The organism is Blautia sp. BCRC 81119, from assembly GCF_003184505.1.
GTDB classification, from domain to species: domain Bacteria; phylum Bacillota; class Clostridia; order Lachnospirales; family Lachnospiraceae; genus Blautia_A; species Blautia_A fusiformis.
In genome coordinates, this window is the sequence record NZ_QJHD01000001.1 from 173,014 (window position 1) to 230,684 (window position 57,671).

The following is a 57,671-nucleotide window of genomic DNA, read 5'->3' on the forward strand; positions in this document are numbered from 1 at the left end:
TCATTTCCCCAGCAGTTCTCTCTCAATCCTCTCTCTTGCTTCCGGTGCCTGCTTATCCATCTTTTCCGGAAAACCAAACATGGAAACGCAGGCAATGTTATCGCCGCCGGCTTTCGGTGCATCCGGTTTCAGCTGCTTGCTGGCAAAATCCATTTCTCTCAATGTTTCAAAAATACCATCAAAATCCACATCACCCTCACCCATTGCAAGATGCTGATGCACCGTCACATCCGCTTTTCCACGGCCATTCAGCCACGGCGGATTTAAAATGTATCTGCAGTCCATGGTCTGGTTAAAGGTATCCGCAAAAAGTACATGGGTCAGTTCATCTCCCGCATATTTCAGCATGGACCGCACATCTCCTTTGCCCTCATCGTAGAAGAAGCCATGAGGAGAAGAATACACATAACCAAGGTTTGGAGAACGGAAGGATTTCACCATATCACAGGTCTCATTATTCAGCTCACAGAAATCATAAGGATGAGACTGGATCTCCACACGGATACCCTCACGCTCGATCAGCGGAAGCAATTCCTCCATGGATCTAAACCACATTCCATTGCAGATTTCCTGCTGGTTCGGATCACCCGAAAGTTCTGTATTGATAACCTTCACTCCCATATCTCCGGCGATCTGGATCATTCGTTTCCAGTTTGCAACTGCAAACTGTCTCTGTTCCTCCGTCGGACCAGACCAGCGATACACCACGATAAAGGACGAAATCTCAACGCCAGTCTCTTTAAGAGCCTGTCTGTATTCCTGTTCACATTCTTTTGAAAATAACGGATGCTTATAGAACGGATTGATCCTCGGATGCGGAGACTGTTCAATATATTTATATCCCCAGTCCGCCACCTGATGGACCATACGGTTGATATCCATCTGTTTCGCAAGAACATCTACGTCAAATGCAATCTTCATGATGCATTCCCTCCTTTTTCCTCTTCTTTATTCCGGATATAATCCAGGATCAGGCTGGCCGCTCCGGCTACACCTGTTTTGGATACATTGATCACCATATCGTAATAATGGGGATCGTCTCTGCGGATTCCGGTAAACTTCTCATAATATTCATTTCGGATCTGATCACGTTTCTTCAGTTCTCCAAGAGACTGGCCTTTATAATATTCCTGGCCCTCTTTTTCCCGGTAAGCATCATCTGCATAAACGAAAAAGCTGTATGTATGCGGCTCTCCACGAAGCACATAGTTGGCACATCTTCCCAGGAATACACCTGGTCTTCTCTCAGAAAGCTCACGAATGATCCGGCTCTGCACCTCAAACATCTGAACACCTGTATAATCTGCTGCCGCACCTGCCGATGAATGTCCATACGGGGAAAATGTAAGCTCAGAATCCTCATAATTGTAGGAATCCAGATACTGCCTTACACTTTCCAGATCTGCTTTTTCCATACCGAACTTTTCTGCCATAAGACAGATGATCTGGCGATCATAAACCTTGCAGTCCAGTGCTTTTGCAACACCCTCGGCAATCTTTCTTCCACTGCTGCCATACAGTCTTCCAATTGCCACGTTGATCCGGTTTCCGGAAGCTTCCGGTAACGGCATGGACTGGATCTCGCCCGGCACAGAGCCGCTTTCCTCTCCCGATTCTCGCTGGATCAGTTCACGCATCATTTTGTCATAAACTTTGTCCAGCTGGTAGCATGCTGCGATCACAAACATCACTACCCAGATTGCTATCGGAACATACAGATAAAATCCCTTGATCACGCGGATTGCCTCTGCAGACTGCTCTGCCGCTGTCGCCTTTGTTCCGTCAAAGTATGCCGCCGAAAGAATTCCTCCCATAATAGCAGAAGTCAGTCCGGAACCGGCTTTCTGACCCATGCTCATAGATGAGAACATCAGACCCTCCACACGCTTGCCTGTTTTCCACTGGCCATACTCAATAGCATCGCTTGGAAGAGAATACTGCACACCATAGAATGGGGCGATTCCGATACCTCTCATGATACAGGTTACAACACCAAGCGAAACACTGGTAATATTCATCAGGAACAGAAGCTGTCCTGCAACGCCCAGGATGCAGCCGGCACAGATGAGATTTCTTTTTCCATATCGGGGAAGCACCTTCGGCAGAAGGGCAATTCCTGCCACAGTTGCCAGTTTCTCAGCTGCGGAAAGAGGCATGACGAGGTCTACATTTCCGAGTACATACTGGCAGTAATAGGTAAGGTCCGTTCCGATAATGATCTGATATGCGGTATAAAAGATCATCAGCCCCAGAGCGATAAGGAAATACCGGTTGGTAACGGTTGCTTTAAATGCTTCCACAAAAGGAATATCTTCCTTTTCCTGTTTTGCTGCAGAAACACGCTCTGTACAGACCATATAAGTATTCACAAGTACACCGACAGAAATGATCGCATAGCCGGCAGTTACTAGGATCCAGGCCATCTGCTGATTGCCGGTAATATTCGCTACGATATTGATCAGTGGCAGTGTGAACGCAGTAATGATCATACTTGCTGTGATCGACAATACCATGCGGATGTTACAGATCACATCACGTTCACGACGGTCACGGCTCATCAGAGATCCCAGTGCATGGAATGGCTGGCTGATAGCAGTGTATACAACCGTATTCATGATATTATAGGTAACAAAAGCATAGATGATTTTTCCCATATTTCCCATTGGCGGCATGGTGAACAAAAGCACCGCTGCCAGCGCATAAGGAACCGCAAGTCTTAAGATCCAGATCCTGGCTTTTCCATACTTGGAATGAGTCCGGTCGATAATAGTTCCCATCAGCACATCGGAAAATCCATCAAAAACACGGGACAAAAGCATGATCATTCCTACCGCACCTGCTGATATTCCAACAACGTTGGTATAAAAATAGATCAGCAGAGTTGTAGTCATGGTATACATCAAGGTCAGTGCCGGATCACCAAAACAGTATGCCAGCTTTTCCGACAACGGAACCTTGATGAATTCATTCAAGTCTTTCCCCTTCTGCTTGTAATTCAACAATTCAGGGATTCCCTTACCAGCCATAGTATCTACCTCCTATCGGTTTAAGGTCGGACCTTTCTGAATGAATTATCCGAAATATTTCTGCACAAAGTCTCTGGTAACTTCCGCAGCCTTTTTCACGTTGTCCTCATGGCTCATTGCATAGTATTCCGGACGGAACTCTTCGATGGTGCAAACGCCATCAAAACCGATCTCCTTCAGTGCAGCTGCGATTCCTGCATGATCTACAACACCCTCACCCGGCCACAGTCTCTTGTCGTCTCCGCAGGAGCCAAGCGGAAGATCCTCACAGTCATTTAAATGGTATGCAAAAATCTTCTTGCCATCAGCAGCTCTCAGGTCCTCAAGGCGGGAGCACATCTCATGGAAATGGAAGGTATCCACGGTAACGCCTACATTATCTCTGTCTACTGCTTTTACCACATCATAGGCTGTTCCAAACTGATTGATGGAGCAGTTCGGTGCACCACAGAACTCCAAGGAGATCTTCATATCCGCGCCAACCTTATCGGAAAGATAACGAAGACGTGCAACTGCTTCTTCTTTGATCTCACTGACAGATTTGTCTTTTACATCAAAGCTTGGAACGGTGATCAGCATTTTCATTCCGATCGCTTTGGAAACCTTCAGGATAAAATCAACTTCTTCGTCAATCTCTTTTTCCCCTGCCTCATCTCTCTGGTTAAAGAAGATCAGAGTGTTGTATGCCCATGGTTTCAGATGATGATTCTTAAACCAGTCTGCAAGTTCTTCCAGTGTATGCTCTTTAAGATAGTCCTTTACGCAGTCAAAGCGGATCTCAATATAATCAAAACCATATTTCTCGCACATCTCCAGGTCTGCCATAAGAGACTGTCCTTTACATTCCAGTGCAGTTGCTTCATTAAATCCTAATTTCATCTTCAATACCCTCCATATGTTTTTACTTTTCAGCCAATTTTTCCAGTTAATCTCACCGGCAGGTTTTCCACTGCAGTTTCAACAAAGCCGAAGCGGAATCGGATCCTGCCGGTAACTGCCGCCGCAGACTCATTGGGGAAGTCTGTAGCAATAAGTTGGTATGATAATTCACACTTGATGAGGTGGAGCTCGTAAAATATATTTATTTATAAAATTCCGGCTTCTCAACTGCTGAAACGATTTTCTCGATCTGTCCGGTTTCCTGCGCTTTTACAAGAGCATCTGCTGTGATCGCTGCCAGGTATCCATCCCATGCATTCGGTCCTGTGATCACTCCTGCCTCTGCGTTATCAACCCAGTCCTGAACCTCTTTATCATAAGCGTCTTTAAATCTTACGAAGCAGTCTGTGTCAATAGCAGTGGACACTGCCGCATTCTTGCGGATAGACGGATAAGCCGGCTGTGCCATTTTCAGTGCACCGTCCTCACATACAACTTCACAGTTGATGTCATATCCAAACTTGCAGTTTACAAATACTTCTACATCAATGCATACACCTTTTTTAGTACGGAGCATCATGATCTGCGGATCCTTCAGCTCAGAGTGGGAATATTTCGTCACTTTTGGCATTACTACCTGTGCTGATTCATACTCATCATCTACAAGCCAGTGAAGGACATCGATCTCATGGATTGCGGTATCGTGCACAGCCATTGGTGTATTGTAATTGGTACCTACCTCCGGATTTCTGTGTGTACAGTGAAGGATCAGCGGCTCGCCGTATTCTCCGGTTGCAAGTGCTTCCTTGATCTGCTGATATCCCTTGTCGTAGCGTCTCATAAATCCAAGCTGGATGAGATGTTTGCCGGCTGCCTCCTCTGCCTTTACTACTTTCAGGCAGTCCTCAGCAGTTGTACATAATGGTTTCTCACAGAAAATCCTCTTGCCGGCCTCGATCGCCTGAAGAAGAGAATCTACATGTGCGAAGCCCGGAGATACGATAAATACTACATCTACGTTTTCTGCATTGATGAGCTCCTTACTGTCTGCATAGACTTTTGCTCCGCAGATCTCGGCTGCTTTCCTGGCACTTTCCTCAAATACATCGGAAACAGCTACTACTTCTGCTCCCTGGATCTTCTCTGTCAGTCTTCTGATATGATCTCTTCCCATTCCGCCGCATCCGATAACTCCTACTCTTAACATTTTAAATTCCTCCGTTCATTTTTTATTGTTTTCTGTTTTTGTGTTCTTTTTGATGATGTTATATTATCATTTTGTGCACGTGAACGCAATGTCTTTTTTGTACAAAATTTCCATTTTGTTTTTATGCGATTTTCACTATTTGTTACTCCATTCACATATTCTGTTTGTTTTACAGTATTTTTTTCGGCATTCACTCACATTTTCGCATCTATAAAATGACTTACTATGCTTATTATAAACGTTGATCATATAGCGTTTTATTATGTGCACCAGAACGCAATATTTCATTTCCCTTATACCCTAGTAGAGTTTATGTAGAATATTATTGTATTTCAACACATAAAGAGTTATACTTATATGTAGTTTTATTTAAAATACACAAATGCATTTTTCATACTTTATTTAACCGAACTTTAAGGATCAAAGCTTCTCTCAGAAATCCCTGAAACGCAGGCAGGCTTCCCTGATTCGGTTAAATTCATACGAAAAACACAGCAGAAAGGACTTATCCCTATGAGCGACTATAATTTAGAGACTAAATGTATCCACTCCGGCTATACCCCATCCAAGGGCGAGCCCTGTGCACTTCCTGTCTATCAGAGCACTACTTACAAATATGACACCACTGACGAAATGGGCCAATTATTTGATCTGAAGGCAGACGGATATTTTTACACCCGTCTCCAGAACCCGACCAACGATGCCGTAGCTGCAAAGATCGCAGATCTGGAAGGCGGTGTTGCTGCGATCCTGACTTCTTCCGGACAGGCAGCCAACTTCTACGCAGTATTTAATATCTGTGAGGCAGGCGATCACGTTGTTGCCGCTTCTACCATTTACGGAGGAACCTTCAACCTTCTTGCCGTCACCTTCAAGAAGCTTGGCATTGACTGCACCTTTGTTGATACCGATGCAACAGAAGAAGAGATTGCTGCCGCATTTAAACCGAACACAAAGGTTCTCTTTGCAGAAACCATCGCCAATCCGGCTCTGGTCGTCCTGGACATCGAGAAATTTGCACACGTTGCACACCAGAACGGCGTGCCTCTTATTGTGGATAACACCTTTGCCACACCGGTAAACTGCCGTCCCTTCGAGTGGGGTGCAGATATCGTTACCCACTCCACCACCAAATATATGGACGGGCATGCCGTTCAGGTAGGCGGTGCCATTGTCGACAGCGGTAACTTCGACTGGGATGCCTATGGCCATAAATATCACGGTCTGACAGAGCCGGATGAATCCTATCACGGTGTTGTCTATACAAAGCAGTTTGAAAAAAAAGCTTACATCACTAAGGCTACTTCCCAGCTGATGCGTGATCTGGGCTCTATTCCGTCTCCGATGAACTGTTTCCTTCTGAACCTCGGCCTGGAAACGCTTCCACTGCGTGTTGAACGCCATTGCTCCAACGCCCAGAAGATCGCAGAATACCTAAACGCACACGAAAAGGTTTCTCATGTAAATTACGCAGGACTTCCAGAGGATAAATATCACACACTGGCTCAGAAATATATGAAGGATGGCCGTACCTGCGGCGTTATCTCCTTTGAACTGACCGGTGGCCGTGATGCAGCAGTCCGTTTTATGGACAGTCTGAAGCTTGCCACCATCGCAACTCATGTTGCTGCTTCCATCACTATGGTCCTTCACCCAGCCAGCCATACTCACCGTCAGATGAACGACGAGCAGCTGGTTGAAGCAGGAGTTTCTCCCGGAATGATCCGTCTTTCCATTGGTATCGAAAATGTAGATGATATTATCAAAGATCTGGATCAGGCACTGAAAAATGCATAAATAACCAATTCAAAAAGGAAGGATACATCTGCTCATGCATGATGTATCCTTCCTTTTTATGATATATTTTCTCCTACTCTCAATTATGGCATTTCCGCAAATTACCTGCATCCTGTTCTGAACGGCTTTCTTCTGGCGCATAAATTCCTGCAGCTGCTGCAAGTATCTGAAACTACCTTACAAAATCCATTATTCATCTTTTTCCAGCTGTTTGATCAGCTGGTTCACATATGTAGAAAGCCCCGCCACCAGGACTCCCTGTGTCGTGGATGTAAATACTGCCATTGCAATATCCTGTGCATTTTTACAGGAACAGGTAGCAAAAATATAAATTCCGCATATAAGTATCCCTGCACACCCCAGTATCAGCGGAATATATTTGTCCTTCACAGCCTGAGCCTCCTTCAGTGCGATCCCCATAAAATACAAAGCGATCGCTGTGATCAGCAATTCCGGTTTAATATAATCCACAAGCGCTTCCATAAATATTCTCAGTATCTCCCCTGCCGCTTTGATTTATTTTATGAATTTCTCCAAAAAATATTTCATAAATTCCCCAAAAATGTTAGCTACGTGTTCGCTATTGCTGTTTTTTCACACTTTTTGAGAATATTTTGTTCTATTTCAGAGCAAAAAGAAAAAGGCCATAGACCCTAAGGTTTACAGCCTTTCCCACTATTTTTCGTTATCTGAAATCAGAATTTGCCAGCGTCAGCAGCTTCCTGTACGGAAACAGCTACAGCAACTGTCATACCAACCATCGGGTTGTTTCCAGCGCCGATAAGACCCATCATCTCTACGTGAGCCGGTACGGAAGAAGATCCTGCGAACTGAGCGTCAGAATGCATACGTCCAAGTGTATCAGTCATACCATAGGAAGCAGGACCTGCTGCCATGTTGTCCGGATGAAGTGTACGTCCTGTACCACCGCCGGAAGCAACGGAGAAGTATTTTTTACCTTTCTCGTTGCACTCTTTTTTGTATGTTCCTGCTACCGGATGCTGGAAACGAGTCGGGTTTGTGGAGTTTCCTGTAATGGAAACGTCAACGCCCTCTTTCCACATGATCGCAACACCTTCCGGAACGCTGTTAGCGCCGTAGCAGTTAACCTTTGCACGAAGTCCCTCAGAATAGGATTTACGGAATACTTCCTTAACCTCGTTCTTATATGGATCATACTCTGTCTCTACATATGTAAAGCCGTTGATACGGGAGATGATCTGAGCAGCATCTTTTCCAAGACCGTTCAGGATAACACGAAGAGGTTTTTTACGAACCTTGTTTGCTTTCTCAGCGATACCGATCGCACCCTCAGCTGCTGCGAAAGACTCATGTCCTGCAAGGAAACAGAAGCAGTCTGTCTCTTCCTCAAGGAGCATCTTTCCAAGGTTTCCATGTCCAAGACCTACTTTACGTGTGTCTGCAACGGATCCCGGGATACAGAAAGCCTGAAGACCTTCTCCGATAGCTGCAGCTGCATCAGCGGCTCTTCTGCAGCCTTTTTTGATCGCGATAGCTGCACCTACTGTGTAAGCCCAGCAAGCGTTCTCGAAGCAGATCGGCTGAATGCCTTTGATCTGATCGTAAACGTTCAGTCCTGCGTCTTTAGTGATTTTCTCAGCTTCTTCGATAGAAGCGATTCCATAGCTGTTTAAAACAGAATTGATCTTGTCAATTCGTCTCTCATATGATTCAAATAAAGCCATTTCCTGTAACCTCCTGATATTTTCACCTTACGAAGTGTAATTACTCTTTTCTTGGGTCGATGATCTTAACAGCATCTGCAACACGGCCGTACTGACCCTTTGCTTTCTCCCATGCTGTGTTCGGGTCATCACCTTTCTTAATGAAGTCAGTCATTTTTCCAAGGCTTACGAACTGATATCCGATGATCTCATCGTTCTCGTCAAGAGCGATACCTGTAACATAACCCTCAGCCATCTCAAGGTAACGAGGTCCTTTTTTCAGAGTTCCATACATTGTACCAACCTGAGAACGAAGTCCTTTTCCAAGGTCCTCAAGACCAGCGCCTACTGCAAGTCCGTCCTCGGAGAATGCAGACTGGGAACGTCCGTAAACGATCTGAAGGAAAAGCTCTCTCATAGCTGTATTGATTGCATCACATACAAGGTCTGTGTTCAGTGCCTCCATAACGGTAAGTCCTGGAAGGATCTCAGAAGCCATAGCTGCAGAGTGAGTCATTCCTGAACATCCGATTGTCTCAACAAGTGCCTCCTGGATGATTCCCTCTTTAACGTTAAGGGAAAGCTTACAAGCACCCTGCTGCGGAGCACACCAGCCAACACCGTGTGTAAATCCGGAGATATCCTTTACTTCTTTTGCCTGAACCCATTTTGCTTCTTCCGGGATCGGAGCGGCACCATGATGTACGCCCTGTGCCACTGGACACATTTCTTCTACTTCGCGTGAATAAATCATTTTAAAACTCCTTTCAAGTATAGATTGACCGATGTTATTGAGAAAAAAAGTTCGATAACACCCTATCGCTATTTTCTCACAAAACCGTTGTTTCGTCCAGTCATATTTGATAAAATTTTGCCATAAAACGCATAATATTGGTAGTTATTCCGGCAGTATTGCATGCCTAACTGTCAAATATTTCTGGCAACTACTGTATGTATGTGATAATATATTAGCAAGTTTAACCTTGGAGGTATATTTTTCATGAATGCATCTGTGGATTCTGTTTTTCCAGAAAAATACCGCATTCTCAGCGGAAGCGCTCTGAAGATGATCGCGATCATCACCATGCTGATCGATCATATCGGAGCTGTGCTGCTCAGTATGTATCAGCCTGCACAGAAAATCCTGTTTACACTTTTCGGCAGAGAATATACTGTATATCTTATTTTCCGCGATATCGGAAGAGCTGCTTTTCCCATCTTCTGTTTTCTCCTGCTGGAAGGCTTCCGTCATACACGGAGCCGGTTCCTCTATGGAAGAAATCTCCTTCTTTTTGCGCTGCTCTCAGAAATTCCGTGGAATCTGATGTTTACAAATACGCTGCGTTACGAAAGACAAAATGTGTTTTTTACGCTTTTCCTCGGATATCTGGCCTTTTGTGCCATTGAATATTTCCAGGCCAGACCTTCGATGCAGCTTCTCTGCATCCTGGGACTGCTTGTTGTTTCCATTTTTCTGAAAGCAGACTATGGATGGCGGGGGTATATCTTCCTGCTGATCATGTACTATATGCGAAACGATAAGCCAGGCCAGGCAATCCTCGGAAGCTGCTGGCTTTACTATGAATGGAGAGCCTCCTTTGCCTTTCTGTCCATTAACCTGTACAATGGAAAAAGAGGCTTCATCCGCGGAAAATCAGCAAAATATTTCTTTTACTGGTTTTACCCAGTCCATATTATAGGACTGGTCATACTTCGACAGCTTTTGTTTTTATCTTAATCCCGCCCGCTCCCGGTCGGTTCATCCTTCCACGACCAATACTGTTGCATCCATCACCCCATCAAAAAAAGCTGCACTTTCTCAAAAGTGCAGCTTAAATGCGTGTCCAGAAGAATATGTTTCTTATTTTTTCTTTACGATCTCTTTTGCATTTTTATAAATGGAATCCGCCGGAACACATCCACGTACCGGTGACAGCGGGTAAATATTGGAATTCCGTCCGATCACAGTACCGGGATTCAGCACAGAACCGCATCCGACTTCAACATGATCCCCGAGCATCGCTCCGAATTTCTTAAGACCGGTTTCGATCTTTTCATCCCCGTCTTTTACGACAACCAGCTTCTTGTCTGATTTTACGTTGGAACAGATCGATCCGGCACCCATGTGGGACTTATATCCCAGCACAGCATCTCCAACATAATTATAATGAGGAACCTGAACCTTGTTAAACAGCACTGCATTCTTAAGCTCTGTGGAATTTCCCACAACTGCGCCCTCACCAACGATAGCCTTGCCGCGGATAAACGCACAGTGGCGCACCTCGGCGTCTCTGCCAATGATAGCCGGTCCGGTGATACTTGCAGTCGGCGCAACTGTAGCAGATCTTGCGATCCATACATTTTCGCCCTTCTCCTCATATTCAGAAGAATCCAGTGTTTTTCCCAGCTTAATAATGAAATCTCCGATCTCCGGAAGAACCTCCCACGGATAGGTTTTTCCCTCAAAAAGCTCTGCTGCAATGGTCTCATTCAGATCCAGCATATTGCTGATAGTAAAATCTTTCATCATGATGATCTCTTTCCTCCCTGTCTGGAAGCTCGCTCCGGCTTCCTGTAGTTTACAGCGGCCACATCAAAAAACTGCCGCAGGTTATACTGATAATTGCTTGCCTCCACCTGCCGGGTACGTACCCGCACAAAATGCTCCAGCTTGTCCATATATTCCTGTTCCGTGATGCTGCCCTCTGCCACATAGGTGAGCCCCTTTTCCCAGCTTGCCGTAAGCTCCGGGTTCAGAAGCTGCCGGATAGAACAATTTACCACATCAAAGATCATTTCCCCAAGAAGCGTTGGAGTGATCACCTGGGTCTTTTTGTTCAGTGCCAGATATTTGATGTTAAAAAGCTTCTTCAGGATCTCGGCACGGGTAGCACTGGTGCCGATCCCGCTTCCCTTGATCTGGGCTCGAAGCTCCTCATCCTCGATCAGCTGTCCTGCATTTTCCATGGCAAGGATCATGGAACCGGAATTGTATCGTTTGGGCGGTGAAGTCTCACCCTCCTTGATACTCAAACCGTTCACAGGAAGTATATCACCCTTTTTCAGCTTCTGCAACGCCTCCAGGAGCACAGTATCACAGGAAACCTCGTCTTCCTCTCCATTTCTGTTTTTCTCACTGTCTGAAGCCCTTTTCCGCGAAAAAGAATTCGTGGCGGTCTTCAGATAGCCTTCTTCTTTGAGAACCTTAAAGGATGAAAAGAATGCCTCGCCATCCAGCTTCGTCACAAGACTCACCTTCTGATAAACGGCCGGCGGATAAAAAATACACAAAAATCTCCGTACAATAGTCTCGTACACACGCTGCGCAGTAAGAGACACGCTTCCAAGCGCATTCAATCCCTGACCGGTAGGAATGATCGCATAATGGTCTGTGATCTGCTTGTCATTCACATATCTGGTCTTTGCAATGCTTTTCCAGGATTCCATCCCCAAAACCTCTGCCGCCGCAGCACCGGCCTGCTGATAATTTCGAAGACCGGATATATTCTTGTATATCTCCTTGGCCACTGCCGTGGAAAGAACTCTGGCATCCGTTCTCGGATAAGTCACCAGCTTCTTCTCATAAAGCTCCTGTACGATCCGGAGTGTCTCGTCCGGACTGATCTTAAACAGCTTTGAGCACACATTCTGAAGCTCCGCCAGGTTAAAAAGAAGCGGCGGATTTTTGTTTTCTTTTTTTCGTTCCACCTTTTCCACAATACAGGAAAGGGGCTGGTTCACCATCAGCTGATCGATCAGCATCTGTGCATGCTCTTTTTTCCTGAAGCCGTTTTCTTTATAAAGATACGGGGACTGGAAATACCGGCTGCCTTCCACAGCTCTCCATTCACCGTCAAAATTTTCGCCTGCAAGTCCAATGCTGCCAAGGACACGGTAAAACGGTGTCTTCACAAAGACACGGATCTCCCGTTCTCTCCGCACCACCATGCCAAGAACACAGGTCATCACACGCCCAACTGCAATGGCCTGATATTTGGAATGGAGATAATTGGTGACACTGCTTCCGTAGCGCAAGGTCAGAACTCTGGAAAAATTGATTCCCATAAGATAATCTTCCTTTGCGCGGAGATACGCAGATGCTGCCAGATTATCATACTCCGAGATATCCTTCGCTTCACGGATCCCTCTTAAGATCTCTTCCTCTGTCTGGGAATCGATCCACACACGTTTCTGGACTTTCCCCTTTACTCCTGCCATCTGGGCTACCAGACGGTAGATATATTCACCCTCACGTCCGGAGTCGGTACACACATAAATGGTATCCACATCCGGCCGGTTCAGCAGTCCTTTTACGATCTCGAACTGCTTTTTGACCCCGGGGATCACTTCATATTTAAATTCGCGCGGCAAAAAAGGCAGGGTATCAAAACTCCACCTTTTAAACTTGATATCATATTTTTCGGGATAGCTCATGGTAACCAGGTGTCCTACACACCAGGTTACCACAGAATCATCAGATTCCAGATATCCGTCTTTTCTCTGACCGTTGATCTTCAAAGCCTTCGCAAATTCCTGTGCCACGCTGGGCTTCTCCGCTATGTATAAAGCCTTTGCCATACTATTTATCTGCACTCATCTTTCTAAGCGGCCATGCCAGAAGCACAGCTCCGCCAACTATATTTCCCAGTGTTACGATCACCATGCTTTTAAGCATAGCGCCGACAGACAATCCTGGCACCATACAGAATGCAACTGTAAAAATACCCATATTTGCAATACAATGCTCAAATCCGCTGACAACGAAACCTGAAATACAGATCACAATCATCAGGAACTTGCCTGACTCACTCTTCAGCTTAATGCCGCAGAGAACAGCAAGACAGACGAAGAAATTACAAAGTACCGCACGGAAAAACATCTGTCCTGCCGGAATACTCAGTTTTCCGTTTATAAATCCAGCAAAATAATCTGCTGTACCGGACGCTCCGGCACCTGCAAAGATCAGCGCCAGGATCAGGCATCCCACAAAATTGCCGATGTAACTGATTCCCCAGACCTTGCCTACATCTTTCCATGATACGCTCTTGTCATACGCACCAAAAGCCATTACCAGATTGTTACCGGTAAACAGCTCTCCTCCTACCATTGCGATCAGCAGGACCGCAATAGAGAACACGATGGCTCCAAGGAATTTCCCCCATTCCGGGAATGTCTTGGAAAATACATTTCCAACAACGTTACTGTAGATCATCGCCACATCAATAAAAAATCCGGCCATGATCGCCCGCATAAAGTATTTTCCGAAATTGCTGTTCAGTAAGTTTATCTTACCCTTCGCAGCGGTTGACAGTTTCTCTACATCCTCCCTGTTCATAAATAGCACCTCCACATATTTTTAGCAAGCGTGGCACTTTGTTGCTGCTTCTTTGTTCACAGCAACACGCTTTCCGGAAATCTGCTTGTTATATTGTAACACTTTACTAATTATTTAACAATAAAAATGCGAAAATTTTCAAAAATTTCCGTTTTGTTACATACAACAAACAATATCCGTTTTATACCAGAACACGATAGATGCCATCCCAGGCCAGTTCCTTTTTTTTCAGGAAATTTTCTGTTTCCTCCTCTGATTGCTCCACGCATTTCCATGCCAGTCCGCACTGGGCACTGATCTCTGAAGGGATCGGGATCAGCCTTCCCGGAAATTCGGATTCCTTGGCCGTTCTTTCCATTTTCATGGCAGCCGTGGTTGTGGAAAATGTCACAACTGTAGTAATTACTTTTCTGCGCATATCTCCTTTGTTCCTTCCACATACGCAAAAACAGGACACCGGAAAAACCGATATCCCGTTCCTGATGATTTTCTTTATTTCCTGTAAAGGATCCAGTTCTTATTTAGCCTGGATATATCCTTTCGCTTTCAGAGTTTCTGCACAGAGAACCGCTCCGCCTGCGGCACCTCTTACTGTGTTATGGGAAAGTCCGATGAACTTGTAATCATAAACAGTATCCTCACGAAGACGTCCTACAGATACTCCCATTCCATTCTCATAGTTTACATCCATCTGTACCTGCGGACGGTTGTCCTCCTCAAGATACTGGATGAACTGCTTCGGAGCGCTTGGAAGCTCAAGCTCCTGCGGAAGTCCCTTAAACTCAACCAGCTTCTGGATCAGCTGCTCTTTGGTAGGTTTCTTGCGGAATTTAACGAATACAGCTGCTGTATGTCCGTTGAGGACCGGAACACGTACACACTGGCATGTGATGACAGGTGTGGTAGCCGGAACGATCACGCCGTCCTCGATCTTGCCCCAGAGTCTTAATGGCTCCTTCTCACTCTTCTCTTCCTCACCACCGATGTACGGAATGATGTTGTGCTCCATCTCCGGCCAGTCCTTGAAGGTTTTTCCTGCTCCGGAAATAGCCTGGTATGTAGTGGCAACTACTTCATACGGCTCGAGCTCTTTCCATGCGGTAAGTACCGGAGCGTAGCTCTGGATAGAGCAGTTCGGTTTAACAGCTACAAAGCCGCGTTTTGTTCCGAGACGTTTCTTCTGGAATTCGATAACCTCGAAGTGCTCCGGATTGATTTCCGGAACTACCATCGGAACGTCCGGTGTCCAGCGGTGTGCGCTGTTGTTGGACACAACCGGTGTCTCTGTCTTTGCATATTCTTCCTCGATCGCCTTGATCTCATCCTTAGTCATATCAACCGCGGAAAATACAAAGTCAACAGTAGCTGCAACCTTCTCAACCTCGTGAATATCCATAACAACCAGCTTCTTTACTGCCTCCGGCATCGGAGTATCCATTTTCCATCTGCCGCCTACAGCCTCCTCGTAGGTCTTGCCTGCGCTTCTCGGGCTTGCCGCTACAGTAACCACCTCAAACCACGGGTGATTCTCCAGAAGAGAAATGAATCTCTGACCAACCATTCCAGTTGCACCTAAAATACCGACTTTAAGCTTTTCACTCATAATAAAACTCTCCTCATCTTGTGTCCCTCCATGGCACACATTTGTCTTTTCTGTAAATACTATACCAATTTTTCCTAAAATGCAAGCATTATCTTAATTTTTTTCAAGATATTCTTTATTCTGAGCGATCACCTGCTCCATCACGTCCGGTCCCGGCGCTCCCAGAGTCACACGTTTTTCCACGCAGGTCTTCATACTGATGGCTTCATAGATGTCCTCCTCAAACACAGGACTGATCTCTTTGTACTCGGAAAGCGGAAGCTCATCCAGAGAGATTCCCTTATCCAGACAGAGAAGGACCAGTCTTCCGACGATGCCGTGAGCATCACGGAACGGTACACCGTGGTTAACCAGATAGTCTGCTGCGTCTGTGGCGTTTGTAAAGCCTCTCTTCGCACTTGCCTCCATGTTGGCTTTGTTGAACTGCATAGTGGAAACCATGCCGGTAAACAGGGCGATACAGCCCTTTACGGTGTCGATGGCATCAAAGGTCAGCTCCTTGTCTTCCTGCATATCTTTGTTGTATGCAAGCGGGATTCCCTTCATGGTTGTGAGAATAGATGTCAGCGCTCCGTAAACACGGCCTGTTTTTCCGCGGACAAGCTCTGCGATATCCGGATTCTTCTTCTGCGGCATGATACTGCTGCCTGTGCTGTATGCGTCATCGATCTCAACGAAACGGTACTCATTGGAATTCCACAGAATGATCTCCTCTGAAAAACGGCTCAGATGCATCATGATCGTAGAAAATGCACTGAGAAGCTCGATGACATAATCTCTGTCAGATACGGAATCCATACTGTTTCTGGTTGGTGCATCAAAGCCGAGAAGCTCTGCAGTATAGGCACGATCCAGCGGATAAGTGGTTCCTGCCAGTGCTCCCGCTCCAAGCGGACAGGTATTCATTCTCTTACGGATATCAAAAAGTCTGTCACGGTCTCTGCGGAACATCTCAAAATATGCGCCTACATGGTGTGCCAGAGTTACCGGCTGTGCCTTCTGAAGGTGGGTAAATCCCGGCATGTAGGTGTGAACATTCTCTTCCATGATCTTCTGCAGGGCAAGAAGAAGGTCCTTCAGCTCCTTATCTGTCTCATCGATCTCGTCGCGGACATAAAGCTTCATATCCAGAGCTACCTGGTCATTACGGCTTCTTCCTGTGTGAAGCTTCTTTCCGGCATCTCCGATACGGTCGATCAGGTTTGCCTCCACGAAGCTGTGGATATCCTCATACTCCGCTGTGATCTCCAGCTTGCCTGCTTCCACGTCTGCAAGGATACCGTCCAGTCCTTCTGTGATCTGATCCTTTTCTTCCTCTGTCAAAATTCCCTGTTTTGCAAGCATGGCAACATGTGCCTTGCTTCCACGGATATCCTGTCTGTAAAATTTCTGATCAAAGGAAATGGATGCGTTAAAATTGTAAACCAGCTTGTCCGTTTCTTTTGTAAAACGGCCTCCCCATAACTGTGCCATATTGATTCTTCCTCACTTTTCTTTTTTGCGGCAGAACTGTCTTCTCCGGACATACACGAGCTCCGTCTCCCGGACGTCTGCACTTTTCTGTGTTAGTGTAACATATTTTTATAAAAATGCAAAGTTTTTCATAATTATACGTTTGCTGTCTTCAGCCGTTGTTACTGTTCACTCGGTTCTCAGTAACCAGCCGTTCTCTGTCCATGGCTTCTTTCTTTGAAAATACACAGCCGCAGTAATTCTGCCGGTACAGAGCATGCTCATGAGACAGTTCAATAGAACGCTTGTAGCCATTCTTTTTCTTAAAATCCGAAGTCAGATGTGGCACTTTATAGATTTCTGCCAGCTCCTCGCCAATCTCATTGATCTTCTGTGCATTTTTCAGAGGACTGATACTTAAGGTTGTGGTGAAATAATCATATCCTCCCTCCTTCGCCAGCTTTGCCGCCTCTTCCATCCGCAGGCGGTAACACCGAAAGCACCTCTCTCCTCCTTCCGGAACATCTTCCAGGCCTTTTGCCAGCTCATAAAACTCCTCCGGGTCATACCGTCCCTCCACCAGCGTTACCGGATGTACAAACTCCATCTCCCCGATCAGGCGGCGGATCTCAGCCACGCGGTGTGAATATTCCTCCACCGGTGCGATATTGGGATTATAAAAAAATATCGTAATCTCAAAATACTGCGACAGGTATTCCATCACATAGCTACTGCATGGCGCACAGCAGGCATGCAGAAAAAGTCTGGGGGTTTTCCCTTCCTTCTGGTTTCTTTCAATCAGTTTATCCAGTTCTTTCTGGTAGTTTCTCTTGTTCAATGTTTGTAATTCCTTTCTCTATGACTGTTTTCAGGCAGACAGCAAAGTATACATCTCTGCCATTGGCCTTCTCCTGTTTCAGACATATGATAATATTATACCATTATCTACGAAAAGGAGGCAATATCCATGAATCCTGTCCTGAAAGTGCGGGACGTGTGTCTCTCCTATCACACATTGTCCGGTGAGACACCCGCCCTTTCTCATATATCCTTTGATCTGATGCCCGGTGAATTCCTGTCCATTGTAGGACCTTCCGGATGCGGAAAATCCACTCTTCTGAATCTCATTGCCGGCCTGCTCACTCCGGAGCACGGTTCCATTACTCTGGGAGGCCGGCCGGTATCCTCCGGCAGTGCCGCTGTAGGATATATGCTCCAGAAGGATCATCTTCTGGAATGGCGGAGCATCTACAAAAACATCCTTCTCGGCCTGGAGATCCGGAAAGAACTCACACCTGAAAAGCTGGCACATGCAGAAGCCCTTCTTCAGACCTACGGTCTGGACCGTTTCCGTGATGCCCGCCCTTCCCAGCTTTCCGGCGGTATGCGCCAACGTGCCGCTCTGATCCGGACCCTGGTGCTGGAACCGGAGCTCCTTCTTCTGGACGAACCATTTTCCGCTCTGGATTACCAGACACGCTTAAATGTCAGTGATGATATCGGAAAAATCCTCAAAAGCTCCGGCAAGCCTGCGATCCTGGTCACTCATGACATCTCCGAAGCCATCAGTATGGCCGACCGGGTACTGATCCTTTCTGCACGTCCTGCCACTGTACGAAAGATCATTGATATCGATCTGGATATCAGCGACCGCACTCCCCTCTCCTCCAGAAATGCTCCGGATTTTAAGAAATATTTTAACATCATATGGAAGGAGCTCAATGAAAATGCCTGAAATTTCCAGACAGCAGAAACAATATCTTGCACGGCAGAAAAAAGAAAAACACATTATCCTGGCTGCACGGACACTTCTTTTTGTTCTGTTTATGGGACTTTGGGAAATATCCTCTGATCTTGGATGGATCGATTCCTTTATCTTCAGCAGTCCTTCCCTGATCGCAAAGACCTTTCTTTCCATGTGCAGGGATCAGTCCCTGTTTGCACATATTGCCGTGACACTGGCAGAAACTCTTGTCAGTTTCTTTTTTGTTGTGATCCTGGGTGTAGGAACCGCAGTACTTCTCTGGTGCTCCCGACGGATCGCACGGATCCTGGAGCCATGTCTGGTGGTACTGAACAGTCTCCCGAAATCTGCTCTGGCCCCTCTTCTGATCGTATGGCTTGGTGCCAACGAACGTACCATTGTAGTCGCCGGCATGTCTGTAGCCATCTTCGGCTCCGTTATCAATCTGTACTCCGGTTTCTGCCAGGCAGATCCGGAAAAGCTGAAGCTGATCGAAACTCTGGGGGGACACAAAAAGGAAAAGCTTCTGAAGATCGTCCTGCCCTCCTCCGTTCCTCTTATCCTGAGTGTGATGAAGGTCAACATCGGGCTTTGCCTGGTAGGCGTGATCATCGGAGAATTTATCGGTGCCCGAAAAGGCCTGGGATACCTGATCATTTACGGAAGCCAGACATTCAGACTTACATGGGTCCTGATGTCCATTGTGATCCTCTGCATCATTGCCATGCTGCTGTATTTTGCACTTTATCTTATTGAAAAACAGGTCCGGAAGCATTAGCTGTAAAAAGGGCGTGTAAAAATGATCTCTCATTTTTTACACGCCTCTTTTGCTCTTATAACCTTTGTTTCAAAGTTTTCCCACGGCAAAGGCCGTGCATAATAAAAGCCCTGGATCTCATCGCAGCTCAGGCTTCGCAGGATCTCCACCTGTTTTGCTTTCTCCACGCCCTCGGCAAGAACCTTCATTCCAAGGCTGTGTGCCAGCGAAATGGTATGACGGATCACCTGCTGCCCACGAAAATTCTCTATGTAATCGATCAGACTTTTATCCAGCTTCAGAGTATCGAATGGCAACTGGTTCAGGCTTGTCATAGATGAATAGCCGGAGCCAAAATCATCCATATGCAGCTCGAATCCTGCATCCACCATCTTCTCTATGAGCTTACTGATCCGATCATTATACAACGCAGCAGTTTCTGTCAATTCAATGGGAACAGAAGAAAACGGAATGCCATTTTCTTCCACGATCTTCACATAACGACAGATCATATTATCGTAATGGATACTGGCACGTGACAGATTCACCGAAATCGGAAGTATCTTTTTCCCTGATCTTATACGTTCCCCCTGGATGCTGCATACCTTTCGGAAAACATATTCATCAAGGCGTACGATCAGACCATCCTTCTCAAAAAGAGGGATAAATTCTCCCGGCGAAACCATAGTTCCTTCCGCTCTCTTCCAGCGCACCAGTGCCTCCGCCCCAACGATTTCTTCTGTCTCCACACTGTATTTCGGCTGCAGGTAGACTACGAATTCTTCATTGCGTATAGCCTCCACGAAAGCATTCTCCATCTGTCCGTTACGGATATGCCTCTTTCTCATCTCATCATCATAAAAAGCGATCTGGTGCTCATAGTCATCCCGGATACTCTTCATGGCCAGAAAAGCCCTGTCACAGATCAGGGTAAAAGGCAGTGTCTTATCCACATTCTCATAGACCCCATAGTTGACCACCAGATTAGGAATCGGTGCTCCACTCTCGACCCTGTGGATAAATTTCTCCATATCTGTCATACGGATCTCTTTCTTTCCATATATGATGGCTACAAACTGGTCTCCTCCATATCTGCCCACCGTCCCGTAGCGAACCTGATTTCTATACGTATCTCCCAGATAGGTAAGAACCTGATCACCGGTCTTCTCTCCATAGGTTCCGTTGATCCATTTAAAGTTCTTTATATCTGCCACCACCACATGAAAATCCTGATTCGTATTAAAGCGCATCAGCGTCTTTGCATGATGGAAAAAGGCCTGTCTGATATAAAGCCCTGTAAGATCATCATATTCCAGAGCTGAGAGTACCATCACGGACTCTCTCAGCTTGATCACATTGTTGATCTTACTTTTTAATATACGGACATTATACGGTTTCCGTACAAAATCCACTGCTCCCAGTTCCAGACATCGCACCTCATCCTCCAACCGGTTACTTCCGGTTATGATGATCACAGGCACAGAGGTCAGCATCACATCATCACGGATCAGCTCCAGAAACTGAAATTCATCACATACCGGCACACTCATATCAAGAAGAATTGCAGAAAGGGTTTTGTAATTCTCAGACAGACGCTTCATCCCCTCTGCTTCATTCATCGCAGAGATAACCTCAAAACTGCCCTCCAGATGTTCTGTAAGCGCTTTCCGATCCGTCTCGTCATTCACTACAATAAGAAGTTTTCTTCCGGATGCTGTTCCTCCTGGTTCCAGTATGGCCTCCATCTCACTGTACCGTACATCCATATCCTCATTGGCAAAAGCAAACACCACGGTCTGAAAATCCTCAGCCGTTCCTACCCTGGCACATTTCACATAGAAATATTCAATCCTCCCGTTGCTTCGGCGTACACGATAATGTACCATCAACTGGGGAATCCTTGTAAGACGTTGGCATATCTTCTCAAAATCCATCATCTGATGCATCCGGATCCTGTCCTCTGCCGCAACACTGCTCTCAATATAAATATCCATGATCTTCTCATAGGATTCATCCCTGCGAAGTCCCTCCTCCCCATAAGCTCCACTCTGCCCCTGGAAGCGGCATACCTGGACCTTATGAGTCTCTCTGTCAACAGAGTAGATATTGATAAAATTTTTTCCGAGAACATTAATGATCCCCATAAGAATCGGATTCTCCATCATTCCGCTGCTGATCTCATCATTCGTCTCTGTATCCGAAAAAACAAGGGCATGTCCTGTCCCGCCGGATTCCAGCGGAATCTCCACAGCATCAACCGAACGCAGGATATTCCGTCCCGGTTCCAGATAATTCTTCGGACCTTTGATCCCGTTAACGACCGGACAGATCTCACAGGGAGTTTCTCTGTTTCTCAGACAGTGATAGCATTTCTCGCCCCTCTTCAGCTGCGGATAGATCTCACGTGCTGCCAGGTTATAGCTGATAATCTTATAATCCTCATCTATGACATACATTCCCGATGCATTTTTCCCCACGAGCATCACCTCCTGATTCGTAAATTTCTCATAGATCCTTCGTGACAGTTACTGTCTCAAAATCCTTAAATATTCCTTCATTATATACGATTTTTCTGATAACTGCAATTATCTTTCGTATTATTTATTTTTCATATTGGTTTTATTATATTTCGGTTATCAGCGCATCTGAAAAGATTTCCCCCTGAGCGGAACCCCGGCAAGCTCCGCAAGCCTTTTGATCCCGGAATCTGCTATGGATACCGCACTCTCCACATGATTGAAATCTGTGGCACTGTAATCAAACAGGATATTTCCCTGTGCTTCAAACTCCTCGTCCCGTTCCCAGAAAAAGAATCTCATAGGCATACAGTCAAAGGCCCTGATCTCATATCCCACATCACCCTGGGGCAGTTCCCTGCCGTCAAGCTTCTGAAACGCCTCCCTCAATTCCTTTTCATGGCCGGAAAATGTAGCACTGAACACATCCGTCTCTCCGATCTGATACGCCGGCGCAAATGGTCTTGCATTCCTGAGATCTGCAAAAGGGACCCACTTATCCATAATAAAAGCCCCCTCTTTCGCATACCCCAGAAGCGTATAAATATTCAGCATCTCCGTAGTATCCGGTTCTCTCTGTCCATCCAGGCTCTGGATACTGCCGTCTTCCAGACTCACCCCATATCTTCTTCCGAAATGAATGATCGTGAGAAACCCGTTTTCTTCCTTCAGTTCCGGCACCCGTTTATGCAGATCTGCCTGATCCATCTTCAAAAAGCGTTGTGCCCACTCTTCACATAGTTTTACATAGTTGGAAATTCTTTCTTCTTTCATCCTGTCTTCTCCCTGTCTGATATCGATATCCTTTCTCCGCTGTATTCCGGACTTTTTTTACAGAATACACTGCTTTCACATTTTCCGCAAGAATCTTCGCCGATGTATCCGAAATCCGGCTATTTTCAGTGTTACTGTTTTTTCAGAATCCCGGAACCTTCTTAAGCGTTTCTTTTTTTCGACAGATCATCCATCAATTTTCCCAAATCCGTCTAATTTCCCAATATAAAAATAACGTTTTTTTGCACAAAAAACTGGATTTTCTTTTTTAAAAGGTGTATAATATTAACAAAGTTTATTGTTTTTATGGTTAAAGACACCTGGCAGTAAACAAGAAATGAAAGTGAGGATTCGCCATGAAACAAAACAGTATGTTAGCAATGATCCTGGCCGGTGGAAGAGGAAGTCGTCTTCACGAGTTGACGAATAAAGTTGCCAAGCCAGCCGTTGGTTATGGCGGTAAATACCGTATCGTGGATTTTCCGCTCAGTAACTGTGCCAACAGCGGCATTGATGTCGTAGGTGTACTGACACAGTATGAATCAGTTTTACTGAACAGCTATGTAGCAGCCGGTGGCCGCTGGGGCCTTGATGCCAAGGACAGCGGAGTTTATGTACTTCCTCCACGTGAGAAGGCTGATGCCGGTCTGGATGTATACCGTGGAACAGCTGATGCGATCTCTCAGAATATTGATTTCATCGACTCACAGAACCCGGAATACCTTCTGATCCTTTCCGGTGACCACATCTATAAGATGAATTATGCAAAGATGCTTGATGACCATATCCAGCATAAGGCAGATGCGACTATTGCAGTTATCGAGGTTCCCATGAAGGAAGCCAGCCGTTTCGGTATCATGAACACCGGTGAAGATGACCGCATCGTGGAATTTGAAGAGAAACCGGAACACCCGAAGAGCAATCTTGCCTCCATGGGTATCTACATATTCAACTGGAAGCTTCTGCGCAAGCTCCTGCTGGCAGATATCAAAAATCCGGATTCCAATCACGATTTCGGTAAAGACATCATCCCTACACTCCTTGCACAGGACAAGGCACTCTACGCCTACAAGTTCAAAGGCTACTGGAAGGATGTAGGAACCATCGATTCCCTCTGGGAAGCAAACATGGATCTTCTCAGTCCTAACAGTGAACTGGATCTTAACGATCCTACCTGGAAAATCTACACTGAGGATGCTACCTCTCTTCCACAGTATATCTGTGATACAGCTGTGATCAACACTGCTTTCATTACTCAGGGCTGTGTTGTAGAAGGTGAGATCACCAACTCCGTACTTTTCACAGGCGTCAAGGTCGGTCCTGGTGCCAAGATCATCGACAGTGTCCTGATGCCGGGTGTTGTTGTTGAAGCAGGTGCCGTTGTCCAGCGTGCTCTCGTTGCAGACGGAGTCGTGATCGGTGCCAATGCTCGTGTCGGTTCCAAGGACAGTGAGCACATCGAACTTGTATCAAAACGTGTAAAGGGGGCTGAGTAATATGTTTAAAGCATTTGGAATCGTGAATTCCTCAGAAAGAAATATCCATGTGGAGGGGCTTCAGGACTACCGTGCGATCGGCGCCTTTTCATTTCTCGGAAGATATCGTGTCATCGACTTCCCAATCTCAAATATGACCAACAGCGGAATTGAGTACATTCAGGTCTATGTAAAGAACAAACCCCGTTCTCTTGTAGAACATCTCGGAACCGGACGTCACTACAACATCAACTCCAAGAGCGGTAATCTCCAACTCCTCTTTTCAGAGCATTCCGGAGTCAACGATATCTATAACACCGATATCGACAACTACTACTCCAATCTGGAGTGCATCGAAGCAGTTCATTATCCGTATGTTGTTATCGCTCCGAATTACATGATCTACACCACCGACTATTCCAAGCTGATCGATGCCCATATCGAATCCGGTGCAGATGTGACCATGCTTTATCATTCCGTTGATAATGCCAAGGAGAACTATCTGAACTGCCACATCCTGAACCTGAACCGTCAGAAGGGTGTTCTCTCCATTGAGCACAACCACGGCAATGCAAAGAACCGCAACATTTTCATGGATACCTACGTAATGAGCAAGGAGCTTTTCATCAGCCTCATCCATAAGGCAAAAGAGATCTCCTCTCTTTATACCCTTGCAGACGTGATCAATGCCGGCTGCAGAGACGGTGAGCTGGATGTACGTGGTGTATCCCATCGCGGATATTTTGCATCGATCACTGATTTCAAGAGCTATCACGATGCAAATATGGATCTGATCGACTACAAAACTGCAACGGATCTTTTCCATGATAACTGGCCAATCTATACACGCACCAATAACTCCTGCCCGACTCATTATTTTGACACAGCTAATGTTTCCAACTCCGTTATCTCCAACGGCTCCATGATCGAGGGAACTGTAGAGAATTCCATTGTCGGACGTGGCTGTACCATCAAAAAGGGCGCTGTTATCAAGAACTGTGTCGTTCTTGCAGACTGCACCATCGGTGAGAATGTCCATATCGAAAATCTGGTGGTAGACAAGCATGCCAAGATCACGCATGCCAAGGAGATCATCCGTCCTGCGGATGAGCCTGGCTACATCAAACGTAACGATACACTGTAATATTCATATATAATAAGGCCTCCGGTTCCTGTGTTACGAACCGGAGGCCTTATTTATCTCTGTACTCAGCTAAGCATATGGATCCATCATTTCAGAACAGACTGGATCCATTTCAACGCATTCTCTTTATTCTTCACATTACCCGGAAGGCAGATGCACACCGGATCATATCTCAGGCCAAATTCCTGAGCAACACTACTACTGCCGTCAAGCTCCAGATGCTGATCATCCACAGCGCCCAGAGACTCAAACACCTCATCTCCAAACGTTTCCCTGAGATTTGCATACATTCCGCTATCTTTCTCATGTTCATAGAGTTCCTTCGGCATGATCAGGACATCAACGGTAGCACTCTGGATTTCCGTCACATATGCGATCCTGGCATAGTAATCAAAATCCTCTCCTGTCTCGTCCGTCATCAGATTCTGCGCCACACTGACTTCTGCATATTTATCCTCTGTTCCCAGTGTCTTCAAAACATCCTCTTCCACCTTCTCAGAGTCATAATTCCCTGCATTCACCACCGCAATGGAAAGCACCGTCTTCATCTGTGCGTGACGATAAATATTCACTCCCAGACAGACTCCGCCAATGGCAAGAAGCACGCACAGCATATGTATCTTATAATACATCCAGATATACTGAATCTTCTTACCTGTTCCCATTCCCTTCAGTTTCTCTCTTTCGATCCGGCGGCGTTCCTTCTTCGTCAGATCAGTTTCGTTGGGCATCTCCGGATTCAGTACACTCTCATCGTGTCCGTCACTGCCGGCCTCCGCTCTGTTTTGTAAATCCATAAAAATCTCCTTTTTCTTTCATGTCTCAGTATTTCTTACCCTGAAGCGGGATATTCCAGTCGCTTTCCCCTCATCCTCCGGGTGGGTGCTGTGACTTATCAATAAAGGATATTTTAGCATATTTTGGTACAAAATCACAGCGCATAAATATGAAAATACCATAAACTCTTCTATTTCCGGCAGATCTTCATTCCATATCCATACATTACCGCCACAGCAGTCACAAGAACACAGACCATCACCGGTCTCATCCACAGATATAAAAGATTTTTCTCAATTCCAGCTACCACAGCCACATCCTTCAGGATATCAGCCACGCAGAGATGGAACAGATAAATAAAAAACGCATATTTCTGACCGATGGCTGCCGGAAGCTCGGGCACTTTCCGATTCTTTCCCATGATCGCAATGAGAAAAAGACCAACAGCCATAGATACTGACCCCAGAAACAATTCCAGTTTGCCAAAATACCGGTATTCCAGCAGACTTGCGATCCCGCCGCCAGCTGCCATGCCATACAAAAGAAGCACTTTTTTTCCGGCAAACCAGGCTTCCAGCTTTTCCTGATGTCTGTGTATCAGATGTCCCAACATAAAAAACGGAAATCCGGTAAACAGATAGTTTCGAAACTGCATAACACGGAAATGCTTTTCCGGGAACAGGAAGGTCGAAAATTCCTCCATTCCGAAATGGATCAGAAGAAGCACCGGTATCAGAACATATACCTGCTTACAAATCCGGAATCTTGCTGCCAGGGCAAAAAGAAGATAACAATAGAGCAGTGCCGGGAGAAACCACAGATGCCATTTCACCTGAGAGCTGTTATTATATAGAAGAAACTGGCGGATATGTTCCCCCGAAACCAGGGCTTCCAGCCATTCCTTCTGGCTTGCTCCGTCGATGTGGTTCTGGATCAGCTCCCACAGACAGCAGACCGGAAATGCCACAAGCATCAGCTTCAGAACATGCCGGATCTTTTTTCCGGTTCTTATAAATTCCGTATCATCGCCACGGAAACAAAAATATCCGGATACCATAAAAAACACAGGTACTGCAAATCTGGCAAGTACATTGGCTATAATTCCGGCATTTCCCGGAAAATGGACGTGAAGAAGCACAACTGCATAAGCACAGATTGCCTTTACCATATCCAGAGTACGGTTTCGCATAAAAATTACTCCTTTTTATATCGAACGCTTATCCCGGAAATATGATTCCGGGGTTCCCTTTTTTTCGAAACGATATACTAACAAACCAGCAGAATTTTGTCAATGCTGTTTTTCTCCTGTACGGTTTGCTCTTATACGTTTTACTCTTGTACGGCTTCCGGATCTGAATTATAATTCTTTTATGACTTCTATGACAGGATGTTTGTTATTTCCTCAGAAAGGATTCTATTTTTTATGAAAAAAGACGGCTACTATTCTTCCGGCGAATTTGCACGCATGGCACACGTAACTCTGCGTACTGTCCGCTATTATGATAAACAGGATATCCTGAAACCCTCTCTCGTCACCGAATCCGGCGCACGTTTTTATACAGACGAGGATTTTGCAAGGCTTCAGCAGATCCTCCTTCTGAAATACCTGGGCTTTTCCCTGGATGACATCCGGGAAATGACCATCGGTGATTCCGATTATCATTTCATGCTGAATTCTCTGAATATCCAGCTTCGTCTGGTCCGTGACCGGATCGAACAGATGCAGCTGGTGGAAAAAGCGATCCAGGATACCGCACAGATGATAAAGGAACAGCACACCATTGACTGGAGCCAGATGCTGAACCTGATCCACTTAACCGGCATGGAAAAAAGCCTCAAGAATCAGTATCAGAATGCCACCAACATTTCCTCCAGGATCAACCTCCACAGCCTGTACTCCCAGAACAAACAGGGATGGTTTCCCTGGATCTTTGAGCAGTGCCAGATTTCACCTGGTCTTCGTATTCTGGAGCTGGGCTGCGGGGACGGAACGTTATGGACCGACAACCTTTCCCTTCTGCCGGAGGATATCTCCATCACACTTTCCGATATTTCCAGCGGTATGCTCCGCGATGCCAGACGAGCCATCGGTTCCTCGGATACCCGGTTTGCGTTCCGGGCCTTTGACTGCCGAAAAATCCCCTGCAAGGACGAAAGCTTTGATCTGGTGATCGCCAATCACGTGCTTTTTTACTGCGATGATATTCCCTCCGTCCTGAAGGAAGTCCGCCGTGTCCTCGCTCCCGGCGGAAGATTTCTCTGCAGTGCTTACGGAAAGGCTCATATGCAGGAGGTCAGCCAGCTGGTGCAGGATTTTGATGAACGGATCGTGCTTTCCGCAGACCGGCTTTATGAACGGTTCGGACGTGAAAACGGCCAGAGTATCCTGGCGCCTTTTTTCCCAAAGGCTCAGTGGCTTTCTTATGAAGACTGCCTTCTGGTCCAGGATGCGGAGCCGCTAATCTCCTACGTCCTCTCCTGCCACGGCAACCAGAATCAGTATATCCTGGACCGTTACAAGGAATTCCGGGCCTACACCGCCAGAAAAACTGCCAAAGGATTCCGCATTACCAAGGATGCCGGCGTATTTCTTTGTGAAAAATAGCCAAAAATAAAAAATATGAAAAAAGCTCTTGAAGGTGACCTTGCGTCACCTTTTATAATACAGTTACAGTAACAAAGTTATGTGCAGGCACGACTTATGCTGCACATCATCACGCAAAGGAGAAAACATATGAAAGGAATTATTTTAGCCGGAGGCTCCGGAACACGTCTTTACCCACTTACCATGGTGACCTCCAAACAGCTTCTGCCGATCTTTGACAAACCGATGATCTACTATCCTATGTCTGTTCTTATGAACGCAGGCATCCGTGATATCCTGATCATCTCCACCCCGCAGGATACCCCGAGATTTGAGGAGCTTCTCGGTGACGGCCATCAGTTCGGTGTCAACCTTACCTACGCTGTACAGCCAAGCCCGGACGGACTTGCCCAGGCATTTATCATCGGCGAGGAATTCATCGGCAACGACACCGTATGTATGGTCCTTGGTGACAACATTTTCGCAGGACATGGCCTCAAAAAGCGCCTGAAAGCTGCTGTAGACAACGCAGAAACAGGCAAAGGTGCCACTGTTTTCGGATACTATGTAGATGATCCGGAGCGTTTCGGCATCGTGGAATTCGACCAGAACGGAAAAGCGGTTTCCATTGAAGAGAAACCGGAAAAGCCAAAAAGCAACTACTGTGTAACCGGTCTCTACTTCTACGACAACAAGGTTGTAGAGTACGCAAAAAATCTGAAGCCAAGCGCAAGAGGCGAGCTTGAGATCACAGACCTGAACCGTATCTACCTTGAGAAGGGACAGCTGAACGTTGAGCTTCTGGGCCAGGGCTTCACATGGCTGGATACCGGTACACACGAAAGCCTTGTAGAGGCAACCAACTTCGTAAAAACCATGGAGCAGCATCAGCACCGCAAGATCGCATGCCTTGAGGAGATTGCTTACTTAAACGGCTGGATCACAAAGGAGGACGTGCTCAAGGTTTACGAAATCCTTAAGAAAAACCAGTATGGCCAGTATCTCAAGGATGTTCTGGACGGAAAATATCTGGACGCGCTTCACTAAGCCGATCTGATTTTCCGACACTGAATTTACCTGCGGACTCCGTTTCGACGGAATCCGCATAAGATCAATCATTTATTATAAAGGAGATTTTTTATGACAATCATCGTTACCGGCGGCGCCGGATTTATCGGAAGCAACTTTATTTTTCATATGATGGAGGCTCATCCGGATTACCGTATCGTATGCCTGGACTGCTTGACCTATGCCGGAAACCTTTCCACTCTTGCACCGGTCATGGACAAACCGAACTTCCGCTTTGTAAAGGAAAGCATCACAGACCGTGACGCTGTTTACAAGCTTTTCGAGGAGGAGCATCCGGACATCGTGGTAAACTTCGCAGCTGAGAGCCACGTAGACCGTTCCATCGAAAACCCGGAGGTATTCCTTGACACCAACATCAAGGGTACTGCTGTTCTCATGGATGCCTGCCGTAAATACGGAATCCAGCGTTATCATCAGGTTTCCACAGACGAGGTTTACGGAGATCTTCCTCTTGACAGACCGGACCTCTTCTTCACAGAGGAAACTCCGATCCATACAAGCAGCCCGTACAGCTCCTCCAAAGCAGGTGCTGACCTTCTTGTTCTCGCATACCACAGAACCTACGGCCTGCCTGTGACCATCAGCCGCTGCTCCAACAACTACGGCCCGTATCACTTCCCGGAAAAGCTGATCCCGCTGATGATCGCCAACGCTCTGAACGACAAACCACTCCCGGTTTACGGAAAGGGTGAAAATGTCCGCGACTGGCTCTATGTTGAGGATCACTGCCGTGCCATCGACCTGATCATCCACAAAGGACGTGTAGGCGAGGTTTACAATGTAGGCGGACATAACGAGATGAAAAACATCGATATCGTAAAACTGATCTGCAAGGAGCTTGGCAAACCGGAAAGCCTGATCACATATGTAGCAGACCGTAAAGGCCATGACATGCGCTACGCTATCGACCCGACCAAGATCCACAACGAGCTTGGATGGCTTCCTGAAACAAAATTCGCAGACGGAATCAAAAAGACCATCAAATGGTACCTTGACAACAAGGAATGGTGGGAAACCATCATCTCCGGTGAGTATCAGAACTACTACGAAAAAATGTATGGAAACCGCGAGGAGGTTAAAGCATGAGATTTTTCGTAACAGGTGTTGGCGGCCAGCTTGGCCATGACGTAATGAATGAACTGTCCGGCCGTGGACATGAAGGCGTAGGAAGTGACATTGCTCCTTCCTACAGCGGCATCGCTGATGGTACTCCTGTTACCACCATGCCTTATGTGCAGCTTGATATCACAGATAAAGAAGCGGTAGCAAAAACCATCCGTGAGGTAAAGCCTGATGCAGTAGTACACTGTGCCGCATGGACAGCCGTAGATGCTGCAGAGGACGAGGAAAACCGTGAGAAGGTACGTCTTGTCAATGTTGTAGGAACACAGAACATTGCGGACATCTGCAAGGAGCTTGGCATCAAGATGATGTATATTTCCACAGACTACGTTTTTGACGGCCAGGGAACCACACCATGGGATCCGGACTGCAAGGACTACGCTCCACAGAACGTATACGGTCAGACCAAGCTTGACGGTGAGCTGGCAGTATCCGGCACTGTAGACAAATTCTTTATCGTACGTATTGCATGGGTATTCGGCAAAAACGGCAAAAACTTTATCCGTACCATGGTAAATCTGGGAAAAACCCATGACAAGCTTACCGTAGTCAGTGACCAGATCGGAACTCCGACCTACACCTACGACCTTGCACGTCTTCTGGTAGACATGGTCGAGACAGAGAAATACGGCTACTATCACGCAACCAACGAAGGCGGCTTCATCAGCTGGTATGATTTCACTAAAGAGATCTTCCGCCAGGCTGCTGCCCTCGGCCACAAGGAATACGAAAAAGTAGAGGTATCTCCTGTCACAACTGCAGAGTACGGCGTTTCCAAGGCTGTACGTCCATTCAACAGCCGCCTGGATAAATCCAAGCTTGTAAAAAACGGCTTCCAGCCACTTCCAACATGGCAGGATGCCCTGGAAAGATATCTGAAAGAGATCCTGTAAAAAAAATCCATCGGTGATCGCCGGTGGATTTTTTTCGTTCTGTTTCTCATGAAAAAACAGCCGGTGGAAAGCTTTACGCTTCCCCGGCTGTTCTTATGCTAAAATTTAATAATTTTATCTTACTGCTGTGCAACAGTTCCGTCTGCTGCCTGGGCATCTGCTGTGCCATTCTGTGTGGCATCTGCAGTCTCACCCTGCGCTTCTGCTGTACTTCCCTCTGCAGCTGCCTGTGCATCATTATCCGTAGTTGCTGCCGCTGATGTTGCACTGTCTGCCTCCTCCTGGGAAACAGTCTCTCCGTCACGAACCTTCTTCATCATGGCCTCCGCCTTCTGAACGGTAGACTCATCCGGAATCATAACGTAAGCCTTCTGGCTCATAGAATACGGCTTCTGTGTGTCACCGGTACCATTTACACTGTAGCTTACGATGTTCCAGTCACCGCCGTTGTTCAACTGCTGCTGGAGCAGTCTGGCGATCTCCTCGTAGGAGATATTGGTCTCAAAGCATCCCTGGATGCTGGAAAGAACAGAAGAATAATTCTTCAGAAGCTCCGGTGAAAGAGCCTTGTTGATCACACCCTTGATCACTGCCATCTGGTTCTTGCCACGCTGACGGTCGCCCTCTTTAAAGGCATAACGCTCACGGCTGAATACCAGAGCCTGCTCACCGTTCAGGTAGTTCTCTCCCTGATTGAAGTGATATCCTGTCTCATTCTTGGAATCAAAGTCATAGTCAGAATAAACAGTAACTCCGCCAAGCGAATTGATCAGCTGCTCAAATCCCGCAAAGTTGATACGGAAATAATAGTTGATATCCTCATTATAAAGCATTCCCAGAGTATCCATACATACATTGATACCATAGATACCTGCATGTGTCAGCTTATCTCTCTGTCCGCCTGAAATAGAAAGCGGTACAAAATAATCACGAGGTGTGGAAACCAGAAGCACCTGTCTGGTAGCTGTATTTACCGTAGCAATGATATTGGAATCGCTTCGGCTCTTTGCAACAAGGCCGCTGCGGCTGTCGATACCACTGATAAAGATGGTATATACAGAACCGTCATTGGTACTCTCTTCAGCCTTCGCCTCTGTCTCCTGGGGCTCAATGGTCGTCTCCACCTTCTTCACGGTCAGCTCTTTGATCCTGGAAGAAATATCGGAATATCCATCCATCTCTTCAATAACACTTAAATATGCGCTGTTCAGCACGATCGCACCTGTCTGTCCGTTCAGAAGACCGTCAACCAGCTCTGTAAGTCCTGCATACTCCTGGACCTGCACAGTCTTGCCTGTCTCGGAATCCACTTCCTGGATAGCCTTGTCCGAATTGGCTCTGTCAAGATCTGTCAGCACACCATACACATAATCTGCTGTAGCCTCTATGGAATCTGCAGAATCATCTGCACGGACATAAATGCCGACCTCCGTAATCTCTGTGTTCACACCGGAGATCCCTGCCAGTGTGGAATGTGTCTTATAAACATACATACTTCCGAGAATGAATACTGCTGCAAAAACTGCTGCCAGGATCACTCCCACTACAAATCTTATCTTACCATCCGTACTCCATACAAGCGCCCCGACGATCACGATCAGGACCAGCATTACCAGTCCGATCACTGCAATGAACTTCGTCGGGATCACCTTCATATTCAGAAGCATGACCGCAAATACGATTGCTGTGATCAGAACCACAAGCGTCACGATCAGCCCTGGGATATGTTTCCCCATTTTTCTCATATGCAATCCTCCATTTTTGATGGTACAGAGAATATTACATATGGACACTCTCTGTACAGATTCAAATATCCTAATCATTTTACGCTTTTTTACTGATAAAAGCAAGAAATATCGTAAATCGCCAAATGCAAAAACAGTTCCGTGATATCATGATCCTTTTATGCTCTCACGATGTCACGGAACTGCCGCTAAAATGTTCCTTCTGTGAAATGGATCTCCTTATTCCACGGTAACACTCTTGGCAAGATTTCTCGGCTTATCCACATCCAGACCTTTATTTACACTGACATAGTAACCCAGAAGCTGCAGCGGGATCACTGCCAGAGAAGTTGCAAAATGCGGGTCTGTTTTCGGGATATAAACCGTAAAATCTGCAGTATCCTCGATATTATAGTTTCCAAACGTAGTAAGCCCCATCAGATACGCCCCACGGCTCCTGCACTCCACCATGTTGCTGACTGTTTTCTCATAAAGCTCCGGCTGTGTCAGGACACCGATCACAAGGGTGCCGTCCTCGATCAGGGAAATGGTGCCATGCTTCAGCTCGCCAGCCGCATACGCCTCAGAATGGATGTAGCTGATCTCCTTCATCTTAAGGCTGCCCTCAAGGCTGATGGCATAATCGATCCCTCTTCCGATAAAAAAGATATCCTTTGCATTGGCCTGCTTGGAGGCAAACCACTGAAGCCTTTCCTTATCCTCGATGATCCTGCCGATCTTGTCCGGAAGTGTCTTCAGTTCCTTAATGTAGGACTCACACTGCTCCTCTGAGATCTTTCCGCGGACCAGTGCCATCTGCAATGCCAGCACATAGGAAGCGATCAGCTGTGTACTGTACGCCTTGGTGGTAGCAACCGAGATCTCCGGTCCTGCAAGTGTGTAAAATACATGATCCGCCTCTCTTGCAATGGAAGAGCCCACCACATTGACAATAGCCAGCGTGCGGATCCCCTTCTCCTTACATTCCCGAAGCGCAGCCAGACTGTCCGCAGTCTCACCGGACTGACTGATGATCACTGCCAGGCCGGCAGGATCCAGAAGCGGCTTCCGGTAACGGAACTCCGAAGCAAGCTCCACACGCACCGGAAGACCTGCAAGATCCTCGATCACATACTGTGCAGCCATTCCCACATGGTAAGCAGAGCCGCAGGCCACGATATAAACCTGGCTGATGCTGCGGATCCTCTCATCATCCAGACCGATCTCTGTCAGATCCAGCTTGTCCTCCCGGATAACGGAATTCAGTGTATCTGCGACTGCCTTCGGCTGCTCATGGATCTCCTTCATCATGAAATGCTCAAAACCGGCTTTCTCCGCTGCCTCTGCATCCCACTCAATGATCTTAGGCTCCTTCTCGATCTCCTCACCATCCAGATTGTAAAAAGTGATCTCACCCGGTTTTACACATGCCAGCTCCAGATTTCCGATATAATAAACATTTCTTGTATACTTCAGGATCGCAGGAACATCCGATGCGATATAGGATTCTCCATTCTCCACACCCAGGATCATAGGGCTGTCTTTTCTCGCTACAAAGATCTCTTCCGGATAATCACGGAACATCATTACCAGCGCATAGGAACCACGGATACGCACCATGGCATGACGCACTGCCTCAACCGGAGATCCGCCGTATTTCTGGTAGTAATAATCCACCAGCTTCACAGCAACCTCCGTATCTGTGGAAGAATAAAAAGAATATCCCCTGCGGAGAAGCTTCTCCTTCAGCTCCTGGTAATTCTCGATAATACCGTTATGCACAGCTGCCACATTTCCGTTATCACTGACATGAGGATGGGCATTGACCTCTGATGGTTCTCCGTGAGTTGCCCAGCGGGTATGACCGATCCCGCACATACCCGGAACAGATTCACCTGCGTTTGTTTTCTCCAGAAGGACCTTCAGACGGCCCTTCGCCTTAATGATCTCAATATCCTTTTCCCCGTCACGCACTGCGATGCCGGCGGAATCATATCCTCTGTATTCTAGTTTGGAAAGCCCGTCCAGAAGGATGGGTGCTGCCTGATGCCTGCCTGTAAAACCTACAATTCCACACATGATTTTTTTCTCCTCTTATTGCATTTTTATATTCTTCTGACTGCTCCGTTCTTCAGACACCTGCGGTCTGCATCCAGGACATCACTCTGCCACATGCCCCTTCTTACGGACGATCTCAACCACCTGGTCCACATATTTTCTGCAAAGCTCCTCACTCTCTGCCTCTACCATAACACGGAGCAGAGGTTCTGTACCGGATTCTCTCACCAGGATCCTTCCGGTGTCTCCAAGCGCCTCAGCCACACTCTCTACTGCTGCCTGCACATCCACATCTGCCTGCGCTGCTGCCTTGTCATGGACACGCACGTTCTCAAGAACCTGGGGATAGATCGCCAGATCAGCAGTAAGCTCACTGAGCTTTTTCTTCCTTGCCATTATAACTTCCATCATCTTCAGACTTGTAAGGATGCCATCCCCGGTAGATGCATACTTGGAAAAAATAATATGCCCGGACTGCTCACCACCAATACGGCAGCCATTCTGCATCATATATTCATAAACATATTTATCCCCTACTGCTGTCTTCGCATACTCGATATCAAGAGCATCAAAAGCCTTGTAAAGGCCAAAATTGGACATTACCGTAGTTACAACCGTATTGGTGAGAAGCTTTCCGCGCTCCTTCATATAACGGCCGTACACATAAAGGATCGCATCCCCGCTAACCACATTTCCCTTCTCATCCACACAGAGACAGCGGTCCGCATCTCCGTCGTAGGCAAAGCCAACATCCAGTCCCTTCTCCACTACAAGCTTCTGGAGACCCTCGATATGGGTGGAACCGGCATTGTTATTGATATTGGTACCATCCGGCTCAGCATTGATCACATAAGTCTTCGCTCCCAGCGCATCAAAAACCGCCTTTGCGATATTCCATGCACTTCCGTTGGCACAGTCCAGTCCAATCCGCATTCCCTTAAAGGAATATACTCCCAAGGAGATCAGATATCCTATGTAACGGTTCCGGCCTGCCGAATAATCCACCGTCCTGCCGATCTCACCGCCCTTTGTAAAAGGAATCTCATGCCATTTCTCTCCGAACAGCTGAAGACGGTCATCCAGATAATCCTCCACCAGAGCGATGATCTCCTCCTCCATCTTCTCACCCTGGCCGTTGATCAGCTTGATCCCGTTATCATAATAAGGATTATGGCTGGCAGAGATCATGATACCGCAGTCAAAGCCATCGGTACGGGCAACATAAGCCACAGACGGCGTTGTTGTCACGTGGAGAAGATAAGCATCCGCTCCGGACGCCACCAGTCCGCCAACCAGCGAATACTCAAACATATAGCTGGAACGTCGGGTATCCTTGCCGATCACGATTCTGGCTGCAGCCGTCTCCCCCGCTCTTCTGCGCAGCTCATTATAATACCATCCCAGAAAACGCCCGATCTTAAATGCATGATCCGCCGTCAAAGAAACACCCGCCTCCCCACGGAAACCATCTGTACCAAAATATTTTCCCATTTCTAGCTCTCCTTTGTGTGTTAATATTTATAACTTATCTTATATATTGATGTGTCATACAGATCGATCAGAATTGTTCTTATCTTTCTGTATGAACATCAATAATATTATCTATATTTCCAGCAGATTTACAGCCTCTGAACAGCCACTTTACATCGCTTCTTACAAAAAGCAACTCCATACGCCAGAATATTATTTCTTCCTTCATTACGTAACCGTTCATCGTACCGCTTTTCTCTGATCTGTGCCAGCGCTCTTTCACATGCATTTTGCAATCCTGAAAAAGTCTGAGAATATTTCAACTCGATAACGATCCCGGCATCCGGATCTTCCGGTTCTGCCAGAATATCTACAAAACCATCTCCAGATTCCGCATTAGACTGAACAAGCCAGTTTGGATCACTACGCAAAAGCCCCAACAAAAGTCCATGATAAAAAATTTCTTTTTCTTCATTTCGTCCTTTTGTATCAAAAATACTAATCGTATTTCCCAGAATCTTTGTAAGGCGTTCCTCAATCTCACCTGCATTCCCTTCATTTATTGCTTTCAGCAGATTTTTCGTCGGCTCCGCCTCTTTCAGCACTGCGCGGTCAAACCATTCCTTTATCTGAAGCACATAAACTTCTCTTATCTCCCTGTTCGGAATGGTCAGACGATACACTCCCCGTTCGGTCTTCCCTGCCTGTGTAAGATATCCTGTAGTAAATAATACACTCCAGAGATTATCCAGACTGTTATCGATTTCATCATAGGTCAACTCCATACGGACCGTTTTCTCAATAGACTCACCTGCGATCAGACGCTCTATCTCATCTCTTGTAGTCTTATCTGCCCTGTCAATAAATCTCCTTACCAGTTCATTCCCACTGGTATTGATCCAGTAAGACAGCGGCTCCGCATCCGGATTCCCACGCAGACAATCTACATGATTGATCACATCCCATGGGCAGTACACATCCGTATTTCCAAAATGATATCCATCATACCATTCCTTTGTTTCGGAAAGATGATCCTCCATGCCATATGCTGTAAGCAATCTGAAGACCTCATCATCTGTGAAACCAAAATGCTCATCAAATCGATGATCCGTGATCGAAAGCACTTTGAAGTTATTAAGTCCTGTAAAAATACTCTCTTTAGACACGCGAAGACACCCTGTTAATACTGCAAAATACAGAGAATCGTTAGTCTTAAGTGCCTGTCCGAACACACCGCGTATCATGAGCACCATTTCTTTATAATATCCATGCTGAAAAGCCTTATCCAGAGGAACATCATATTCATCTATAAGAATGATCGTCTTCTGCCCATAATGCTTATGCAACAGCTGAGACAATATCTGCAACGCAGAAGAAAGAATATTTTCATCCATAGAATATCGGCCATTCTCCACAGAGATCAATGTACGATATATATCTTTATCCGTTTCTGTCAGTCTGTCACTCTCCAATAAAAACAGAAAACGACTGGCCTCTCTGCCTACCAGTTCTGTCAGCTGATAGCGTGCATTCTCAAAGGTAAGTCCATCAACATTCTTCAGTGATAAAAACACTACCGGAAATTTCCCCATATACTGTTCACACAGTTCTTGTTTCCGGGAAATATAAAGACCTTCAAACAGCGCTTCATCTGCCCCGATCTCGAAGAAACAACGAAGCATACTCATATTCAATGTTTTCCCAAAACGCCGAGGTCTTGTAAAAAGATTTACTTTCCCCCACTGATCGACCAGTTGTTCGATAAGCCTGGTCTTATCTACATAATAAAAATCCGCCTGACGAATTTCCTGAAAATTCTCAATTCCCACCGGTAGCTTCGGTCTCTTCATATTCCGCGTTCCACTCCCTTTCAATGCGAAAAATCACATACAAATATGCCAATTGCCACGTGATTCGTGCTTTCAGAGTAGCACAATACGCTCTTTTTGTCTATTGATTTATTTCGACTCCGTTCGACAAACATATCCGCTTTACCTGCGCAGCTCTGAAGCTTTTTCACAAAATCCTCTTTCCAAAAGGGAAAGCAACAAACTATGTTACCCTGAAAATGGATCAGATGATAAAATAACTCTGATCACATAGCAAGATCGAAGGTGGTGAAACCTATGGGTACAAAGGATACCATCACCAAAGATTACATGGCTGACAACCCACAGAGAAGCAAAACAATGTTCCTCCACATCCGGAAAATATCTCACCGGCTTCTACAAAGATGACCGGCTGATTCCGGTCATCACCGTAGTCGTATACTTCGGCTCCGATACCTAGAACGCTCCCAGAAGCCTCCACGAAATGCTCTCTGTCCGGGACCCCGAGATTCTTTCTCTGGTCCCGGATTACCGGATCAATCTCTTCTCACCTGCCGAGATAAAGGATGAAAAACTTGATAAACTCCAGAGCAATCTCAAAGAAGTCATGCTCTTCATCAAATACTCCAAAGATAAACGAAAGCTTCAGGAGCTCACATCAAAGAACTCCGGCTTCCAGTCACTCGAGCTCAAGGCAGCCCGGGTCATTGACTCCATAACCGGTATCAATTTACGTTTCACAGAAACAGAAGGGAGTGTTAATATGTATCAGGCTGTTCAGGAAATGTGCGATGATGCACGCGCCGAAGGCCTATCCCAAGGTCGCGCCCAGGGTCTATCCCAAGGTCTTCAGGAACATGCTTTACTTACTGCACAGCGCATGCTAGAGGATCCCAGGTTCTCACCCGAGGATATCAGCAGATTTTCAGGGCTGCCACTTGAGGATGTTCTGAAATTGCGGGAGAAATGATGATTTGAGAAAATGCTCAGGAAGTACCTTGCTTCCTGAGCATTTTCATACTCTATTCTAATGTAATTCACTTTTATTTTTTTTCTTAAAAAATGCCCATATAACTTTATTTCTCATCAATATAAGACACATTCCATATACAATACACGATAATAATATAGATAATACTAATGTTGCAATACTTGAAAGAGAAAAATGTTTTACAAATTTACAGCTCATCCATATACCAATGCATCCGGCACAAACCGTACAAATATTATATGCTACGCCTGCATTAAGTCGAACAATTTTCCGTCCAACATAAACACAAACAAGCATCATTATAGCTTCTGCAACTATAGTTGAAAAAGCCACTGCATTTTCTCTCCAAAATGGAATACAAACAAAATTTATTGCAATATTTGCTAATGCACTAACCAAAGTTGCTATAAGCACGATTTTTTCCTTACGCGCCGGAATTAATACACACTGATTATATATCCATCCAAAAATACAAAATATAAGCGCTATACTTAATAATTTCAATGAACCTGTAGCTTTTATATATTCTTTTCCAGAAATCAATAATACGACTTCTTTGCTTAATAATATCAATCCGGTAACCGATGGAAACACCAACATAACCAGGACATTAAAAATCTGAGTTAAAATATTTTTATATTCTTCTATCCTTTTTTGTCCCATTAACAATGATAACCGCGGAATTGTAACAATCAAAATAGCCGCCAACATCTGTTTTACGATCCTATATATTTTTGAGGAAACAGAATATATGCCTACTTCGAAATCTGTTCCCATAAATCCTAACATGGTCGTATCGGAATTAATATAAATAGTTGTTGCAACTGTAGATGCAAAAATAATCATAATAGGTTTCAGATGTCTCTTTAATGCCAAACCTATATCAAATTTTAACGAACAATACTTTTTAGCATGAATAAAATTCAATATATTAGATCCTGCATTTGCAAATACTGTTATTCCTGCATATACAATATAGTCATCAGGTTTTTTAACAAGCAAAAACAGCAAGATAATTGAAATTACTTTAAATATAATACTTCGAATCGTTATGTACGCGTATTCCTCATATATAGAGTAAATCCATTCTGTTCCGATCGTTGTAAAAAGAATTTCAATACTAAACACAGCAATTATCACCGCATAATCTTTAAATTTAGGAACAGCTGCAACTGTAAACACTAATAAAATATAAGCTATTATTGTTGATATAATATTAATTGTAAATATTTCATTAGCAAATATACTGAACTTTTTTTTATCATCCCGAAATTTTGTTCCTTCTCTAACTGCATATGTCGATATCCCCAATGCGGCAATCAGTAAAAAATATTGAATAACTGATAATGCAAAATTATATTTCCCTACATTTTCAACAGAAAGAACTCTGGAAATATATGGAAACGTAATTAATGGAAATAATGTATTCAAAACTGTTCTTATACCATTTAATAATGCATTTAGACCAAGTGACTTTTTTTTCATATTTCTAACTATTCCTCTTAATTTTAAATTACAATTTTATGCTTCGATTTGGAAGTCAAATAAGCTAATCCCCAAATTATTATTATCGGAGCCCAAAATTCTGGATATAACAATCTTCCAACAAATGCATCAAATGTTGATCGCGGTGCCTGAAATAAAGAATTTAACATAAAAAGACCAACTGCTATCTTCCAAACATTTTTGCCATCAGATATAATTTTGGATAATAATCTAAAAGTCAAGCCGTAAATAATATTTCCTATAAATACACCTATATATCCATAATCAATATACAGTTCTTCAAAGTAACATGAACCGTATCCAGTACCAACTGCATACCCATATGAATTTGCATAGTAGGAAACAAAATCCGCTAAATATGTTCCATGTAAAGCAGTACTTAATGATTGATTTCCAAAAGAAAAATCTAAATTCAAATTAAATAAGCTATTAAATGGACTATTTTGTAGCCATCTCAATATATTATATAAAGAATAGTGTGCTTCAGAATCTAAATTATTTTTATATAACTCAGCATACTTTACTGCATTTACAGATGTACCTTGTCTTACAAAAAAGCCTACAATAGGAGAATAATCATTTGCATGCCCTACATAATTATTAGATCTAATATATTCAAATAAATACATTGCTCCCATAAGTATTGGAACACATAAACATATTGCCCAAATACCTTTTTTTCCAATCCACGGTTTTTCACCTGGTTTTATTTTATTTCTACACATTGCATATGCAAAAATTATAAGTAAACTTGTAATAAAATTTACTCTTCGTCCCGTTCCTAAAGATAAAAATGCATATAAAATATATAACATTATTGGAACTTTAGCATCCTTTTTTTCTGGTAATGTTGACAAAAATATATAAAATGCTGTCGGCGCAAAATATCCAATCTGTCGTACATACCATGGTATTCTACTTGAATATGAAATGTAATACGATGTATAACCATAATGTCTTACATATAAAACAACATCTATAACTGTTAATATCCAAAACACATAACAGCCATAATACATTCCTTTGCTGATTTGGATTATATTATTCATATAACCTTTTTTATTTTTATATTCAATTTTAGGTATATTATTTTTTATTTTAATTCTTTTTCTTGTTACGCCAAAATATCCTATACATAGTCCTACAAGACTAATAAAAATACATACATCCACATGTTTCTCTATTACATCTGGAAAATTATAATAATAAACTTTCATAAAACGATTCAATATCTGTCCACATAATAAAAATGTAAAAAAGCATACAAGAAATGAAAACATAAATATATTTTCATCTATATTTTTTACAGTAAGATAAAAAAAGCAAATAAAAATAACCGCATTTAATGCTAATATTCCATTTGTATTTCCTATTCCAAAAACAATAACAGATATAATAGAAAATATAATCAATAGTATTATATTATAATATACTTTGTTGCCTGTTTTTGAAGCCATCTTTATTTTCCTTTCCTTTTATATAATTCACATATTTGTTTAATATGTATAATTCCAAAATAAATTCTATATTGATATAAAATACTCTTCATTTTATTTCTATTACTCATATATTTTCTATTTTCTCTATTGCCTGCGAATATCCAGGGTTTCTCCGAATATAATTTTTTCTTGATTATCTTTTTTTCTTTTCTACTCAAATCACACTGTGTATTTCCAATATAACAATCGTAAATTTTTTTTAGTTCATCCAGAATATGAATACTAAATGCAGATTTCATTGGTTCACTTTCAAAATTTATTTGTTTTCTAATACAAGGCAGCTCTTTTTCTATATTATAAAGCATTTTGGAATTGTACTTATGATTTGCTGAATTGTTATTCACATAATATAAATACCATATTCTTTCTACAAGCATTGTTTTTTTACACTTATCTAACAGTTGGAGATTCCATACTATGTCTTCTCCCATTTTTAACTCAGTATTAAATAAAGTATTTTCAGCTATCTCTCTTTTTATCAATCTTGTCCACGGTCCTCGTCCATAATATCCTTTCATATTTCCAAAATATTTTAACTCTCCAACTGAATTACATTTAAAACTTTCTTTTTCTATATCTGATATAATTCTATAATTTATAGGAATCTGTTTTTGCTTTTCTTCATTGAATTCTTCATTATCTAATAACGTATTACCTCCAATAAGAAAATCTACATTTTCTTTTTCACATAAATGTACCGCTTCTGAAAAAAAATATGGCACTAATACATCATCCGCATCTACAAATGTAAGGTATTTTCCTTTAGAATGTTTAATGCCTTCATTCCTTGCAGCGGATACTCCTAAATTGCTTTGTGTTATAACTTTTATTCGTTCATCAAGTCGAGCAATGTCTCTTATTTCGCTTCGAAACGACTCTTCGCTTCCATCATCAATTAAGAGTATCTCATAGTTCATATATTCTTGATTTAATACACTTAAAATGCATCTCTGCAAGATTTCTTTTTCTACGTTATAGCATGGAACAATTACACTTAAAAACATTTTTTTACCTCAATTGCTTATTTCATTTATAAATTTCTGATAGTTGTAGTCTGCATTAAATTTTTTATTCCAAAAATATCTAGCATCATTTCTATTTTTTTTATATTGGTATGAATCTAATTTGCAAAAATCTGTTATTTTTTTAGTCAATTCATTTGCTGTTATATTCTGAGATAAAAGAACCCCATTTTCTTTATCCCTAATTATCTCCTTCGTTCCCCCTGCATCTGTTGCGATGCACGGAATTCCAAAAGATGTTGCTTCCATAATTGATACAGGAATCCCTTCTGATGAACTTACATTCACGAATACATAGTAATTTTTATCCTGATATTGTTTCATTAATTCTGTGTTACTGACATTTCCTTTAAATTCATACTGAATATTGTCTCTCAGTTTGTCTTTTGCCATTTTTTTTATTTCATCCATTAAAATTCCATCCCCATAATGTGTCCACTTAATCGGGATAGCTTTAATTTGGGATAATGCATTTATCAATAAATCTAGTCTTTTTACCTTTGTCACTGTAGAACAGCTGACAATTTCATAACATTTATCATTGAAAAGATACTCCTTTTCTCCATGATCTATTGTTCCTAAGAATCTGGTATGCACTTTCTGTTTATATTGAGGAAATCTTTTTCTCAGATAATCGGTACCATGATCTGAACATGGATATATATTATCAATTTTTGAAAGAATTCCCTCTCTCATTGGTATATAATTCCCTTTATGTTCTTCTTCATAAAGATCATACCGATGTGCCCTGCTTACAATCTTACTGTTCAATTCCCATTTCTTTTTTAATAACATTGCCACATATGGCTGATATTCAAAACGATATGAATAAAATATTGACTCTTTATTCACATGTCCTTTCATTTTTTTATCTATTAGATCTGCTTCATAATGAGAACGACTGAAATAAACAAACATGTTTACAAAATTTCGCACAGATAATCTACGTGATTTCACCAAGCGTGCAAATTCTTTATATAAATTAATATCTGTCAGAGTCCTGAAACTATATAATAAATAGGTCTTATTTGACGCTTTCATAATTGGAATTACTTTCACATTGTTTCCAACAGTTCTTTTTCTTTTTAAGTGTTCTTTTCTGATCTGCAATGCAAAAATATATACTTCATCAAAGTTATCATAATATTTTATTTCTGTTTCCAAATAAGGCTCCCAATCTCCATAAGGAAAGGAATTTGTAAGCAAATACAGCGTTTTCATTAATCTTCCTCTTCTATCTTTTCTTAAAATCGTATACAGCTGGCCATTTATAATTTTTATAAACAGCCAGCTATACTGCAGTTCTCCTATTTGAGTTTTATTTCAATATTACTCATGATTTTATTGATTTTTGCTCTACACTCATCCAATGTAGAGTCTTTTACAATAATCTGGCCAATACAATCTGCTGAAAATACAAATTTTCGAATCTGATCTCCTGGTTTTTTAAAGAATGTTATTTCCAGAATATCTTCATCCATTTCTCCGGTATATTTGATATCTTCTAGGGTTCCACTTTCTTCTGTTGAAAGAATCATTCGTGCCAGTCCTGCCGTTGTTTTGGAATTTTTCTTTCTCCAATACTCCAACGGATTTTCTCCAACAGCCATTGCTGCGATCATTTTGTAATATTCGATTCCAAAGTTTATCTCCACCAGCTCTGGAAGACAGTTGGCGCCTACACGTCCGGTAAGCTCTATGACGTAGACTTTATTATCCCGGAGAATCAGATCCACATTTACTGCACAGTTATTTAATCCCAATGCCTTGATTGCGCTTTTTACTGCTATTTCTGTCTGTTTGTAAACATCTTCATCACAGTCAAGCGGAACATAATGGCCTACCGGTACTGCCGTATGACTCATATAAGTTTCGTCACCATGTGGCATAACAAAAAGCACCTCATTGTTATATACAAATGCCTGCGCACCAAATTCCCATCCTTCTATGAACTCTTCTACAATACAGTAAGATCTTTTTGTTAATCCCATTGCTGCATGAAATCCGTCATAGGCATCTTTTTCTGTTTTTGCTATGTAAATTCCATTGCTTCCTTGTAAATCCGTTGCTTTAATGATCACCGGTAATTTAATCTTATTCAGTGCGTTTTCTAATTCCTCTTCATTGGAAATTTCAAAATACTGTGCTGTACTTACACCATATTCCATAAAAGCTTTTTTCATTTTGGATTTATCATTACACATAATTGCTGCTTTTTCCGGAAGTCCTGTTAAGCCCAAAGAATCACAAGTTTTTCCAAGAGCTGAAATTCCTGTATCCAGACAGCAAGTAGCCACTCCGTCCAATTTAAGATTCGCTGCTTTTTTAGCAACCTCATCAGGATTTGCAATATTCATAAAGCACACTTCATCTGCCAGAGGAATTCCTGGAGGATTATTATCAGGCATGGTTCCTGCAATTGTTGTGATTCCCATCTCTTTTGCTGCTTTATACAGTCCGATCTGTCCTCTTCCAGCACCTAATACTAAAAGTCTTTTTCCTTCAACACCCATTTTTTCTTCTCCCTTCTAATTTGTATAAACATTTTTTCTGCATACTACAGTTTCAATTGTTTTAAAGAAAATCTTCAGATCACCCAGAAATGTTACTTTCTGTGCATATTTTGCATCCAGAGCCAGTTTGTCTTCCTGTGAAATATTATTTCGATAATAGGCCTGTGTATACCCTGTAATGCCTGGTTTTACTTTTAAACGATCTTTTCTTTTCTGGTCATACTCAGACAATGGTCTGTCTGTTGTTACTGGCCTTGGTCCGATCCAGCTCATGTCTCCTTTCAGAATATTAAATACCTGCGGTAGCTCATCAACTGAAATTTTTCTCATTAGCTTTCCGATTTTTGTTACTCTTGGATCATCTGCACTGTTAAAAGTTGAATTATCCTTATTTCTAATATCTGGCGCATTTACCTTCATGGAACGAAGCTTATACATATTAAAGATTGTCCCGTCTTTTCCCCTTCTCTTTGCCAGATAAAAAATCGTTCCCCTGTCCTCTAGCCAGATCAATGTCCCAAAAATAATACAGACTACTAATACGATCGGCAGTGCAATGACTGCAAATATAACATCCAAACCTCTTTTTATGTATCTTTCGTACATGAATTTATACTTCCCTTACTCCATTTCTATTTCTATTAAATCCAGCGCTTTTTCACATATTTCTACAGCCTTTTCAGCTGTATCTGCCTGCGCGATTACAAAGCCGCTACGATCTCCACTACTCTTTATGCCATTCATTTTTTCCCCGATCCCATGTACAACATAAATCTGTTTTACACCTGGAATCTTTCTGGCTTCTTCAAGTCCCCTGATATCTCTGATGAAACCTTGCTCAACTCTAAAATATCTTATAGCAGATGCTTTATGAAATTTAGGCTCTAAGTCTGCAGTTTCACCAAGTGCAATTCGTATACAACTTTCAACCATATCTACACCTGTGGAAAGAGGCGTAAGATAAGTCGTAATATTATCTCCTCCCAGCCGTGCTCCAAGCTCTACAACTTTAGGTCCATCCTTCGTTATTTTGATTTCTGTATGGGATGGTCCATTTGAAATACCAATTGCGTGATTCGCTGCAATAGCCACCTCCGCTATCTGCTTTTTTATTTCTTCTGTATGACCTGATGGCTGTGAATGTCCCATTTCTACAAAATATGGTGCATCTGTTGTCAGCTTATCTGTAATCTGAATAACATGGCATACGCCGTTGACACTTAAAGTTTCTACACTTACCTCTGGCCCTTCCATATACTCTTCAACCATGAGATCTCCGGACCTTGAAGATTCCTTACTGTAGTTATAAGCCTTTTCCACAGTTTCACTGTCATAATCTTTAAGCAGATTGATTCCCCGGCTTCCCGAATTATCTGCCGGTTTTATAATACATCGATAACCTGCTTCTTTTATTTTTCCTACTGCTTCCAAATATTCTTCTTTAGTAGATACTTTGTAAAATACAGGAATCGGAACACCTGCTTTTTTCAGTGCCTTCCGCATTTCCGCTTTATTTGTTGCTTTCACAGCTGTATCTGCACTAATTCCAATCAAATTCATTTCCCTTGCCACTGCTGCCACTGCTCTCATTGGCATATCTGTAGCAAGTGTCATGATTCCATCAATAGAATGTCTTTTTGCAGCTTTCACTATCTCAGGTATATCAATCGTGCTTATGATTTCTTTTTCGATTCCTTCTGTCTGAAAGCCTACTGCGTCGGGATTCATATCGACAACTACAACTTCCAGCCCCATTTCCTTTGCCTTTTTTATCGCTGGAAGCTGTAATATACTTGCTCCCAAAATCATGATTTTTTTCATTTAATATATTCCTTCACAATCCCCAAAAACATCTCAATCACATACTCCACTTCCTCATCCGTCAACTTCGTATGCAGCGGCAATGTGATCTCATTTTCAAATCGCTTATAAGCATTCGGGTAATCCTTGATATCAAATCCCATATTTTTATAAGCAGTCATCATTGGCAGTGGTTTGTAATGTACGTTGCAGGCAACACCTTTTTCTGCCATTTTGACGATGATCTCGTGTCTCTGCTCCAGAGTGATTCCCGGAATTCTGGTGATGTACAGGTGTCCGGAGGACTGATGCTCTTCGTTGTAATGATCCAGTACTTCGATGCCAAGTGGTTTAAATGCAGCATCATATCTGCTGATGATTTCTTTTCTTCTTGCAAGCAAATCTTTATATCGTTTCATCTGCGCCAGTCCGATTCCGGCAACTACATCGGTCATATTGCATTTAAACCAAGGTCCGATGATGTCATACTCCCAGGCGCCAAGCTGTGTTTTGGCAAGGGCATCCTTTGACTGACCATGAAGTGATAACAGCTGATACTGATGATAGATTTCTTCATTATCAATTCCTTCGATATCTCTCCATGCCACAGCGCCGCCTTCTGCTGTTGTAAAATTTTTCACTGCATGGAAGCTGAAGTTTGAAAAATCCGCAATGCTGCCCACTGGTTTTCCATGCCAGGTCGCACCAAATGCATGGGCTGCATCTGCCATTACGATAACTCTTCCGATTGCTTCCTGAAGCTTATTGGCTGGATGGAAAAGCTTCTTTTTCTCTTCTACGATAGAGAAGATCCTGTCATAGTCGCATGGCACTCCGCCAAGATCCACCGGAATGATCACTTTTGTTTTTTCTGTAATAGCTTCTGCCAGTTTGTCATAATCCATTTCCAGAGAATCTTCCTGTGTATCAATAAGAACCAGCTTTGCCCCGACATGACACACCACCGATGCACTTGCGGTATAGGTATAAGCGCAAGTGATCACTTCATCGCCTTCGTGGATTCCCAGAAGACGAAGTGTCATTTCCGCACATGCAGTCTGCGAATTCAGGCATACAGCTCTATTGGTGCCGCATAAATCCGCAACTTCTCTTTCCAGTTCTTTTGTTTTCGGTCCTGTTGTGATCCATCCGGATCTTAAAGCTTCTGCTACCTGTTCGATTTCTGCCTCTGTAATATCTGGCGGTGAAAATGGGATTTTCATTATTTCAACACTCCTTCGTTTTCGTATATATGTAAATTATTGACCAGTTATCAATTCTTCTCCGCAGCCACAGCCGCCTCACTCATCAGCTCCTCATACACCTTCTTATGCAGCTTCAGGTCGGAATCCGCAGAGTGATAGGTCGGTACGATCGCGGCTACGATGTCCCGGATCTTTTCGCTGTTGGCGTAGCCGTATGCTGCCAGGACTTCCAGCTGTTTGAAGAATTCCTGTACGTCCATTTCGATGGGTTTACCGATGTGGATGAGATCGTTTGGAGTTTTCTCCATGCCTTCTTCGGCCATCAGCTTTTCTTCGTAAAGCTTTTCGCCTGGGCGGAGACCGGTGTAGGTGACTTTGATGTCTACATCCGGTGTGTAGCCGGAAAGCTTGATCAGGTTCCGGGCAAGGGTGTCGATCTTTACCGGAGCTCCCATGTCCAGGACGAAGATCTCGCCGCCTTTGGCGTAGGTTCCTGCCTGGAGGACAAGGCTTACGGCCTCCGGAATGGTCATAAAGTAACGGATGATATCCGGATGTGTGACGGTGACAGGGCCGCCTTTTTCGATCTGGCGCTTGAACAGCGGGATCACGCTTCCGTTGCTTCCCAGAACGTTTCCGAATCGTACAGCTACGAATTCTGTGCCGGTTCCTGTTTTCGATGTATGGTTTGCACTTACATATGCCTGACCTTCGTTGTCGTGAAGTGCATCCAGGGTATCCTTTCTGTGTCCGCCAAGTCGTGGCAGCCAGTCGGTGTGTCCGTTGTGGCTGACCATGTTCATGCTCTGGACTACCATTTCGCAAAGTCGTTTGCTGGCACCCATGATGTTGGTCGGGTTTACGGCCTTGTCGGTACTGATCAGCACAAATCGCTGACAGCCATTCATCATTGCCGCATATGCAGTCTTATAGGTTCCTACCACATTGTTCTTGATCGCCTCACAGGGGCTGTTCTCCATCAGCGGTACGTGCTTATGTGCGGCTGCATGATATACGATTTCCGGCTTATAGGTTTCAAATACCCAGTTGATCCTTTTGCTGTCACGGACGGAGCCGATCAGTACCTTCAGGTTCAGGTTCGGATAACTGGCCTTCAGTTCCTGCTCAATGTCGTAAGCGTTATTTTCATAAATATCAAAGATCACCAGAAGCTCCGGCTCATGACCTGCGATCTGACGGCAGAGCTCACTTCCGATGGAACCGCCGCCTCCTGTTACCAGAATCCTTTTGCCCTTCAGATACTGAAAGATCTCAGACATGTTGACTTTGATGGTGTCTCGTCCGAGAAGATCCTCCACTGCTACTTTTTTCATCTTGCTCAGGGATACTTCTCCGTTTACAAGCTGATATACACCAGGAAGCTGCTTCAGCTCGCAGCCGGTTTCCTTGCAGATGTTCAGGATATCCCGCTTCTGATGCGGTGTTGCCGTCGGGATTGCAAGAAGGATCTGATTGATATGATACTTATCCACATTGAGAAAAATATCGTCTCTTCCGCCTACCACCGGAACGCCTTCCATGTATCTTCCCCATTTATTCGGATTGTCATCGATCAGGCAGCGTACTCTGGAATTGGTTTCCTTTGCATTCTGAAGCTCCCGGACAATGGTCCTTCCCGCTTCTCCTGCACCGATGATCATCACGTTTTTGCTCCGCTCCTCACGCTCGCTCTTTTCTCTGCGGTTCCGCTCAAGAAGTACAAAACGATAGGAGAAACGTACGCCTACAGTCAGGAAAAACTGCATCATGATACCGATCAGATAATAGGAAGCCGGCATCCGTCCCCAGAAGATCGTGATACCCACAATATGCAGAACGCCAGTGATCACAGTTGCAACCGTGATCTTGATCAGCTCATGGAAGCTTGCGAAACGCCATACACTGTTATACAGATGCATGCATCCGAATACTGCCAGGGTGATAATGGTATAGATTGGTGCAAAACTCCTCCATGCGGCAAAATAGTCTGTGGGAATCGAGGAATACCGAAAATCGAATCTCACCAGCAGCGCCATAAAATAAGAAAAATTAACAGCTATCATGTCATAGATGATCAGATATATCGCAATTACTTTCCAATGTTCTAACTTCTTCATACTTCCTCCGGTCTGTCTTACTGTTTCTGCATAATCCCTGATGTATTCTTCCTGCTCTTTGTCTTCTGTCTGCTTTTCCCTGGGACTTTGTTTTGCCAGTGCCAGAAGCAGGACCGAGAACGCAAGAAATACTACGATCAGCATGATCAATAAAATCTGCATTTTTTACTTCCTCTTTTATATTTATAACTTATCTAATTTATTTTTATCCCCGGACTGCGTCCCCGCAGCCCGGGTCATTATATTCAAATCTCAATATGTATGGATCATTTGGCGCCGCTTCCGCGGAAAACGACCATAACTGTCTTAACCAGGATCTCTATATCCAGCTTCAGACACCATTCGGCAATGTACTTTGTGTCAAGCTCTACGACTTCCTCGAAATCCGTAATATCACTTCGACCGCTTACCTGCCACATACCGGTAAGTCCCGGCTTGATGGCCAGACGTTTGCGATGGTGAAGCTCATACTTCTCCCACTCATCCATTGTCGGCGGTCTGGTTCCTACAAGACTCATATCTCCTTTCAGAATATTCCAGAACTGTGGAAATTCATCCAGGGATGTCTTTCGGATAAAATGTCCTACTCCTTTGATGATTCGTGGATCATCATCCATTTTGAACATCATTCCATCTTTTATGTTATTCTGTTTCATCAGTTCTTTTTTGCGTTCTTCTGCATCCATATACATGGAGCGGAATTTATAGATCTTGAACGGACGACCGTTCTTTCCCATGCGGACCTGTGAGAAAAATGCAGGACCCGGAGATTTGATCTTAATGGCCGGAACCAGAAAGATCGCTGCGATTCCTGTAAAAAGACAACCTACCAGACCGCCTGCGATATCCATAGCTCGTTTCACAAACATCTGGCGCGGTGTCACAATGTGGATACTGCTGGAAAGCACAGTGTATCCGCCAAGCTCCTCCACCACCTGGTTCTTGCCAAGGGATTTCATGGTTGCCAGTCTCATATGGATAACAACTCCCATTGCAGAACAATCCTTGATCATCTGCTCCGGGATCGGAATTTCCTTAGGCACTGCAAAAAATACTTCATCGATCCAGTTCTTATGGATATAGGAGATCATATCCTCCTTTCCGGCTACTACCGGCACTCCACAGACGGATGCTCCCTTCTTGTCACAATCCATAAAAACAATTCCTGCCAAATGATAGGTTCCGTAATTATTCTTGCGGATGGTTTCCACCACATTGTCTGCATTTTCACTGACTGTAACGATCAGCAGGGATCGCTTCTCGCTTTCTTCGTATCTGTGATCCTTCAGGAATTTCTTCAATGCCTGTCTGCCGCAGTAGCTGAAGCAGATATAAAGTACATAGGTGATCAGCAGGATCATTCTGGAATAATTGTTTCCAATTCTTAAAAGAAACATATATGCCAGGACCAGAAGACAGACCAGTGTACACTGTTCAAAGGTTTTCTTCAGTTCCACCAGCATTCCTCTTCGCAGAACTCCGCTGAAGCTTTCATTAAAAAATGTGACCATCAGCTGGATAAGAAACATCACCACTGCCACATTTCGATACAGCTCTGTCTCGTATGGCTGATCGATCCCGTTTCGGATCCAGTATGCAAGTACAAACGCAAGCTGCAGACACAACATATCGCAAATCGTAAAATCGGCATGTTTTACCCAGCTGCTGTTTTCTTTTTGATACATATTCTTTTCTACGCCTTCCCTCGCTTACATTTTTTGTTGCTTTTATCCCCTCTCCGGTATCTCAGGCACCTGGAGAGGGGATGATATTTATTTCACAACAATGGTAAGTACGGCTCCGTTGGAGCTGTTTCCACTGTTGTCTACTACATAATATGTAAGCTCGTAAGTTCCCGGTGCAGCTGTATTTACATCACCGGTGATCTGAATCCTTTTGAAAAGATCACTGGTTGACTCTGTATCATCCTGGATATCCTTTACATAGCTTAATTTATCCAGCGTAGTTCCTACCGGTACCTCTACGTAATATGTAGTCAGATACATCTTTGGATCCTGCGGAGAAAGCTGCTCGATCTTGTCTTCCTGTGTCTTCTGCGCCTGTTCCTCCGGAGTCAGTTCTCCTTCTGCGGAATCTCCGCTTTCAGCATCTGTGCTGTCTGCTTCTGTCCCATCCTGCATATCTGTCTCTTCTGCAGGCTCTGTGGTATCTGTGGAATCTCCGTCCTCTGTGAGACCGTCATTATCGATCAGTCCCAGCTGCGGATTTTCGGCACTGCCGTCCTGAGCTTCCATGGTAAATTCTTTTTTTGTTACATTGTTGTTTTTGTCCTTTGCAACAAAGATAACAGAAACCTGTTTTCCGTCATTCTTCGGATATATGGTTTCTACAGTAAGAGACTCTGTAACATCTCCATCTCTGTCATCCTGTGCCTTTACATCCTTCAGAAGATCCTCTTCTGTCATATCGGATGTATAATTCGTATCTTTTCCCTCTTCAAATGTGATCTTCGGTCCTTCATTATCCTCGGAGCTCTTCATGTATACTACACCGGCTCCCATACCAAGGCAGATGACCACTAATAAAAACACAAAAAATTTCTTCATATTTTTGCTGCTCCCGGCCTTTCCCAACACTTTGATCCGTTGTTGTTATTTTTATGCGTGACGTTTCTTTTTCTTTTTGGATTTCTTGCCCATTTTGGAAGAGTATGGGATTGTACCAAGTACGCTTAATCCAAGATATTTCTCTACGTCTTCCGGTGTCTTTACAGTATCGTTTGTCAGATATACGATGATCACAACAGCTGCTGCCAGAAGGATACCCAGAAGTCCGCCGATCACACCGTTTTTCGGTACACTTGGGCTTGATGGCTCATCCGGGATGTTTGCTGTCTCTACCACATTTACTGCCTTGATATCCATAACCTGCTGGATATGCTTGGAAGCAATATCTCTTACTGCGTTTGCGATCTCTGCCGCTGTATAAGGATCGGTATCTGTAACTGTGATGGATACTACTCGTGTATCCGTTGGTGTATCTACGGAAAGCTTCTTAAGAAGCTTCTCATGTGTCATATCCAGTTTCAGCTGTGCGATCACACCCTCAGTAACTGTACGGCTCTTGATCAGCTCCGCATAGTCCTTGGTCAGTGATGTACTTGTCTGGATATCCTGATTGGTCAGTGTGCTGCTGTCCTGCTTGGACAGTACCACGATCTTGGTTGTGGATTCATACTTCGGTGTGATCAGAAGCATGGTTCCCATAACAGCTGCCAGGCAGAAAACAATACCGGATAAAACGATAACACCCAGCTTGCTCAGTAACAGGTGAAATACCTCACCAAGATCGATCTCTACTTCGTCGTTGTTGTTAACAGTCTGATTTTCCATTTCTTTTCTCCATTACCCTGTGATTTTCCGGGGATTTTTGATAAAGATCTTCTTTACATATTCGCTCCCCATTGTTTTTTCCATTTTGGCGACACATTTGCCGATCTCCGGGATACGCTCCGTCTTACGGTGTCCGTCAGAACCGACAAAATCCAGAAGCCCATGCTTCATGACTTTCCGTGCAAAGGTTTTTGCCCCGAATCCGTCCTGACCGCTGATGGTATCTGCGTTGACCTGGATATGTGCTCCCATATCCTTCAGCTCTGTCAAAAATCCAATATCGTTCCGGGTAGCCTTATAACGTTCCACATGAGCGATGATCGGGATAAAACCATTCATCAGAAGACTTCTGACCCGTTCTTCAATATAATTTTTCTCATCTCCGTTGCTGAATTCCACAAGCACATATCTGGAACCTGCAAGGGTAAGCCGCCGTCCCTTCTTAAGGCATTCCACCATATCCATACTGGAATGGAGTTCACAGCCCAGATAAAGTCTCATGCCTTCATCACCAATATTCATGGCTGCTCTACGCAGCTGCATGAACTGTCTTGTCACAATGTTCATATGCGGCTCAAACATATCGTACCGGAAATGTGGTGTCAGGATCACATGACGTACGCCCTCCTGATACTCCTTGTTGAGCATCCAGAGTGATTCTTCCATGTTTCTTGCACCGTCATCCACCCCGGGGAGGATATGACAATGAATATCATAAAGTCCCTTCATTAAAATAACCCACTCATTTCTGTTGTCAATGTTTTTTTATTTACTGCTGCTCTCACCATAATCTCCGTAGGAACCATACTTACCGTACTTGCCGTATTTACCATACTTGCCATAGTGACCGTAATTGCCGGCCTTGCTGTAGTCCACCTTGTTCAGGATGGTTCCCAGGATCGGGCAGTTGCTCTTGGCAAGCTGATCTCTTACTTCCTGTACAAAACGGTAGCTGATGGTACCGGATTCAACGACGATTACAGATCCGTCGCAGGAATCTGCTATGATAGCACTGTCGATGATCAATCCAAGCGGCGGTGTATCTACAATAACGTAATCATAAACATCTCTTACCACGCGGATCATATCCTTGAAGAGTCTGTTTCCGAGAAGCTCTGCCGGGTTCGGAGGTACGATACCGGAGAAGATAATATGGAACTTCGGAAGTGTAGTGGCACAGATCACGTCAGAAAGCTTGGCCTGCTTGGAAAGATAATGAGCAAGTCCCATTACCTCCTGGTCTACTGTCACACGTCCCATCAAAACGGATTTACGCAGATCGGCATCGATCAGAAGCACTGATTTGCCGCTCTCAGCAAGAGAGGCAGCAAGATTAAATGCCACACTGCTCTTTCCCTCATTAGGAGTACAGCTGGTAAGTGCGATCACTTTCTTATCTGCTCCGCAGAACTGGATATTTGTTCGCAGAGCTTTATAAGCCTCATCCATCTGGTGATCAGACTTCCAGTTGCTCAGTTTAACTTTAATCATAATTCCTTTTCACCTTTACCTTTATGTTCTATCTGATGACAGTCTTGCCCTTTGGGCATGTCTATAGGTTATTATACAATCCTATTTTCTAATACGCAAGTTCTTTATTCGACAGAAAAGTCGTTAAATATGTACAATTTGCCTAATTTTTATTATTTTTTATTTCCCGTCCCAGAAACAGGATAGATTATTTTTATTCCCTGTGTTAAAATAAACCCACGGCAATGAGTGCAGCGGTTACAGGAGGAGCCCTATTTTTTGCCAACCGTGATTGGCTGCCATAAGGAGGATATAAACATATGACAAAACAGGAATTTCAGAAACTGACCGAAGATCATGTCCTGCTGCTGGATGGTGCTACCGGCTCCAACCTGATGAAGGCCGGCATGCCGCGTGGTGTCTGCACAGAGAGCTGGGTGCTTGAGCACAAGGATGTGATCCAGTCTCTGCAGAAGGCATACATCGAGGCGGGAAGCCATATCATCTATGCGCCTACCTTCGGAGGAAACCGCATTAACCTCACTATGCACGGACTTGAGGATCAGATTGAACAGATCAATCATACCCTGGCCGGCTATTCAAAGGAGATCGCACCGGAGGGTGTTTTCGTAGCAGGTGATATCACCACCACAGGCAAGATGATGGCACCGGCCGGTGACATGACTTACGAAAAAGCCTTCGAAGTCTATCAGGAACAGATCGGCTATCTCCGTGATGCAGGTGTGGACCTGATCGTAGCGGAAACCATGATCAATATCGAGGAGACACTGGCTGCTGTAGACGCCTGCCAGAGTGTCTGCGAGCTTCCTATCATCTGTACCGTGACTGTAGAAGCAGACGGAAGTATCTTCAGCGGCGGAAATGCCATAGAGGCTGCCATGTCCCTGGAAGCTGCAGGTGCAGACGCTGTCGGCATCAACTGCTCGGTTGGCCCGGATCAGCTGGTATCGGTTATCCGCAATATCAAGGAGAACGTTTCCATTCCGGTCATTGCCAAACCCAATGCGGGAATGCCCCAGATCGATGATCTTGGAAATGCAGTTTACAGCATGACCCCTGCGGATTTTGCAGGTTATATGAAGGTGCTGGTGGACAACGGTGCTTCCGTGATCGGCGGATGCTGTGGTACCACACCGGAGTTTATTTCGGAAACCGCCCAGGTGCTTGGACTTCGATAACTTTAACCGGAACAGATATGCTTCCACGCACTGCTTCAATTTAGAACAGCAATAAG

General features: G+C 44.2%; 48 protein-coding genes. 12 read left to right on the top strand and 36 right to left on the bottom strand.

What is annotated here, in order from left to right; genetic code table 11:
* From DMI82_RS00765 to DMI82_RS00780, 4 genes are all read right to left on the bottom strand, one after another.
* A complete protein-coding gene (locus DMI82_RS00765; RefSeq protein WP_015525733.1) occupies window positions 1–921 on the bottom strand; it encodes a sugar phosphate isomerase/epimerase family protein in 921 nt (306 codons plus the stop codon).
* Entirely contained in the window at window positions 918–3,026 is a 2,109-nt protein-coding gene (locus DMI82_RS00770; protein ID WP_110102049.1) for a cytidylate kinase family protein, read from the bottom strand. Before DMI82_RS00770 ends, DMI82_RS00765 begins: the two co-directional genes overlap by 4 nt.
* Before the next feature lie 45 nt (window positions 3,027–3,071).
* Window positions 3,072–3,905, bottom strand: a complete 834-nt coding sequence (locus DMI82_RS00775) for a sugar phosphate isomerase/epimerase family protein (RefSeq protein WP_021651116.1) — start codon at window positions 3,903–3,905, stop codon at window positions 3,072–3,074.
* A 202-nt stretch (window positions 3,906–4,107) separates the two neighbouring features.
* Window positions 4,108–5,112: a Gfo/Idh/MocA family protein gene (locus DMI82_RS00780; RefSeq protein ID WP_110102051.1), complete on the bottom strand. Its 1,005-nt coding sequence runs from the start codon at window positions 5,110–5,112 to the stop codon at window positions 4,108–4,110.
* A gap of 513 nt (window positions 5,113–5,625) precedes the next feature.
* On the opposite strand from DMI82_RS00780, the gene DMI82_RS00785 reads away from it, so the two are divergent.
* Window positions 5,626–6,909 carry an O-acetylhomoserine aminocarboxypropyltransferase/cysteine synthase family protein gene (locus DMI82_RS00785; protein WP_110102053.1) on the top strand — a complete coding sequence of 428 codons (1,284 nt, stop codon included), beginning with the start codon at window positions 5,626–5,628 and terminating at the stop codon, window positions 6,907–6,909.
* A gap of 189 nt (window positions 6,910–7,098) precedes the next feature.
* Here DMI82_RS00785 and DMI82_RS00790 read toward each other — a convergent pair whose 3' ends face one another.
* The 3 genes from DMI82_RS00790 to DMI82_RS00800 all read right to left on the bottom strand — a co-directional run bounded on the left by DMI82_RS00790 (window position 7,099) and on the right by DMI82_RS00800 (window position 9,348).
* Window positions 7,099–7,392, bottom strand: coding sequence for a phage holin family protein (locus DMI82_RS00790; protein ID WP_015525728.1), 294 nt, complete (start codon window positions 7,390–7,392; stop codon window positions 7,099–7,101).
* A gap of 212 nt (window positions 7,393–7,604) precedes the next feature.
* On the bottom strand, window positions 7,605–8,615 hold the full coding sequence (locus tag DMI82_RS00795) for a GGGtGRT protein (protein WP_015525727.1): 1,011 nt from the start codon (window positions 8,613–8,615) through the stop codon (window positions 7,605–7,607).
* 40 nt (window positions 8,616–8,655) lie between these two features.
* Window positions 8,656–9,348, bottom strand: a complete 693-nt coding sequence (locus DMI82_RS00800) for an iron-sulfur cluster assembly scaffold protein (RefSeq protein ID WP_015525726.1) — start codon at window positions 9,346–9,348, stop codon at window positions 8,656–8,658.
* 246 nt (window positions 9,349–9,594) lie between these two features.
* Between DMI82_RS00800 and DMI82_RS00805 the strand changes: the two genes are divergently transcribed.
* Window positions 9,595–10,332, top strand: a complete 738-nt coding sequence (locus tag DMI82_RS00805) for a TraX family protein (protein WP_110102055.1) — start codon at window positions 9,595–9,597, stop codon at window positions 10,330–10,332.
* 123 nt (window positions 10,333–10,455) lie between these two features.
* Here DMI82_RS00805 and DMI82_RS00810 read toward each other — a convergent pair whose 3' ends face one another.
* From DMI82_RS00810 to DMI82_RS00840, 7 genes are all read right to left on the bottom strand, one after another.
* Window positions 10,456–11,124: a UDP-N-acetylglucosamine pyrophosphorylase gene (locus DMI82_RS00810; protein WP_110102057.1), complete on the bottom strand. Its 669-nt coding sequence runs from the start codon at window positions 11,122–11,124 to the stop codon at window positions 10,456–10,458.
* Complete coding sequence (locus tag DMI82_RS00815; RefSeq protein ID WP_110102059.1) at window positions 11,121–13,172, bottom strand: DNA topoisomerase; 2,052 nt, start codon at window positions 13,170–13,172, stop codon at window positions 11,121–11,123. Before DMI82_RS00815 ends, DMI82_RS00810 begins: the two co-directional genes overlap by 4 nt.
* Window position 13,173: 1 nt before the next feature.
* On the bottom strand, window positions 13,174–13,929 hold the full coding sequence (locus tag DMI82_RS00820; protein ID WP_110102060.1) for a formate/nitrite transporter family protein: 756 nt from the start codon (window positions 13,927–13,929) through the stop codon (window positions 13,174–13,176).
* 181 nt (window positions 13,930–14,110) lie between these two features.
* The gene (locus DMI82_RS00825) at window positions 14,111–14,347 is read right to left on the bottom strand and encodes a DUF3343 domain-containing protein (RefSeq protein ID WP_015525721.1); all 237 of its coding nucleotides are present in this window, start codon (window positions 14,345–14,347) and stop codon (window positions 14,111–14,113) included.
* A 99-nt stretch (window positions 14,348–14,446) separates the two neighbouring features.
* The gene (asd, locus tag DMI82_RS00830; protein WP_110102062.1) at window positions 14,447–15,532 is read right to left on the bottom strand and encodes an aspartate-semialdehyde dehydrogenase; all 1,086 of its coding nucleotides are present in this window, start codon (window positions 15,530–15,532) and stop codon (window positions 14,447–14,449) included.
* A 93-nt stretch (window positions 15,533–15,625) separates the two neighbouring features.
* The gene (argH, locus tag DMI82_RS00835) at window positions 15,626–17,005 is read right to left on the bottom strand and encodes an argininosuccinate lyase (RefSeq protein WP_110102064.1); all 1,380 of its coding nucleotides are present in this window, start codon (window positions 17,003–17,005) and stop codon (window positions 15,626–15,628) included.
* 151 nt (window positions 17,006–17,156) lie between these two features.
* Window positions 17,157–17,822: an epoxyqueuosine reductase QueH gene (locus DMI82_RS00840; RefSeq protein ID WP_110102066.1), complete on the bottom strand. Its 666-nt coding sequence runs from the start codon at window positions 17,820–17,822 to the stop codon at window positions 17,157–17,159.
* A 129-nt stretch (window positions 17,823–17,951) separates the two neighbouring features.
* On the opposite strand from DMI82_RS00840, the gene DMI82_RS00845 reads away from it, so the two are divergent.
* Complete coding sequence (locus tag DMI82_RS00845) at window positions 17,952–18,719, top strand: ABC transporter ATP-binding protein (RefSeq protein ID WP_092069257.1); 768 nt, start codon at window positions 17,952–17,954, stop codon at window positions 18,717–18,719.
* On the top strand, window positions 18,712–19,506 hold the full coding sequence (locus DMI82_RS00850) for an ABC transporter permease (RefSeq protein WP_022426268.1): 795 nt from the start codon (window positions 18,712–18,714) through the stop codon (window positions 19,504–19,506). The genes DMI82_RS00845 and DMI82_RS00850 overlap by 8 nt, the downstream gene beginning before the upstream one ends.
* Window positions 19,507–19,535: 29 nt before the next feature.
* Here the strand turns inward: DMI82_RS00850 and DMI82_RS00855 are convergent, their stop codons facing one another.
* Both DMI82_RS00855 and DMI82_RS00860 read right to left on the bottom strand, forming a co-directional pair.
* Window positions 19,536–21,962 carry a putative bifunctional diguanylate cyclase/phosphodiesterase gene (locus tag DMI82_RS00855; RefSeq protein ID WP_022426269.1) on the bottom strand — a complete coding sequence of 809 codons (2,427 nt, stop codon included), beginning with the start codon at window positions 21,960–21,962 and terminating at the stop codon, window positions 19,536–19,538.
* Window positions 21,963–22,121: 159 nt separating this feature from the next.
* Complete coding sequence (locus DMI82_RS00860) at window positions 22,122–22,775, bottom strand: DUF3786 domain-containing protein (RefSeq protein WP_110102068.1); 654 nt, start codon at window positions 22,773–22,775, stop codon at window positions 22,122–22,124.
* Window positions 22,776–23,131: 356 nt separating this feature from the next.
* On the opposite strand from DMI82_RS00860, the gene DMI82_RS00865 reads away from it, so the two are divergent.
* Window positions 23,132–24,271, top strand: a complete 1,140-nt coding sequence (locus DMI82_RS00865) for a glucose-1-phosphate adenylyltransferase (protein WP_021651100.1) — start codon at window positions 23,132–23,134, stop codon at window positions 24,269–24,271.
* 1 nt (window position 24,272) lies between these two features.
* Complete coding sequence (gene glgD, locus DMI82_RS00870) at window positions 24,273–25,394, top strand: glucose-1-phosphate adenylyltransferase subunit GlgD (protein WP_110102070.1); 1,122 nt, start codon at window positions 24,273–24,275, stop codon at window positions 25,392–25,394.
* An 86-nt stretch (window positions 25,395–25,480) separates the two neighbouring features.
* Here glgD and DMI82_RS00875 read toward each other — a convergent pair whose 3' ends face one another.
* The gene (locus DMI82_RS00875) at window positions 25,481–26,191 is read right to left on the bottom strand and encodes a hypothetical protein (RefSeq protein ID WP_092069251.1); all 711 of its coding nucleotides are present in this window, start codon (window positions 26,189–26,191) and stop codon (window positions 25,481–25,483) included.
* Between the two features lie 170 nt (window positions 26,192–26,361).
* A complete protein-coding gene (locus tag DMI82_RS00880) occupies window positions 26,362–27,360 on the bottom strand; it encodes an acyltransferase (RefSeq protein WP_092069248.1) in 999 nt (332 codons plus the stop codon).
* Window positions 27,361–27,594: 234 nt separating this feature from the next.
* On the opposite strand from DMI82_RS00880, the gene DMI82_RS00885 reads away from it, so the two are divergent.
* The 4 genes from DMI82_RS00885 to rfbD all read left to right on the top strand — a co-directional run bounded on the left by DMI82_RS00885 (window position 27,595) and on the right by rfbD (window position 31,859).
* On the top strand, window positions 27,595–28,776 hold the full coding sequence (locus DMI82_RS00885) for a MerR family transcriptional regulator (RefSeq protein WP_015525712.1): 1,182 nt from the start codon (window positions 27,595–27,597) through the stop codon (window positions 28,774–28,776).
* 129 nt (window positions 28,777–28,905) lie between these two features.
* A complete protein-coding gene (gene rfbA / locus DMI82_RS00890) occupies window positions 28,906–29,802 on the top strand; it encodes a glucose-1-phosphate thymidylyltransferase RfbA (RefSeq protein WP_015525711.1) in 897 nt (298 codons plus the stop codon).
* Window positions 29,803–29,895: 93 nt separating this feature from the next.
* On the top strand, window positions 29,896–30,930 hold the full coding sequence (rfbB, locus tag DMI82_RS00895; protein WP_110102072.1) for a dTDP-glucose 4,6-dehydratase: 1,035 nt from the start codon (window positions 29,896–29,898) through the stop codon (window positions 30,928–30,930).
* On the top strand, window positions 30,927–31,859 hold the full coding sequence (gene rfbD / locus DMI82_RS00900) for a dTDP-4-dehydrorhamnose reductase (protein WP_092069245.1): 933 nt from the start codon (window positions 30,927–30,929) through the stop codon (window positions 31,857–31,859). The genes rfbB and rfbD overlap by 4 nt, the downstream gene beginning before the upstream one ends.
* 119 nt (window positions 31,860–31,978) lie before the next feature.
* Here rfbD and DMI82_RS00905 read toward each other — a convergent pair whose 3' ends face one another.
* From DMI82_RS00905 to DMI82_RS00920, 4 genes are all read right to left on the bottom strand, one after another.
* Window positions 31,979–33,604, bottom strand: a complete 1,626-nt coding sequence (locus DMI82_RS00905; RefSeq protein ID WP_110102074.1) for an LCP family glycopolymer transferase — start codon at window positions 33,602–33,604, stop codon at window positions 31,979–31,981.
* 219 nt (window positions 33,605–33,823) lie between these two features.
* Entirely contained in the window at window positions 33,824–35,662 is a 1,839-nt protein-coding gene (glmS, locus tag DMI82_RS00910; protein ID WP_110102076.1) for a glutamine--fructose-6-phosphate transaminase (isomerizing), read from the bottom strand.
* An 81-nt stretch (window positions 35,663–35,743) separates the two neighbouring features.
* Complete coding sequence (glmM, locus tag DMI82_RS00915; protein ID WP_015525706.1) at window positions 35,744–37,132, bottom strand: phosphoglucosamine mutase; 1,389 nt, start codon at window positions 37,130–37,132, stop codon at window positions 35,744–35,746.
* A 128-nt stretch (window positions 37,133–37,260) separates the two neighbouring features.
* A complete protein-coding gene (locus DMI82_RS00920; protein WP_110102078.1) occupies window positions 37,261–38,961 on the bottom strand; it encodes an AAA family ATPase in 1,701 nt (566 codons plus the stop codon).
* A 463-nt stretch (window positions 38,962–39,424) separates the two neighbouring features.
* On the opposite strand from DMI82_RS00920, the gene DMI82_RS00925 reads away from it, so the two are divergent.
* The gene (locus DMI82_RS00925; protein ID WP_015525704.1) at window positions 39,425–39,910 is read left to right on the top strand and encodes a hypothetical protein; all 486 of its coding nucleotides are present in this window, start codon (window positions 39,425–39,427) and stop codon (window positions 39,908–39,910) included.
* A 57-nt stretch (window positions 39,911–39,967) separates the two neighbouring features.
* Here the strand turns inward: DMI82_RS00925 and DMI82_RS00930 are convergent, their stop codons facing one another.
* The 14 genes from DMI82_RS00930 to DMI82_RS00995 all read right to left on the bottom strand — a co-directional run bounded on the left by DMI82_RS00930 (window position 39,968) and on the right by DMI82_RS00995 (window position 56,437).
* Window positions 39,968–41,416, bottom strand: a complete 1,449-nt coding sequence (locus DMI82_RS00930) for a flippase (RefSeq protein ID WP_110102080.1) — start codon at window positions 41,414–41,416, stop codon at window positions 39,968–39,970.
* 23 nt (window positions 41,417–41,439) lie between these two features.
* On the bottom strand, window positions 41,440–42,894 hold the full coding sequence (locus tag DMI82_RS00935) for an O-antigen polysaccharide polymerase Wzy family protein (protein WP_110102082.1): 1,455 nt from the start codon (window positions 42,892–42,894) through the stop codon (window positions 41,440–41,442).
* A gap of 2 nt (window positions 42,895–42,896) precedes the next feature.
* Complete coding sequence (locus DMI82_RS00940) at window positions 42,897–43,940, bottom strand: glycosyltransferase family 2 protein (protein WP_092069224.1); 1,044 nt, start codon at window positions 43,938–43,940, stop codon at window positions 42,897–42,899.
* Between the two features lie 9 nt (window positions 43,941–43,949).
* Window positions 43,950–45,179 carry a glycosyltransferase gene (locus tag DMI82_RS00945; protein WP_110102084.1) on the bottom strand — a complete coding sequence of 410 codons (1,230 nt, stop codon included), beginning with the start codon at window positions 45,177–45,179 and terminating at the stop codon, window positions 43,950–43,952.
* A gap of 86 nt (window positions 45,180–45,265) precedes the next feature.
* Window positions 45,266–46,471 carry an ATP-grasp domain-containing protein gene (locus DMI82_RS00950; protein ID WP_015525698.1) on the bottom strand — a complete coding sequence of 402 codons (1,206 nt, stop codon included), beginning with the start codon at window positions 46,469–46,471 and terminating at the stop codon, window positions 45,266–45,268.
* Window positions 46,472–46,486: 15 nt separating this feature from the next.
* Window positions 46,487–47,077, bottom strand: coding sequence for a sugar transferase (locus DMI82_RS00955; RefSeq protein WP_015525697.1), 591 nt, complete (start codon window positions 47,075–47,077; stop codon window positions 46,487–46,489).
* 15 nt (window positions 47,078–47,092) lie between these two features.
* Window positions 47,093–48,292 (bottom strand): ATP-grasp domain-containing protein, encoded by a 1,200-nt coding sequence (locus DMI82_RS00960; RefSeq protein ID WP_110102086.1) that lies wholly within the window; start codon window positions 48,290–48,292, stop codon window positions 47,093–47,095.
* Window positions 48,289–49,494 (bottom strand): DegT/DnrJ/EryC1/StrS family aminotransferase, encoded by a 1,206-nt coding sequence (locus tag DMI82_RS00965; protein ID WP_110102088.1) that lies wholly within the window; start codon window positions 49,492–49,494, stop codon window positions 48,289–48,291. Before DMI82_RS00965 ends, DMI82_RS00960 begins: the two co-directional genes overlap by 4 nt.
* Window positions 49,495–49,544: 50 nt before the next feature.
* Complete coding sequence (locus tag DMI82_RS00970) at window positions 49,545–51,593, bottom strand: polysaccharide biosynthesis protein (RefSeq protein ID WP_334293976.1); 2,049 nt, start codon at window positions 51,591–51,593, stop codon at window positions 49,545–49,547.
* 266 nt (window positions 51,594–51,859) lie between these two features.
* Window positions 51,860–53,278, bottom strand: a complete 1,419-nt coding sequence (locus tag DMI82_RS00975) for a sugar transferase (RefSeq protein WP_022426286.1) — start codon at window positions 53,276–53,278, stop codon at window positions 51,860–51,862.
* An 87-nt stretch (window positions 53,279–53,365) separates the two neighbouring features.
* Window positions 53,366–54,160: an immunoglobulin-like domain-containing protein gene (locus tag DMI82_RS00980; protein WP_022426287.1), complete on the bottom strand. Its 795-nt coding sequence runs from the start codon at window positions 54,158–54,160 to the stop codon at window positions 53,366–53,368.
* 51 nt (window positions 54,161–54,211) lie between these two features.
* The gene (locus DMI82_RS00985) at window positions 54,212–54,946 is read right to left on the bottom strand and encodes a YveK family protein (protein WP_110102089.1); all 735 of its coding nucleotides are present in this window, start codon (window positions 54,944–54,946) and stop codon (window positions 54,212–54,214) included.
* A 12-nt stretch (window positions 54,947–54,958) separates the two neighbouring features.
* Complete coding sequence (locus tag DMI82_RS00990; RefSeq protein ID WP_015525687.1) at window positions 54,959–55,675, bottom strand: CpsB/CapC family capsule biosynthesis tyrosine phosphatase; 717 nt, start codon at window positions 55,673–55,675, stop codon at window positions 54,959–54,961.
* 36 nt (window positions 55,676–55,711) lie between these two features.
* Window positions 55,712–56,437, bottom strand: a complete 726-nt coding sequence (locus DMI82_RS00995) for a polysaccharide biosynthesis tyrosine autokinase (protein ID WP_015525686.1) — start codon at window positions 56,435–56,437, stop codon at window positions 55,712–55,714.
* Window positions 56,438–56,736: 299 nt separating this feature from the next.
* On the opposite strand from DMI82_RS00995, the gene DMI82_RS01000 reads away from it, so the two are divergent.
* Entirely contained in the window at window positions 56,737–57,615 is an 879-nt protein-coding gene (locus DMI82_RS01000; protein ID WP_022426289.1) for a homocysteine S-methyltransferase family protein, read from the top strand.
* Window positions 57,616–57,671: the final 56 nt, after the last annotated feature.

Bases quoted from the DNA above. Each gene is read 5' to 3' on its own strand.
- DMI82_RS00765 (WP_015525733.1), bottom strand. From the start codon at position 921: ATGAAGATTGCATTTGACGTAGATGTTCTTGCGAAACAGATGGATATC.
- DMI82_RS00770 (WP_110102049.1), bottom strand. From the start codon at position 3,026: ATGGCTGGTAAGGGAATCCCTGAATTGTTGAATTACAAGCAGAAGGGG.
- DMI82_RS00775 (WP_021651116.1), bottom strand. From the start codon at position 3,905: ATGAAATTAGGATTTAATGAAGCAACTGCACTGGAATGTAAAGGACAG.
- DMI82_RS00780 (WP_110102051.1), bottom strand. From the start codon at position 5,112: ATGTTAAGAGTAGGAGTTATCGGATGCGGCGGAATGGGAAGAGATCAT.
- DMI82_RS00785 (WP_110102053.1), top strand. From the start codon at position 5,626: ATGAGCGACTATAATTTAGAGACTAAATGTATCCACTCCGGCTATACC.
- DMI82_RS00790 (WP_015525728.1), bottom strand. From the start codon at position 7,392: ATGGAAGCGCTTGTGGATTATATTAAACCGGAATTGCTGATCACAGCG.
- DMI82_RS00795 (WP_015525727.1), bottom strand. From the start codon at position 8,615: ATGGCTTTATTTGAATCATATGAGAGACGAATTGACAAGATCAATTCT.
- DMI82_RS00800 (WP_015525726.1), bottom strand. From the start codon at position 9,348: ATGATTTATTCACGCGAAGTAGAAGAAATGTGTCCAGTGGCACAGGGC.
- DMI82_RS00805 (WP_110102055.1), top strand. From the start codon at position 9,595: ATGAATGCATCTGTGGATTCTGTTTTTCCAGAAAAATACCGCATTCTC.
- DMI82_RS00810 (WP_110102057.1), bottom strand. From the start codon at position 11,124: ATGATGAAAGATTTTACTATCAGCAATATGCTGGATCTGAATGAGACC.
- DMI82_RS00815 (WP_110102059.1), bottom strand. From the start codon at position 13,172: ATGGCAAAGGCTTTATACATAGCGGAGAAGCCCAGCGTGGCACAGGAA.
- DMI82_RS00820 (WP_110102060.1), bottom strand. From the start codon at position 13,929: ATGAACAGGGAGGATGTAGAGAAACTGTCAACCGCTGCGAAGGGTAAG.
- DMI82_RS00825 (WP_015525721.1), bottom strand. From the start codon at position 14,347: ATGCGCAGAAAAGTAATTACTACAGTTGTGACATTTTCCACAACCACG.
- asd (WP_110102062.1), bottom strand. From the start codon at position 15,532: ATGAGTGAAAAGCTTAAAGTCGGTATTTTAGGTGCAACTGGAATGGTT.
- argH (WP_110102064.1), bottom strand. From the start codon at position 17,005: ATGGCACAGTTATGGGGAGGCCGTTTTACAAAAGAAACGGACAAGCTG.
- DMI82_RS00845 (WP_092069257.1), top strand. From the start codon at position 17,952: ATGAATCCTGTCCTGAAAGTGCGGGACGTGTGTCTCTCCTATCACACA.
- DMI82_RS00850 (WP_022426268.1), top strand. From the start codon at position 18,712: ATGCCTGAAATTTCCAGACAGCAGAAACAATATCTTGCACGGCAGAAA.
- DMI82_RS00860 (WP_110102068.1), bottom strand. From the start codon at position 22,775: ATGAAAGAAGAAAGAATTTCCAACTATGTAAAACTATGTGAAGAGTGG.
- DMI82_RS00865 (WP_021651100.1), top strand. From the start codon at position 23,132: ATGAAACAAAACAGTATGTTAGCAATGATCCTGGCCGGTGGAAGAGGA.
- glgD (WP_110102070.1), top strand. From the start codon at position 24,273: ATGTTTAAAGCATTTGGAATCGTGAATTCCTCAGAAAGAAATATCCAT.
- DMI82_RS00875 (WP_092069251.1), bottom strand. From the start codon at position 26,191: ATGGATTTACAAAACAGAGCGGAGGCCGGCAGTGACGGACACGATGAG.
- DMI82_RS00880 (WP_092069248.1), bottom strand. From the start codon at position 27,360: ATGCGAAACCGTACTCTGGATATGGTAAAGGCAATCTGTGCTTATGCA.
- DMI82_RS00885 (WP_015525712.1), top strand. From the start codon at position 27,595: ATGAAAAAAGACGGCTACTATTCTTCCGGCGAATTTGCACGCATGGCA.
- rfbA (WP_015525711.1), top strand. From the start codon at position 28,906: ATGAAAGGAATTATTTTAGCCGGAGGCTCCGGAACACGTCTTTACCCA.
- rfbB (WP_110102072.1), top strand. From the start codon at position 29,896: ATGACAATCATCGTTACCGGCGGCGCCGGATTTATCGGAAGCAACTTT.
- rfbD (WP_092069245.1), top strand. From the start codon at position 30,927: ATGAGATTTTTCGTAACAGGTGTTGGCGGCCAGCTTGGCCATGACGTA.
- DMI82_RS00905 (WP_110102074.1), bottom strand. From the start codon at position 33,604: ATGAGAAAAATGGGGAAACATATCCCAGGGCTGATCGTGACGCTTGTG.
- glmS (WP_110102076.1), bottom strand. From the start codon at position 35,662: ATGTGTGGAATTGTAGGTTTTACAGGCAGGCATCAGGCAGCACCCATC.
- glmM (WP_015525706.1), bottom strand. From the start codon at position 37,132: ATGGGAAAATATTTTGGTACAGATGGTTTCCGTGGGGAGGCGGGTGTT.
- DMI82_RS00920 (WP_110102078.1), bottom strand. From the start codon at position 38,961: ATGAAGAGACCGAAGCTACCGGTGGGAATTGAGAATTTTCAGGAAATT.
- DMI82_RS00925 (WP_015525704.1), top strand. From the start codon at position 39,425: ATGCTCTCTGTCCGGGACCCCGAGATTCTTTCTCTGGTCCCGGATTAC.
- DMI82_RS00930 (WP_110102080.1), bottom strand. From the start codon at position 41,416: ATGAAAAAAAAGTCACTTGGTCTAAATGCATTATTAAATGGTATAAGA.
- DMI82_RS00935 (WP_110102082.1), bottom strand. From the start codon at position 42,894: ATGGCTTCAAAAACAGGCAACAAAGTATATTATAATATAATACTATTG.
- DMI82_RS00940 (WP_092069224.1), bottom strand. From the start codon at position 43,940: ATGTTTTTAAGTGTAATTGTTCCATGCTATAACGTAGAAAAAGAAATC.
- DMI82_RS00945 (WP_110102084.1), bottom strand. From the start codon at position 45,179: ATGAAAACGCTGTATTTGCTTACAAATTCCTTTCCTTATGGAGATTGG.
- DMI82_RS00950 (WP_015525698.1), bottom strand. From the start codon at position 46,471: ATGGGTGTTGAAGGAAAAAGACTTTTAGTATTAGGTGCTGGAAGAGGA.
- DMI82_RS00955 (WP_015525697.1), bottom strand. From the start codon at position 47,077: ATGTACGAAAGATACATAAAAAGAGGTTTGGATGTTATATTTGCAGTC.
- DMI82_RS00960 (WP_110102086.1), bottom strand. From the start codon at position 48,292: ATGAAAAAAATCATGATTTTGGGAGCAAGTATATTACAGCTTCCAGCG.
- DMI82_RS00965 (WP_110102088.1), bottom strand. From the start codon at position 49,494: ATGAAAATCCCATTTTCACCGCCAGATATTACAGAGGCAGAAATCGAA.
- DMI82_RS00970 (WP_334293976.1), bottom strand. From the start codon at position 51,593: ATGAAGAAGTTAGAACATTGGAAAGTAATTGCGATATATCTGATCATC.
- DMI82_RS00975 (WP_022426286.1), bottom strand. From the start codon at position 53,278: ATGTATCAAAAAGAAAACAGCAGCTGGGTAAAACATGCCGATTTTACG.
- DMI82_RS00980 (WP_022426287.1), bottom strand. From the start codon at position 54,160: ATGAAGAAATTTTTTGTGTTTTTATTAGTGGTCATCTGCCTTGGTATG.
- DMI82_RS00985 (WP_110102089.1), bottom strand. From the start codon at position 54,946: ATGGAAAATCAGACTGTTAACAACAACGACGAAGTAGAGATCGATCTT.
- DMI82_RS00990 (WP_015525687.1), bottom strand. From the start codon at position 55,675: ATGAAGGGACTTTATGATATTCATTGTCATATCCTCCCCGGGGTGGAT.
- DMI82_RS00995 (WP_015525686.1), bottom strand. From the start codon at position 56,437: ATGATTAAAGTTAAACTGAGCAACTGGAAGTCTGATCACCAGATGGAT.
- DMI82_RS01000 (WP_022426289.1), top strand. From the start codon at position 56,737: ATGACAAAACAGGAATTTCAGAAACTGACCGAAGATCATGTCCTGCTG.